The 57,426-nt window shown below is 60.4% G+C and carries 53 protein-coding genes (1 of these 53 cut by a window edge); 35 read left to right on the plus strand and 18 right to left on the minus strand.

Going from position 1 to position 57,426, the window contains the following annotated elements:
• Window positions 1-394, plus strand: a 394-nt coding sequence (locus QN222_RS04450) for an ABC transporter permease (protein WP_283961995.1), incomplete at its 5' end; no start/stop codon positions are given.
• A gap of 279 nt (window positions 395-673) precedes the next feature.
• The gene (locus tag QN222_RS04455) at window positions 674-1,255 is read left to right on the plus strand and encodes an AraC family transcriptional regulator (protein ID WP_283961994.1); all 582 of its coding nucleotides are present in this window, start codon (window positions 674-676) and stop codon (window positions 1,253-1,255) included.
• 303 nt (window positions 1,256-1,558) lie between these two features.
• Here the strand turns inward: QN222_RS04455 and QN222_RS04460 are convergent, their stop codons facing one another.
• The gene (locus tag QN222_RS04460; protein ID WP_283962013.1) at window positions 1,559-2,002 is read right to left on the minus strand and encodes a hypothetical protein; all 444 of its coding nucleotides are present in this window, start codon (window positions 2,000-2,002) and stop codon (window positions 1,559-1,561) included.
• Here QN222_RS04460 and QN222_RS04465 point away from each other — a divergent pair.
• The gene (locus QN222_RS04465) at window positions 1,964-3,112 is read left to right on the plus strand and encodes a multidrug effflux MFS transporter (protein WP_283962012.1); all 1,149 of its coding nucleotides are present in this window, start codon (window positions 1,964-1,966) and stop codon (window positions 3,110-3,112) included. The two genes, QN222_RS04460 and QN222_RS04465, sit on opposite strands and share 39 nt — an antisense overlap.
• A gap of 360 nt (window positions 3,113-3,472) precedes the next feature.
• Window positions 3,473-4,282: a cysteine hydrolase gene (locus QN222_RS04470; RefSeq protein WP_336621007.1), complete on the plus strand. Its 810-nt coding sequence runs from the start codon at window positions 3,473-3,475 to the stop codon at window positions 4,280-4,282.
• A gap of 61 nt (window positions 4,283-4,343) precedes the next feature.
• Here QN222_RS04470 and QN222_RS04475 read toward each other — a convergent pair whose 3' ends face one another.
• Window positions 4,344-5,336, minus strand: a complete 993-nt coding sequence (locus QN222_RS04475; RefSeq protein WP_283961993.1) for a carbon-nitrogen hydrolase family protein — start codon at window positions 5,334-5,336, stop codon at window positions 4,344-4,346.
• Between the two features lie 120 nt (window positions 5,337-5,456).
• Window positions 5,457-6,833, minus strand: a complete 1,377-nt coding sequence (locus tag QN222_RS04480) for a PLP-dependent aminotransferase family protein (protein ID WP_283961992.1) — start codon at window positions 6,831-6,833, stop codon at window positions 5,457-5,459.
• A gap of 610 nt (window positions 6,834-7,443) precedes the next feature.
• Here QN222_RS04480 and QN222_RS04485 point away from each other — a divergent pair.
• Both QN222_RS04485 and hemA read left to right on the plus strand, forming a co-directional pair.
• Complete coding sequence (locus tag QN222_RS04485) at window positions 7,444-7,953, plus strand: methylenetetrahydrofolate reductase (RefSeq protein WP_284005271.1); 510 nt, start codon at window positions 7,444-7,446, stop codon at window positions 7,951-7,953.
• A 163-nt stretch (window positions 7,954-8,116) separates the two neighbouring features.
• Window positions 8,117-9,340 (plus strand): 5-aminolevulinate synthase, encoded by a 1,224-nt coding sequence (gene hemA / locus QN222_RS04490; protein ID WP_283961990.1) that lies wholly within the window; start codon window positions 8,117-8,119, stop codon window positions 9,338-9,340.
• Window positions 9,341-9,455: 115 nt separating this feature from the next.
• On the opposite strand, the gene QN222_RS04495 is transcribed toward hemA, so the two are convergent.
• Entirely contained in the window at window positions 9,456-9,923 is a 468-nt protein-coding gene (locus QN222_RS04495; protein ID WP_283961989.1) for an SRPBCC family protein, read from the minus strand.
• Between the two features lie 246 nt (window positions 9,924-10,169).
• Here QN222_RS04495 and ric point away from each other — a divergent pair, with 246 nt between their 5' ends.
• The 3 genes from ric to QN222_RS04510 are packed head-to-tail and all read left to right on the plus strand — an operon-like array spanning window position 10,170 to window position 12,385.
• Window positions 10,170-10,829 (plus strand): iron-sulfur cluster repair di-iron protein, encoded by a 660-nt coding sequence (gene ric, locus QN222_RS04500; protein WP_283961988.1) that lies wholly within the window; start codon window positions 10,170-10,172, stop codon window positions 10,827-10,829.
• 33 nt (window positions 10,830-10,862) lie between these two features.
• Entirely contained in the window at window positions 10,863-12,089 is a 1,227-nt protein-coding gene (locus tag QN222_RS04505) for an NnrS family protein (RefSeq protein WP_283961987.1), read from the plus strand.
• A gap of 17 nt (window positions 12,090-12,106) precedes the next feature.
• On the plus strand, window positions 12,107-12,385 hold the full coding sequence (locus tag QN222_RS04510) for a DUF6522 family protein (protein ID WP_283961986.1): 279 nt from the start codon (window positions 12,107-12,109) through the stop codon (window positions 12,383-12,385).
• A gap of 45 nt (window positions 12,386-12,430) precedes the next feature.
• Here the strand turns inward: QN222_RS04510 and QN222_RS04515 are convergent, their stop codons facing one another.
• The 7 genes from QN222_RS04515 to QN222_RS04545 form a co-directional block, all read right to left on the minus strand.
• A complete protein-coding gene (locus QN222_RS04515; RefSeq protein WP_283961985.1) occupies window positions 12,431-13,201 on the minus strand; it encodes an FAD:protein FMN transferase in 771 nt (256 codons plus the stop codon).
• A gap of 216 nt (window positions 13,202-13,417) precedes the next feature.
• Window positions 13,418-13,975, minus strand: a complete 558-nt coding sequence (locus tag QN222_RS04520; protein ID WP_283961984.1) for a nitrous oxide reductase accessory protein NosL — start codon at window positions 13,973-13,975, stop codon at window positions 13,418-13,420.
• Entirely contained in the window at window positions 13,972-14,799 is an 828-nt protein-coding gene (locus QN222_RS04525; protein WP_283961983.1) for an ABC transporter permease, read from the minus strand. Before QN222_RS04525 ends, QN222_RS04520 begins: the two co-directional genes overlap by 4 nt.
• A complete protein-coding gene (locus QN222_RS04530) occupies window positions 14,796-15,710 on the minus strand; it encodes an ABC transporter ATP-binding protein (protein ID WP_283961982.1) in 915 nt (304 codons plus the stop codon). The genes QN222_RS04525 and QN222_RS04530 overlap by 4 nt, the downstream gene beginning before the upstream one ends.
• On the minus strand, window positions 15,707-17,083 hold the full coding sequence (locus QN222_RS04535) for a nitrous oxide reductase family maturation protein NosD (protein ID WP_283961981.1): 1,377 nt from the start codon (window positions 17,081-17,083) through the stop codon (window positions 15,707-15,709). The genes QN222_RS04530 and QN222_RS04535 overlap by 4 nt, the downstream gene beginning before the upstream one ends.
• Window positions 17,083-19,002 (minus strand): TAT-dependent nitrous-oxide reductase, encoded by a 1,920-nt coding sequence (gene nosZ / locus QN222_RS04540; protein ID WP_283961980.1) that lies wholly within the window; start codon window positions 19,000-19,002, stop codon window positions 17,083-17,085. The genes QN222_RS04535 and nosZ overlap by 1 nt, the downstream gene beginning before the upstream one ends.
• Window positions 19,002-21,296, minus strand: a complete 2,295-nt coding sequence (locus tag QN222_RS04545) for a regulatory protein NosR (protein ID WP_283961979.1) — start codon at window positions 21,294-21,296, stop codon at window positions 19,002-19,004. The genes nosZ and QN222_RS04545 overlap by 1 nt, the downstream gene beginning before the upstream one ends.
• A 152-nt stretch (window positions 21,297-21,448) precedes the next feature.
• Between QN222_RS04545 and QN222_RS04550 the strand changes: the two genes are divergently transcribed.
• Entirely contained in the window at window positions 21,449-22,288 is an 840-nt protein-coding gene (locus QN222_RS04550; RefSeq protein WP_283961978.1) for a ferritin family protein, read from the plus strand.
• Between the two features lie 261 nt (window positions 22,289-22,549).
• Window positions 22,550-22,987, plus strand: coding sequence for a pseudoazurin (locus tag QN222_RS04555; protein ID WP_283961977.1), 438 nt, complete (start codon window positions 22,550-22,552; stop codon window positions 22,985-22,987).
• Between the two features lie 69 nt (window positions 22,988-23,056).
• On the opposite strand, the gene QN222_RS04560 is transcribed toward QN222_RS04555, so the two are convergent.
• The 3 genes from QN222_RS04560 to QN222_RS04570 form a co-directional block, all read right to left on the minus strand.
• Window positions 23,057-25,225: a methyl-accepting chemotaxis protein gene (locus tag QN222_RS04560; protein ID WP_283961976.1), complete on the minus strand. Its 2,169-nt coding sequence runs from the start codon at window positions 25,223-25,225 to the stop codon at window positions 23,057-23,059.
• Window positions 25,226-25,428: 203 nt separating this feature from the next.
• A complete protein-coding gene (locus QN222_RS04565; protein WP_283961975.1) occupies window positions 25,429-25,620 on the minus strand; it encodes a hypothetical protein in 192 nt (63 codons plus the stop codon).
• Window positions 25,621-26,084: 464 nt separating this feature from the next.
• Window positions 26,085-26,573: a DUF2214 family protein gene (locus QN222_RS04570; protein ID WP_283961974.1), complete on the minus strand. Its 489-nt coding sequence runs from the start codon at window positions 26,571-26,573 to the stop codon at window positions 26,085-26,087.
• 93 nt (window positions 26,574-26,666) lie between these two features.
• Here QN222_RS04570 and QN222_RS04575 point away from each other — a divergent pair, with 93 nt between their 5' ends.
• The 4 genes from QN222_RS04575 (at window position 26,667) to QN222_RS04590 (ending at window position 32,058) form a co-directional block, all read left to right on the plus strand.
• Window positions 26,667-27,254 (plus strand): TetR/AcrR family transcriptional regulator, encoded by a 588-nt coding sequence (locus tag QN222_RS04575; RefSeq protein ID WP_283961973.1) that lies wholly within the window; start codon window positions 26,667-26,669, stop codon window positions 27,252-27,254.
• A 170-nt stretch (window positions 27,255-27,424) separates the two neighbouring features.
• The gene (locus QN222_RS04580) at window positions 27,425-27,751 is read left to right on the plus strand and encodes a hypothetical protein (RefSeq protein ID WP_283961972.1); all 327 of its coding nucleotides are present in this window, start codon (window positions 27,425-27,427) and stop codon (window positions 27,749-27,751) included.
• A complete protein-coding gene (locus QN222_RS04585; protein ID WP_283961971.1) occupies window positions 27,748-30,891 on the plus strand; it encodes a multidrug efflux RND transporter permease subunit in 3,144 nt (1,047 codons plus the stop codon). The genes QN222_RS04580 and QN222_RS04585 overlap by 4 nt, the downstream gene beginning before the upstream one ends.
• A 15-nt stretch (window positions 30,892-30,906) precedes the next feature.
• Window positions 30,907-32,058, plus strand: a complete 1,152-nt coding sequence (locus tag QN222_RS04590) for an efflux RND transporter periplasmic adaptor subunit (protein WP_283961970.1) — start codon at window positions 30,907-30,909, stop codon at window positions 32,056-32,058.
• An 85-nt stretch (window positions 32,059-32,143) separates the two neighbouring features.
• Here the strand turns inward: QN222_RS04590 and QN222_RS04595 are convergent, their stop codons facing one another.
• Window positions 32,144-33,061: a LysR family transcriptional regulator gene (locus QN222_RS04595; RefSeq protein WP_283961969.1), complete on the minus strand. Its 918-nt coding sequence runs from the start codon at window positions 33,059-33,061 to the stop codon at window positions 32,144-32,146.
• 144 nt (window positions 33,062-33,205) lie between these two features.
• Here QN222_RS04595 and QN222_RS04600 point away from each other — a divergent pair, with 144 nt between their 5' ends.
• The 4 genes from QN222_RS04600 to QN222_RS04615 all read left to right on the plus strand — a co-directional run bounded on the left by QN222_RS04600 (window position 33,206) and on the right by QN222_RS04615 (window position 36,479).
• Complete coding sequence (locus QN222_RS04600; protein WP_283961968.1) at window positions 33,206-34,024, plus strand: ATP-binding protein; 819 nt, start codon at window positions 33,206-33,208, stop codon at window positions 34,022-34,024.
• A gap of 119 nt (window positions 34,025-34,143) precedes the next feature.
• Window positions 34,144-34,776 (plus strand): response regulator transcription factor, encoded by a 633-nt coding sequence (locus QN222_RS04605; RefSeq protein ID WP_283961967.1) that lies wholly within the window; start codon window positions 34,144-34,146, stop codon window positions 34,774-34,776.
• 403 nt (window positions 34,777-35,179) lie between these two features.
• Window positions 35,180-35,659 carry a carboxymuconolactone decarboxylase family protein gene (locus QN222_RS04610; RefSeq protein WP_283961966.1) on the plus strand — a complete coding sequence of 160 codons (480 nt, stop codon included), beginning with the start codon at window positions 35,180-35,182 and terminating at the stop codon, window positions 35,657-35,659.
• A 61-nt stretch (window positions 35,660-35,720) separates the two neighbouring features.
• On the plus strand, window positions 35,721-36,479 hold the full coding sequence (locus QN222_RS04615) for an SDR family oxidoreductase (RefSeq protein ID WP_283961965.1): 759 nt from the start codon (window positions 35,721-35,723) through the stop codon (window positions 36,477-36,479).
• 266 nt (window positions 36,480-36,745) lie between these two features.
• Here the strand turns inward: QN222_RS04615 and QN222_RS04620 are convergent, their stop codons facing one another.
• Window positions 36,746-37,489 carry an SDR family oxidoreductase gene (locus QN222_RS04620; protein WP_283961964.1) on the minus strand — a complete coding sequence of 248 codons (744 nt, stop codon included), beginning with the start codon at window positions 37,487-37,489 and terminating at the stop codon, window positions 36,746-36,748.
• A 428-nt stretch (window positions 37,490-37,917) separates the two neighbouring features.
• Between QN222_RS04620 and QN222_RS04625 the strand changes: the two genes are divergently transcribed.
• Window positions 37,918-38,892 (plus strand): alpha/beta hydrolase, encoded by a 975-nt coding sequence (locus QN222_RS04625; RefSeq protein WP_283961963.1) that lies wholly within the window; start codon window positions 37,918-37,920, stop codon window positions 38,890-38,892.
• Between the two features lie 283 nt (window positions 38,893-39,175).
• Here the strand turns inward: QN222_RS04625 and QN222_RS04630 are convergent, their stop codons facing one another.
• Window positions 39,176-39,595, minus strand: a complete 420-nt coding sequence (locus QN222_RS04630) for an Rrf2 family transcriptional regulator (RefSeq protein WP_283961962.1) — start codon at window positions 39,593-39,595, stop codon at window positions 39,176-39,178.
• Between the two features lie 105 nt (window positions 39,596-39,700).
• On the opposite strand from QN222_RS04630, the gene QN222_RS04635 reads away from it, so the two are divergent.
• From QN222_RS04635 to QN222_RS04685, 11 genes are all read left to right on the plus strand, one after another.
• Window positions 39,701-40,372 (plus strand): DUF1971 domain-containing protein, encoded by a 672-nt coding sequence (locus tag QN222_RS04635; RefSeq protein ID WP_283961961.1) that lies wholly within the window; start codon window positions 39,701-39,703, stop codon window positions 40,370-40,372.
• A gap of 29 nt (window positions 40,373-40,401) precedes the next feature.
• Window positions 40,402-41,616 (plus strand): NO-inducible flavohemoprotein, encoded by a 1,215-nt coding sequence (hmpA, locus tag QN222_RS04640; RefSeq protein WP_283961960.1) that lies wholly within the window; start codon window positions 40,402-40,404, stop codon window positions 41,614-41,616.
• Window positions 41,617-42,034: 418 nt separating this feature from the next.
• Complete coding sequence (gene wrbA / locus QN222_RS04645) at window positions 42,035-42,664, plus strand: NAD(P)H:quinone oxidoreductase (RefSeq protein WP_283961959.1); 630 nt, start codon at window positions 42,035-42,037, stop codon at window positions 42,662-42,664.
• Window positions 42,665-42,715: 51 nt separating this feature from the next.
• The gene (locus QN222_RS04650; RefSeq protein WP_283961958.1) at window positions 42,716-43,882 is read left to right on the plus strand and encodes a VOC family protein; all 1,167 of its coding nucleotides are present in this window, start codon (window positions 42,716-42,718) and stop codon (window positions 43,880-43,882) included.
• Between the two features lie 42 nt (window positions 43,883-43,924).
• Entirely contained in the window at window positions 43,925-45,043 is a 1,119-nt protein-coding gene (locus QN222_RS04655) for an iron-containing alcohol dehydrogenase (RefSeq protein ID WP_283961957.1), read from the plus strand.
• A 41-nt stretch (window positions 45,044-45,084) separates the two neighbouring features.
• The gene (locus tag QN222_RS04660; RefSeq protein WP_283961956.1) at window positions 45,085-46,353 is read left to right on the plus strand and encodes an amidase; all 1,269 of its coding nucleotides are present in this window, start codon (window positions 45,085-45,087) and stop codon (window positions 46,351-46,353) included.
• A gap of 29 nt (window positions 46,354-46,382) precedes the next feature.
• Window positions 46,383-47,261 carry a tryptophan 2,3-dioxygenase family protein gene (locus QN222_RS04665; protein WP_283961955.1) on the plus strand — a complete coding sequence of 293 codons (879 nt, stop codon included), beginning with the start codon at window positions 46,383-46,385 and terminating at the stop codon, window positions 47,259-47,261.
• A gap of 51 nt (window positions 47,262-47,312) precedes the next feature.
• Entirely contained in the window at window positions 47,313-47,768 is a 456-nt protein-coding gene (locus QN222_RS04670; RefSeq protein ID WP_283961954.1) for a CBS domain-containing protein, read from the plus strand.
• A 103-nt stretch (window positions 47,769-47,871) separates the two neighbouring features.
• Window positions 47,872-48,504, plus strand: a complete 633-nt coding sequence (locus QN222_RS04675) for a glutathione S-transferase family protein (RefSeq protein ID WP_283961953.1) — start codon at window positions 47,872-47,874, stop codon at window positions 48,502-48,504.
• A gap of 31 nt (window positions 48,505-48,535) precedes the next feature.
• Window positions 48,536-49,342 (plus strand): nitroreductase, encoded by an 807-nt coding sequence (locus QN222_RS04680; protein WP_283961952.1) that lies wholly within the window; start codon window positions 48,536-48,538, stop codon window positions 49,340-49,342.
• 162 nt (window positions 49,343-49,504) lie between these two features.
• Window positions 49,505-50,422, plus strand: coding sequence for a LysR substrate-binding domain-containing protein (locus QN222_RS04685; RefSeq protein WP_283961951.1), 918 nt, complete (start codon window positions 49,505-49,507; stop codon window positions 50,420-50,422).
• A 582-nt stretch (window positions 50,423-51,004) separates the two neighbouring features.
• Here the strand turns inward: QN222_RS04685 and QN222_RS04690 are convergent.
• Window positions 51,005-51,397, minus strand: a complete 393-nt coding sequence (locus tag QN222_RS04690) for a response regulator transcription factor (RefSeq protein WP_283961950.1) — start codon at window positions 51,395-51,397, stop codon at window positions 51,005-51,007.
• A 740-nt stretch (window positions 51,398-52,137) separates the two neighbouring features.
• Between QN222_RS04690 and QN222_RS04695 the strand changes: the two genes are divergently transcribed.
• From QN222_RS04695 to QN222_RS04710, 4 genes are all read left to right on the plus strand, one after another.
• Complete coding sequence (locus QN222_RS04695) at window positions 52,138-54,513, plus strand: PAS domain-containing protein (RefSeq protein WP_283961949.1); 2,376 nt, start codon at window positions 52,138-52,140, stop codon at window positions 54,511-54,513.
• Window positions 54,510-55,139, plus strand: a complete 630-nt coding sequence (locus QN222_RS04700) for a response regulator transcription factor (protein ID WP_283961948.1) — start codon at window positions 54,510-54,512, stop codon at window positions 55,137-55,139. The genes QN222_RS04695 and QN222_RS04700 overlap by 4 nt, the downstream gene beginning before the upstream one ends.
• A gap of 14 nt (window positions 55,140-55,153) precedes the next feature.
• Complete coding sequence (locus QN222_RS04705; RefSeq protein WP_283961947.1) at window positions 55,154-55,531, plus strand: response regulator transcription factor; 378 nt, start codon at window positions 55,154-55,156, stop codon at window positions 55,529-55,531.
• Between the two features lie 446 nt (window positions 55,532-55,977).
• Window positions 55,978-57,426 carry the 5' portion of an MASE1 domain-containing protein gene (locus tag QN222_RS04710; protein ID WP_283961946.1) on the plus strand. It continues 609 nt past the right edge of the window, so only the first 1,449 of its 2,058 coding nucleotides appear in the window; the start codon lies at window positions 55,978-55,980; the stop codon falls past the right edge of the window.

A 57,426-nucleotide genomic window follows, 5' to 3' on the forward strand; every position in this document is an offset into this window, starting at 1 on the left:
GCCTGCAACAGCCTTGGCCCTGCCGTTTGCTGTGGCGATCGTGCGCAGCCTTTCAGGGTCACTGCACGATGTGATGCGACAACCCTATATCCGAACAGCGCGAGGCAAGGGTCTGAGCGAGGCGGCCGTTGTGTTGCGACATGGTCTCAGGAACGCAGCGTCCGCCCCATTGGCAATGACGGGCCTGCAGATAAGGCTGCTGTTCGGTAACCTGCTGGTGGTCGAATCGGTGTTTGGTTGGCCTGGCCTTGGCCTCTACATGACCCAATCTTTCGCCACTGCCGACCTGCCGGCGATACTCGGGGTCTCGATGGTGTTCGGGACGATCTATATCCTCGTCAGTATTGGCGTCGAGATCGCTCAATCGCTCACCGATCCGCGGATCGAACTGTAAGCGCTACCGCATAAATCGGGATTGATTTAAGGAATCATGCTGCAATTCAAAGTGCTACAGCGACGTTTGCACGTCCGTTTGGGCGCGCCGCGCTGTAGACAGCCGGCTCGCCAAATCTGTCGGCTGTCGCGACCGCCCCGATCTGTGAAGCAAAGGTGACCTATACCATCGTATAGGTCGACAGATACTACCATACGGTAGAACGCCGCCAGGATGTTGAGGTCTAATCACGTTTGCTTGGAGCCATATGCTTATGGTGCCGCCGCGAATGGAGCAACCATGGACCGTCTTGCCCAGCCCGAAAACGTGAATGAAACATCGATGGGGCGGCCGGATGGGCGCGAACGTGTCACAGTCGCGCCGGGCTGTGTACGCGTATTCTCGTCAATCGGGCTCGGATCCAAAATTTTGCGTGATGGCAAGAATGGTCCGACCGGGGCCGATACCAGCGAGCCGGTCGTCGGTATCTATATCTATCCCGAGGGCGACACGGCGCTCAGTGATCGCCACCTCAAGCGTGTCGTGGCCTACGTATTGCGCAATATGGACGGTCCGCTCAGGGTTCGTGAACTGGCTGCGGAGGTCGGGCTCAGCCCCAGCCACTTCACCCGCGCGTTCTCGGTGCGACTTGGAAAATCGCCCTACGCCTTCATCATGGAACAAAGAATGCGCCACGCCCGCAATCTGATGCTGAACACCGGTCAGACGCTCACCGAGATAGCCGGCAACTGCGGTCTGGCGGATCAAGCACATTTCACACGTATGTTCAGGCGGTTCGAAGGCACGACTCCGGCGAGATGGCGACGCCTTCGTCGGTCGGATCCGAAAGGGGATCGTCAAACAATGCATACCCCCGGCTAACCCGCCAGTCGCGACACGCATTCGTGTGGGAACCTGTCGGGCGGACATGGACGCTCCGGCTTCATGGAATTCCCAATCAGACCCGTTCGCGCACTGCCGAAAGCAACGTGGCTAACCGCTGCGTGAGCCGACCTATTCGACGCGGGAGTCATAAATGTGATCGGTTCTAATAAGTTAGAGCGGGATGCGGGCAGGCGCACGCCTTTTCCTCGTCCCGTTCCTAAGAGTAGCGCCGGTAGCGCCAGCTACAGAGACACTATACTTGTGTACACTGACTGCGATAGCCGAGAGATAGTATGTTTATCAAATCATCACTTGCCGCCGCTCCCAGCAGGTGATGGTGCCTCGGTCCTCCCTCCGCTGTGGCACGACAATCAAGACTGATCCGCTCTCTTGGGCCGTCTGCTTCCGCCGCAGACGGCCCATTTTTGTGAGATACGCGATGCGTGGCGCCGGCGGTACGACGCTCTTATCGCGTCCGGCGCTGCGTCGGCACTCTGGCAACGATCCGACCGGCGTCACGATCGGCGAGATTTTTGCGCCAGCAGCCTCGCCTGAAATAGACGGATTGGACAGGGCGCGCACGATGGCTATACTGCCGCCATCGTTGCTTGAGGGCGCAACCTGAGATCGAAGAGCCTCTCCCGAAGAGAATTCGTCGCGCTTGTCGCCGCTCTCATGGCTGTCGAGGCGTTGGCGCTTGACATTATGCTGCCGGCGCTGCCCGACATTGGCGCGGCATTCCAAGTGGCCGATCCGAACGACCGCTCTCTTGTCCTGACGGTGTTTCTCATCGGGTTCGGCTTGCCGCAGGTGGTGTTCGGACCGCTGTCCGATCGCTTCGGCCGCCGCCGGCCGATCTTGATAGGTCTCGCCGTCTATATTGCCTGCGCTCTGGCTTCCGCCGCCGTCCGGGACTTTGCAGAGCTGCTTTCGCTTCGTTTTGCCCAGGGTATGGCTGCGGCGGCTATCCGCGTCGGAATGATTTCGGCGATCCGCGACCGATACGAGGGCGCTGCGATGTCGGAGGTCGTGTCGGTCGCCTTGTCGATCTTCCTGCTCATTCCTTTATTTATGCCCGGTGTCGGGCAGATCATTCTTCTGGTGGGCCCGTGGGAGTTGATCTTCGTCGCCATGGGCGGGCTTGCGGCGATGATCGGTTTGTGGACCTTCCTGCGCATGCCGGAGACCCTTGCGCCCGGGAGCCGCCGACCACTCGACTTCACGAGCGTCGCGGATGGCTTCGCCATCGTGATCCGCAACCGGGCCGCGTTCAGCTACGGCCTGTCCGGTATGTTCCTGCTCGCAATAATCCTCGCGCTGATCAATACGTCGCAGCAGGTCTATGTCGATATCTATGGGCTGGGGCCCTACTATCCGCTCGCCTTCGCCGCCATGCCGGGCGCCGCCATCATCGGTTTCCTGGTCAATTCAGGTCTGGTGGCAAGGTTCGGAATGCGCCGGCTGGCGCACGGCGCGATGCTCCTCTTCCTTGCGGGGAGCGTTGCCTGGCTTGTCATGGTCCAGCTTGCAACACCGCCGCTCTGGCTGTTTTTGCTCATGGTCGTGCTAGTCACCCCCATGGTCTCATTTGGCTTTCCCAATACCGGGGCGCTCGCAATGGAACGGCTCGGGGAAGTCGCCGGCACGGCTTCCGCGATCTTCGGCGCCATCCAGACCGTTGGCGGCGCGATCCTGGGCTGGGCGGTGGCGCAATCCTTCGACGGAACACTGACACCGGTGATAGCGAGTCTTTGCATTTTCAGCACCTGCGTGCTTGCCTGCTTCCTGGCTGCGGAGAACGGCCGGCTGTTTGGCAACGGAGGGGCGCAGACGACATCTGCGGCGGACGCCTGATCCGTCCCAGGTCAGCAATTTCCCATTTATTAACCAAATTTGCTCATCGTCCGCACGTCAAACTAAAGGAATCTCGGAGCACATGATGAGCTACGATTGGAGCGGCGAGCGGACACGCCGAACGAGGATGCGAAGGATCAGCGGATTGGTCCTGATAACCGCCGCGATCATCGCCATTGTAGCGGCCCTGTCCATCTAGCAGCCGGTCGCGGCCCAGAGCACGACCGCGGACACCTTAAACGCCAGAAGTAGGCAGCGGAGGCAGTTAAGCATACTACGATATACCTTGTCCGGACGCGGCAAAGGAAAGACGTTGGGGCTTCTTGAGGCGCTCTTATGGGGCCAGATCGGAGAACCAGCATGTGCAACAATTGCAAAACCTGCAGACGTTCTTTCCTTGGCGCATTGGCGGGAACCGCTGCCGCCGGAGCCTTTGCGATTACGTCGTCGGGGACTGCTCGCGGCGCCGATGTTAGCGCCTACGCCGACCCGCCCAATGCGGCACTGCCGGCGACCGGTATGCAGCTTGATCTCAAACGCGTCGCGCTTGTCGTGATCGATCCGCAGGTCGACTTCATGAGCCCGAAAAGTCCCGCATGGCCTGTTGTCGGCGAGAGCGTGACTGAGCAAAAGACCGTTCCGAACCTCGTTCGTCTCTTTAAGGCCGCCAAAGGAACGGACATTCCGGTGGTAATCTCGCCCCACTACTACTACCCGCACGATCATCACTGGAAGGTGGAGGGGCCGCTTGAAATTTTCCAACACAAACTGGGCATGTTCGACCGGAAAGGACCGCTCACTCTTGACGGTTTCACGGGCTCCGGCGCCGAGTGGATGCCGGAGTTCAAAGAATATATCGAGGATGGCAAGACGATCGTCTGCTCCCCTCACAAGCTATACGGCCCCCAGGCGAACGACTTGGTGCTTCAGCTCGGAAAACAGGGTGTTAACCAGGTAATCCTGGCGGGCATGGCCGCAAATCTGTGCGTCGAGTCGCACCTTCGCCACCTTCTGGAGCAGGGATTTGAGGTGGCCGTGGTGCGAGACGCGATTGCTGCCGCCAAACTTCCGGATGGAGACGGGTACTTGGCGGCTCTGATCAATTTCAGATTCATCGCAAACGGTCTTTGGACAACCGACGATACGCTTAAGAGGCTTAGCGCCGTTTAAGTTTGGCGACGGGAGCGGGCCGGCCCGCTCCCGTTCACATGCCGATCCATCTTGGGTGCGGTCAATCCGGAAGCCCCGGCACCTCCTGCGGCTCAGGCTCGATCACGGTCTCCTCGCCGGTCGGTCCCGTGAAGGCGACGGCAGATTTAGGTCTGGTGTCGACCGATAGGGTGAAGACGTCTGGGCGCGCATAGTGGCCGACAACATCAAGGTCGTACTTGCCGCGCGCGATGATGCGTCGATCGATCTCCGCAACCTTGATCGCTTCGCCGGTGAAGTCCGGTTCGACAAGAACGTTACCGAGGGGATCGACGATACAGGAACCGCCCCTGATCAAGATGGTATCCGGATCGTCGCCCTGGATCGGCGCATAGCCGGCAGGCCCGTCTCCTCGCGTGAAATACTGGCAGGCCGAAATTACGAAGCACCGGCCTTCAAGCGCGATGGTGCGCATCGTCGGCAACCAGGTGTCGCGGTCATCGACCGTCGGTGCGCAATAGAGTTCGATGCCCTGGGCATACATGGCGGTTCGCAGCAGCGGCATGTAGTTCTCCCAGCAGATGACGCTGCCGATGCGGCCAAGCGGCGTGTCGACTACGCCGATCGTCGAGCCGTCGCCGAAGCCCCAGACCAGTCGTTCCAGCGCCGTCGGCATCAGCTTGCGATGCTTGGAGATGAGCTTGCCGGAGGGCGCATAGGTCACTGCGCTGCAGTACAGCGTCCCGCCATCACGTTCGATGATGCCGACGACGAGATGGATATTGTTGTCGCGGGCGATTTCGCCAATTCGTGCGGCCTCCGGGCCGGGCAGGTCGATGGCGCTCTCGTAGTAGCGCCGAAAGTCCTCGCGTCCCTCCGGGCTTCTCATGCCAAGACGTGCACCGAAGTCGATGCCCTTCGGATACCCGCCGAGAAACGCCTCGGGAAACACCACCAGCTCTGCGCCCTTTCCGGCCGCATCACGTGCGAGATCGGCAAGTTTCGCGACCGTCTTCGGGGTATCGAACAGAACAGGCCCGGCCTGGACGACGGCGGCTTTGATGGTCTTGGACATCGGATCAATCCTTACTGCATGTTTCCTTAAATCGTAGCCGATTTAAGGATAAAAACATGCGCAATTCAAAGTGCTACAGCGTCCTTTGCGCGTCTGATAAGACGCGCGGCGCTGTAGGAACTACACAACGGCTTTCGCGCCGACGGATGGTTGAGAAATCAGGCTCGCGAGCAGCGTCAGGCCGTCCTCGAGATCGCCTCGGTCGGGCGCGATGCCCAACGAAACTCTGACGGCTTCGATTGGATGGGCGACCGTAGCGAAAGCCGAGCTCGGCACGATCGAAACGCCCGCGCGATCGGCATGTTCTGCAAAGTCTGCTGCGCGCCAGTGGTCGGGTAGCCGGAGCCAGAGGTGATGACCATAGGGATCGGCGGCGAAATGCAGGCCTCCGAGGATCGACGATGCGAGCTTCTGGCGTTCGGCGTTCTCTGCACGGATCGACCTTGCGATCTCATCCAGAGCGCCGTCCGAGATCCAACGGCTCGCCAAGGCTGACATCAGCGGCGGAGCCATCAACATCGTGGCTCGCAGCACGCCGGCAAGGCGCAATGCTCTTGTCGCGCTCGGCGCCACCACATAGGCAACCCGAAGAGCCGGCGTTGCGCATTTAGACAGGGTTGCAATGTGCCATGTCATGTCAGGCGCAAGCTCCGCCAGGGAGACGGTTCGATCGGGTCTCAGTGGCGCATATGGATCGTCTTCGACGATTGTGACCGCATGCTTTCGCGCAATGGCCGCCAAAGTCCGGCGACGGTCTTCCGGGAGCGTCGCCGTCGTCGGATTGTCCATATTCGGAACGACGTAGAGCAGCTTCAGCGCACGGTCGCGGCAGGCCCTCTCGAAGGCATCGGGAACGATGCCGTTATCGTCCATGTCCAAAGGCTCGAGCACGAGCCCTTTCTGGATGGCGACCGCCTTCAGGCCTGGATAGGTCATCGCTCCAGCGGCCACGACATCGCCGCGATTGAGCAGCAGCTCACAAACAGCGAACAGCGCACATTGCGCTCCGCCGGTCACGACGATCCGGTCGGACGTTACGGCCTCGATCCGGGGACCGAGCCAGCTGGCGGCGGCCAGCCGATCGGGCTCTGAACCGGTGCTTTCCTGATAGTGGAGGTGCAACAGTCCCTTTGGACTTCCAAGAACACCCGCAACGCCGTTCGGAAAGATCTTCCGGAAGTCGAGATCCATGGGCTGCGGCGGAATGTTCATGCTGAGATCGATCAGCGGCTGCGCCCGATCGATCCCTTCGCCACCGGGCGTTTCGCTGATGAAGGTTCCGCGACCGGCCTGCGCCGCCACGAGCCCTCGACGGCGTGCCTCGTTGAAGGCCCGCGTCACCGTAGTCAGGTCGACCCCCAGTGCTTCTGCGATCGCGCGTTGTGCAGGCAGCCGGTCTCCCAGCGAAACGCGACCTGAGCGGATATCCGCCTCCAGCGCCTCGACGATGCCGAGGTACTTCATCCGAGCGCTCTCGATCAGTCTCGGCTTCCACATATCGCCTCTCTAGCTGTATGGCGCATTGACATACATTTTGACTAGCATGTATGGCTTGATGAGGGAAGTGAAGATTGCGTCTGGCGAGACGATCTCTGCAACTCCCCCAATGCCAGTTCCCGATCGACGTTACCGCCGTCAGGCCTGCCCCAGGAAAAGAACGCATGTCCTCCGTCGCCGCTTGCGAACACCCTATTGGACTTCCTCTTAGAAAAGTCAGGTGATGGAGATGCGCAAGCTCAATTGTCCATCTGAACACGCGGCGAAGCCACAAGGCGGATTTTACGCACTGGAGGTTACAGGAAAGGACATTGCACAAATCGAGGCCTCCGGGAGTGCGATTCCGCCGGGAACGCAGATCAACATCGCATTCCTCGGAAACGAGGACCACACTCAACGCATCAAGGCAGCGCGGATAATACGAGCATGCGGATTTGAGCCTGTCCCAATCATTTCATCGCGCCGGCTGCGCTCTGAACAGGACCGGGACTATCTTATCGGAGCCCTGATCGCCGAAGCGGCCCCGCAGCGGTTCATCCTTGTAGGCGGTGATCCCGCAATCCCCGCCGGCCCATTTGAGGACTCACTGGCACTCCTCAAGAGCAACGTCTTGCATCGTCATGCAATACGCCATGCGGGCATCGTGGCCTATCCGGAAGGACATCCGAAGATCGACTCGGAGACACTCTGGCGCGCACTCAAGTGGAAGGTCGGGTTTCTTCAGGATGCAGGGTGCTCGGTCGAGATTACGACACAGTTCGGATTTGACGCCGATGCCGTTGTGCAATGGATGGAGCGATTGCGCCAAGAAGGCATCGACGCACCCGTTCGTATCGGTGTGCCGGGTCCAACCGACGTCGGAAAGCTCCTCAGATTTGCCAAGCAATTTGGCGTGGTGACGTCCGCAGCGATCGCCCGGCGATATGGACTGTCGATGGTCAACCTTCTCCAGCGCGTCGGTCCGGAGCGCTATTGGGATCGACTTGCCGCCGGGATGAGCGGACGAAATCTCGGAACTGTCCTCTATCACCTCTATCCATTCGGAGGGATCATGGAGGGCGTTCGTTGGATGAACGGTCGCATGCCGAGCCACTATTCCATGCCGCCGACTGAGGCGTGAAATAACGGGCGCATCTCAGCGGCGCCGCGTAGGCCTTCGGTGGCTGCGGCAACAAGTCAATCTTGCCATGTATGGTATCGAAGCCTACATAACGACAGGAATGTATGGTCATGAGACGACTTGAGTTGATAAGCTCAGCCTGACAATAGAGGTGTGCGCGCACATGGACTACAGTGAACGGTTCCAAACCCTACTCTCGGAAATGAAGCTCGATGGTCGCTATCGGACTTTCGCAGAGCTCGAGCGCATCGCAGGTGAGTTTCCGACGGCGCTCCGGCATCGCCCGGACGGCCGGACGCAGCGCGTCACCGTCTGGTGCAGCAACGACTATCTCGGGATGGGACAGCACCCGGACGTCCTTAACGCGATGCACGCTGCCATCGACCTTTCTGGAGCCGGGACCGGGGGTACACGCAACATCTCCGGGACCAATCGGCAGCACGTCGCGCTGGAATCGGAGCTGGCTGACCTTCATGGCAAGGAAGCCGCTTTGATCTTCACCTCAGGGTGGATATCCAACCTCGCGGCTCTCGGCACGCTCGGCCGCGTACTGCCGGACTGCGCCATCTTCTCGGACGCACTGAACCACAACTCGATGATCGAGGGCATTCGCAGGTCGGGAGCCGAGCGCTTCATCTTCCGTCACAACGATGCTGCTCATCTGGACGAACTCATGAGTGGCATCGATCCCAGCCGACCCAAGATCGTCGCCTTCGAGAGCGTCTACAGCATGGATGGTGACATCGCGCCGATAGCTGAGATCTGCGATGTCGCGGAGAAGCACGGCGCTATCACCTATCTGGATGAAGTGCATGCCGTTGGCCTCTATGGCCCAGGCGGCGGTGGGATAGCCGAGCGCGATGGACTGGCTGAGCGCCTCACCATCATAGAGGGCACGCTTGCCAAGGCCTTTGGCGTGATGGGCGGTTACGTCTCCGGGCCGGCGCTGCTAATCGACGTCATCCGCAGCATGGCCGACAGCTTCATCTTCACGACCTCCCTCTGCCCGCATCTTGCGGCCGGAGCCCTGGCCGCCATCCAGCATGTCAGGCAGCATCCGGAAGAGCGCGGCCGCCAGGCGGCGAACGCGGCGCGGCTCAAGGGGATGCTGACCGATGCGGGATTGCCGGTGCTCGATACGCCAAGTCACATCCTTCCGGTCATCATCGGAAACGCACATCTATGCCGCAGGATCAGCGAGCGTCTTCTCGACGAACACAGCATCTACGTCCAGCCGATCAACTATCCGACAGTGGCAAGGGGACAGGAGCGGCTTCGGATCACGCCGACGCCGTTCCACACCGAAGACCACATGCGTTCGCTCGTCGAGGCGTTGCTCGCTGTCGGCAGTGATCTGGGGTCGGCCCTCGTGCGGCAGGTCGCCTGATCCATGTTCACGTCAGGAAAGCCTCTGGCCCGAGGGTGTGGCACCAGCGATTGCATTGATGTGGGCCGATATCGAGCGAGTTAAAGCATCAAAGCAAACGCCAGGCCGGGATTTTTCAGATATCGCGGGCCAGGCGACGCATGAGACCTCGCCGGCCGCGCTCCATGACAACCGCATGGTTCCAGCCGAAGACAGGCTTCAGGACGAATGAAAGTCTGATCATCCAAGGCTTCGTGACCCTGACGATCCAGTCATAGCGGACATTGCATTTCGAGCCCTCGGGTTGCAACGTCCATCGACCGATACCCTCGAGCTCGCCGCGGGCTCTCCCCTCGATGATTGACAACGGCACGATCCTGATCGTTTCGATTTCGAAGGAGAGGTCATATGGCAATGCAGTCGACCATTTCATCCGGTGGACGGCCCCGATGCCGTCCTCGTCGCCTTCGCGCAGAAGCGTGACCTCTTTGACTGAGGGCCACCATTCCGGCCAGGTTTCGGGGGCGTTCAGCACTCGCCAGACATCCTCGACCGAAGCGTCGATAGTCCATTCCGTAACAAGATTAAACTCGGTCGACGGCATTCAGAATCCCTTCCGGCAGGCGAGCTTCATTCTGACTTCATTGGCTCACTTGATCCAGCTTGATGGGTTCAGTTTCTAGTCGTCCAGCCAGCTTCGACCGTTCAGTCTGTTTGCGCGGGCACAAAGACGAGACGGCACCTTCTTCGACAGAATGACGAACATATTTAGCTGTTGGATCATCGCGCCGCCTCCAGCCCCGGCATCGTCGGCTCGAAAGATCCTGCCAACGGGATCAAGGAACACATCATGACCGGAATAAGCCTCGATAAGACCGTCACAACCATCGCCGCGGAGTTGCCGGGGGCCGCGGAACTCTTCCGCCGCCATGACATCAGCTTCTGTTGCGGCGGCAACGTGCGGCTCTCGGAAGCTGCCGTTAAGGCCGGCCTCGCGCCGTCGGCGCTGCTTTCCGAGCTTGAGGCGCTGGTCGACGCGGCAAGACGGGACGCACCTGAAGAGACACCTGACCTCATCGCGCATATCCTCGCCAGATATCACGAAACGCACCGCTCGGAACTCGCCTGGCTCATTCCCCTCGCGCAGAAGGTCGAGCGGGTTCATGCCGACCATCCGTCGGCTCCGATCGGTCTTTCGCAGACACTGGAGCACCTGCGGGACGAACTTCAGAGCCATATGGTGAAAGAGGAACTGGTTCTTTTCCCGATGATGCGGTCCGGCGGCAGCGAGACAATTGTCCATCCGATCGCGCAGATGCGGCATGAACATGATGACGAGGCGGAGCACCTCCGCACGATCGAACATCTCACCCATGGGCTTTCGCTGCCGGCCGGGGCCTGTGGCTCCTGGACTGCGCTTTATACGGGACTGCGCAAGTTCACCGACGACCTTGTAGCGCATATGCATCTCGAAAACGCCGTGCTGTTTCCGCGTTTCGAACCGGCATGACGGGCCTGGATGGGTGCCGCACCCAAGACTTGGATGTCCATCTGGCAGGCGCCGTACCGTCCCTTGTTTCTTCTGGCGGGACTATGGGCGTTGGTCGCGCCTGCCGTCTGGCTGCTTCCGGAGGGACCAGGTCCGGAGCCTATCGCCTGGCACCGCCATGAACTTCTCTTCGGTATGACCAGCGCTGCGGCCGGAGGCTATCTTCTGACAGCCTTGCCTGCCTGGACGAAAGGCGGCGCCCTCGCGCCAGCCGTCACAATCCTTGTCACCTGCCTCTGGTGTGCCGCCCGGCTGACGGCTGCATTTTCAGCCCAGCTGCCGTTCGTCATCGCGGCTATAGGGGCATCCGCCTATTTCGCATGCCTGACGGTGATCCTGGCGCATGGCGTGGCGTCCTCCGGGGCCTGGCACCGGCTCTGGGCACCGATTGGCATGGCCGTGCTCGGTGCCTACGCCCTGTTCCTTCTCGCTGAAGGTGTGGACACCACGATCACACCGCTCTTGTATATTGTCTTGATCATTCTGATCGGCGGGCGCGCCGTACCTGCCTTTACCCGTCGATGGCTCGACGGGATAGGTGCGAGCCCACTTCGCGATCGGCCCGCGCTTTCGTACCTGGCGATAATCGGCGTACTCGCGCCGGTCTTGATCGAGGCTTTCCGTCAGCATCCGGTAGCAGGTTATGTGCTGATGTTTTCGGGCGCTCTGTTGCTCGCGCAAATGAAGGGGTGGCAGAGCGTGAGGACCTACCGCTATCCTGCCTTGTTCATGTTGCATCTTGCTTTTGCCTGGACGCCGGCGGGTCTCGTTCTGTACGGTCTTGCGGTTGTCTTTCCCGAGCGGATCCTGCCTGCTGCCGCCCTGCATGCGCTGACCATGGGCGCAATGGGAGCGATGATGGTCGCCATCATGATGCGCTCGGCCATGAGACGAGATGGACAGACCCTGATCGCCAATGGGACTATGGCAGGCGCATTCGGCCTCGTATCTCTTTCGGCGCTGCTGCGCGTTTTTGGCGGATTGCCGGGAGAAGCGCATTTCGACGCCGTGGTTGCGGCTGCGATCTGCTGGATGGCGGGTTGGATGCTCTTCCTGGTCGCCTATATACCGGCCCTCATCGGTCCAATTCCGAGACCGGTGTTCAGCGCTGCAATCGGCAACCGCGGCGAGGCATCGACCGCAGGCGTTGGTCGACCCGATGCGCGCACGATTTTGTCACGTCGATCAGAATCGACGACAACAATCAATGGTAACGACTGAACCGCAGTGGAACGCCAATGTACATTGAACGCAATCAAACCGGGGACTTCATATTGGAATCCAACGAGCTCGCAGGTCGGTTTGGATTGTCGAGCGAGGAGTTCCGCCAACACATGAGAAGGGGTTCGGTGATGAGCATGGTCGAGCGTGGCGAGGCCGAGGATGCCGGCACCTGCCGCCTCAGCGTACGGCTCGGAAACCGGCTGTGGCGCGCTATCCTGGACGGCCAGGGTCTTGTCGCGAGCGAAGAAATGACAATTCTTCGCGGACGCGTGCGGCCTCGATCCTCGGTGTGATGAACCATGTCGACCGCACTCTCCCCGTTCCCGAACCGGGCGAGCCTATCCGAGGCGGCTGCGTTCACCTGAGATAGGGACGAGGTCGACGCCAAGATCAGGGTGTCCCTCGCAGACGCGTTGGATGTTGGACGTGTCCATCAGGCTGAATGCGGTCGAGAAGGCATCCGCCTCGGTCGCCGTCGGGGCTATGACACTGACCCTTTTGAAAAGTCTTGGCATTTCCCCGCTATGCGGATCGACGATGTGGCCGAAGCGGCCTGAATCGCCGAAAACAAAGCCGTCCTGGCTCGATGTGGCAACGGCCTTGTTGACAATGTCCAGAATGCTGTCCGGTGCCGGTGCGTCTTCCGTCGACGCAAGACCGACGCGCCATGGGGTGCCGTCGCTCTGCGCCCCGATTGCCCGTATTTCCCCCATGCTGACGAGACTGTTTGCGACACCCGCGTCCTTGAGCAATTCGACGATGCGGTCGGTTATGTAGCCTTGTGCGACGCCGTTGAGCGTCAGCGCCAATCCTGGCTGAGTAAACACTATGCGATCGCGGCCGAGCCTGACCTTCTCGAAACCGACCCGCGCCAACGCTCGTCGCTTCTCGTCGTCGGACGGGCCTGTGGGATCGGCGCCGTCGACGGAGAAATGCCGTGCGTAAAGCGCCCACAGCGGCTGGACGGTAGGGTCGAAGGCGCCATTCGTCGCCTCCCAGCAATTGCGGCACGCTTCAAGCAGATGCACCAGATCCGAAGGCGGGGCCGCAATCGCTCCCGTGCGGTTCAGTTCCGAGAGGACCGAGTCGCTCCGATAGAGGCTGAACACGCTCTCCAGCCGTGAAACTTCCGCGACAACGCGGTCGATCAGGCGTGCCGCCTGTGCCTCGTCATCAAGGCGCAGGATCAGTGTCGCCGGCGCTCCCAGGGCCTGCCCTTTCCAGGTAACCGCGGGTGCGGCGGCTTGGCACGTGTGCTTGGCCCCAACAGTGGAAGTCCGGCAGCGGCTGCCATAATGCAGATGGCCCGGCGGCGCGTAATCGGATTACCCATGAGTTTGCCCCTTGCCGTGGCTGTCCATTTCCAAGCCCACGTCCTGATCGCCAGCATCGGTTCCCAGCACGTAGTCCTCGGGAAGGTCGGTAAATCCTGTCACCTGCCCGCCGTTCTTCGCGGCGAAATCCCGTGCGGCGCCTTCGGTGAGGAACGGCACCGCTTCCTCTGCGCCCATGCCGCTCTTCACGCTGCTGCCGATGACGTAGAAAGCCTTCTTCGCGTCGATCCAATTCTCCGCACCAGGATCTTCCCAGCTCTGGGCAGCGCCCATGTCAGAAACATAGATCGCGGCGATGTCTTTCGGTTCGTCCGGCAGCATCGTGAACGCCACGGTGTCGCGCGCGGAGGAAAACCAGATCGGTTCAGGAATGTCCCGAAGGATGACCTGCCCCTTCGGCCCGGGATGTTCGAGCACATTCATGCCGCAATAGCGCCCCATGGCGTCGGCCGTAAGCGCGTAGGGAGCAGGCGTTCTCGCCTCCTCCTTTTCGCAACCGCCGAGGAGAAACATTGCGGTCAGCACAGCTGCCGTGAGCGCCAGCCTCATAATTCCCTCCTTGAGAAGATCACTGTGGCGAAGCCGAGCGGAGCAAGCGCCCAGAAACCGAGAGCGGCAAGCAGAACTGGCGAGGAAAGGCCCGTATACTCGGCGACGCCGCCCATGGCCGAAAGCGCGCTCGCGCCGCCGGAGCCAAGATTGAGCAGGCGATAGACGTCCGTGGGATTGGCGAGCAGGAACGCGTTGAGAACGCCCGCCGGGATTGTCTGCCCCTGAGCGGCAACGAGGCCACCAAGCAGCGCCATGTCATAGATCAGCACGAAGAACAGCCAGACGCCGATGGCGATGCCACCGGCCGTGCTCCGCTCGCTCGCCAAAGCACTCGTCAGGTATCCGATTGCGGCGAACACCGCACCGAGCAGGATCGACGATGCGATCATTGATGCGAAGGCGCGCCAGCTTTCCGCTCCTATCTGGCTTCCTGTCGCCATCAACGCGATGGCGGCCACGCCGTAGCCGAAGAGCGTCGCAAAGGCGAGTATAGCCAGGTGCCCGAGGAACTTGCCGAGGACGATCTCCCGGCGTCCGATGGGATAGCTGAGAAGAAGCTGCATCGTCCCCCGCTCCATCTCACCGACGATGGCGTCATGGGAAAGGAGGAGCGCAATCAGGGGTACGAGAAAGATCGTGAGGCTTGAAAGGCTGACGATGACGACATCGAGCCTGTTGACGCCGACGGTCCCGGTCGGCGCGCTTCCGAGAAACGTCAATGTCAAGGCAAGTGCCGCCATGAGCAGCGTCGTTGCGAGGACCCAGCGGTTGCGGGTGCCTTCCTGAATCTCCTTCCCGGCGATCGTCAGAACATTTCTCATTTCGTCACCTGGGCTTTGAGAAAATGGGCGTAGAGGTCATCGAGCGTCGGTTCCGTGATCGTCAAACCGGAGATAAGCGCCGCATCAGCGGTAATATCGTGCAGCAGGCGGATTTTCCGATCGGGCAATATTTCCGCGTCAAGGCCACCGTCCGCACCACGCCGCCAGTTCATGCCGCCATTCGCCCATTTGGGTGCTGCGTCGATTTGCGAAAGTCTAACGCTGATGCGCGTCGGCAGTTGAGCGATGTGACGCAAATCGTCGAGCGTGCCGTCGGCAATCGCGACGCCGTTGTTGATGATGATGACGCGATCCGTGCGCCCTTCGAGCTCGGTCAGCGCGTGCGACGAGAGCAGCACTGTCGTGCCCTTGCCTCGCAACTCCGTGATCAGATCGTAGAAATTCCGCCGCAAGGCGGGGTCGAGCCCGCTGGTCGGTTCGTCGAGCAACAGGATCCGAGGTGCTCCGAGCAAGGCCTGAGCAAGCCCGAGGCGCTGCCGCATGCCCTTCGAGTAGGTACGGACGGGTCGGTCGACGGCTTCCGCCGCGAGCCCCACGCGCTCGAAGAGTTGCTCTGCAGCGGTGGCTTCTACGCGCTTCAGTCGCGCGTAGAAGCGCAAGGTCTCGCGTCCCGACAGAGCCATGTTGAACGAGACGCTTTCCGGCAGGTAGCCGAGGCGCTGACGCACCGCAAAGTCGCCGGTGGCAGGATCCTCGCCGAGGACACGCACCGCGCCTGTCGTGGGACGGATCAAACCGAGCATCAGCTTGATGAGCGTCGTCTTGCCGGCCCCGTTGTGCCCGGCGAGCGCCACCGTCTCTCCCGCGCGGAGCGTGAAGGATACGTCCCGGACGACGGTGGACTTTCCATAGCGCTTGGCTATGCCTGAAACCAGGACGGTCTCATTCATTGTGTAGCTTCCTTGCTTTGGGGCGGGAGCATCAGCGGATGGCTGTCGATTACGCCACCGGGCAGAAGCGCCGGAAACTGTGCCTGGGCCCAGCGGATGACCTGAACGGCGGGGCTGCTCGTCAGTAGTTTGGCCTGGGGTGACGTCCAAAGAACCCTGTCGATGAGATCGTTGGGCCTATAGGAACTGTCGCCGACCCCGTCGCCGTTGAGATCGAACGCCGGATTGTCGGTCCAGTAGTTGCCCCTGCCGTCCGAAGACCAATCGAGGTGGCGCGTTCCGACATATTTGACCTGGTTGCGATTGTTTATGAACGCGTTGCCGCTGATGCTGTTGCCTTCCGATCCTGCCGTGAAGTGAATGCCGATCGCGCACCCCTCGAATAGGTTGTCCCGGAAGCGATTTTTGTTGGCGTTGTAGATGAAGACGCATTTTTCCGGTCCGAGACGATGGTCTCCGTCGGCGGCCGCGCTCCCCTTCTCTGTCTTGGGCATGCCGTGTTCGCTGGATCGGGTTCCCGCGGTCAACCAGCGCTCGGTCGGTTGCAGGCGGCCGACGACGATGTTGCCGGTGATTTCGGAACCGTTCGCGTAGTTCAGCAGAAGACCGTGGTCGCGGTCCCCATCCGAGCGATTGCCTTTTATTTTCAGGCGATTGGAAAACATAATCGCATAGCCGACGGTGTTGCCCGTCGAGACATTGTTGCTGATCTCGCTGTCGTTTGTGTACATGTAGTGAATTCCGAAACGCAGGTCGCTAAAGCGATTGCCACTGAAGACATTCCGCTTGCTCGCATTGGTCGAAATTCCGTCACGCCCCAAGCTGATATCGTTGTCGAGAACCATCGAGCCTGGCGCATTCCATACGGTGACGCCATTCCCCGATTCGCTCAGGCGGCCTTCCTTCAGGCCGGCAATCCGATTTCCCCTGACGACGCTGTCCACCGCTCCGTGAAGATAGACACCAAAGAGATTGCCGGTGATCGTGTTGTCCTCGATCACGGCGCGCTTGGCGGTTTTTGCCGCAAAAACTCCCGAATCGAGCTTTGCAAGATCGGTGCCGGAACCGCTCACCTGGAGGCGGCGGACCGTCACGCCCTCCGCGGTGATCGTGATGACGCTGCCCTTGCCATTTCCGATGACAGATACCTGCCCCTGCCCCACCAGCGACAAGGCCTTGTCGATCGTGACCGGCCCCTTGTAGTCGCCCGCCTGCAACGTGATGACGTCGCCGGGTGTCGCCGCGTCGATCACTGCTTGAAGGGGCCGTCCTTCGTCCGAAGCAACGACGCGGTTTTCCGCATGCGCAAGCGCGGGTAAGGCGGCCAATATGGCCGCCGTCCCGATTTGCGCTGTCAGGGCTCGCACGTTCATCATGCTGCCGTAGGTTCGACGAACATGCGTCCCTTCATTTCCATATGCATGGCGTGGCAGAACCACGAGCAGTAATACCAGTAGACGCCTGGCTTGCTGGCCTTGAAGGTTACGGAAGCGGTCGCCTGTGGAGCCACTTCCATGTTGACGCCGTAGTTGACGATGGCGAAGCCGTGGGTCAGGTCCTCGACCTCGTCGATATTGGTCACATAGACGGTGACCTCATCACCCTGCTTCACGCTGAAGGTTTCCAGGCCGAAGGCGGGAGCGGAGGATGTCATGTAGACGCGCACCTTGTTGCCGTCCCGAATGACTTCCGAATCGACCAGCAGATCGATGTTGTCCGCCTTGGCCTGAGCGACAGCGTCTGCGAAGAACGGGTCCTCGCGGTTCCAGACGTGCACAGGGTTGATTTTAGAGGCATGCACGATTGTCGCGTCATGCGGTTCGGCGAAGGTTGGGTTGTCGTGGACGATAACCATTTCGTCCCCGGAAATGTCGATCAACTGATCGTTCTCCGGCTTCAGCGGGCCGACGTTCAGATAGCGGTCCTTGGAGAACTTATTCAGCGAGATCAGCCATTTGCCGTCGGCGTCCTTGGTCTGTCCCATGGACGTATGGTTGTGGCCGGGCTGATAATGGACGTCGAGTTTTTGGCGAATGGGATCGACCTTTTCACCCTTGAAGGCACGCTTGGCGTCCTCGATGTTCCATTTGCAGATCTGGCTGTCGATGAACAGGGTCGTGTAGGCGTTGCCCTTGCCATCGTAGGCGGTGTGCAATGGGCCGAGGCCGAGTTCAAGTTCGGCGACGACCGTGTCGCGTGGCTTGATCTTGTCCTCGAAGAGATCGTCGAACTTGCGAACGTCGAAGACGGTCACGGTCGGCGACAGCTTGCCGTTCGCAACGACGTGGATGCCGTCGGGTGCCGTGTTGATGCCATGCGGACTGTTCGAAACCGGGATATAGCGCGTGTAGGGCGAGCCCTTGCGGCCATCGAGCACCGGCACGCCGCCGATTTCCTTGTAGTCGCCCGTGGCAACCGCTTCCTCGATGCGCTTGAGATTGAACACGACGACCCAGTCCTGCTCGCTGGCCATCATCTCCGCAAGGTTCACGCCCTCCTCGGAGTTATAGCAGGTCGCAAAGCAATACTTGCCCTGGTAGTCGGCATCGACGTTGTCGAGGTTGCCGTCGACCATGACCTGCCACGCCACTTTCATGGTTTCGCCATCGACGGCGGTGAAGATCGCGCTGTACTGCTTGTGGTCGTCCAGAATCTTGCCGTCGTTCGGGATCGGCACGCGATCCTCGCCGTTGCAGAAGACGTACCCGGTTTTCGGATACTTCTGAACCCGCATGCCGTGAACCGTGTGCTGGTTGGGAAGCTGGATGATCTTGTCGCACTTCATCACGTCGAGCCGGATGCGGCATATGCGCGTATTCGCCTTGTCGTTGGCGAAGAGATAGCGCCCGTCATAGGTCCCGTCGGTGAACGAAGGATGCGGGTGGTGAAGATCGCCGTTGAGATAGAGGCCGTCCCGCTCCTCCAGGAATTCTACCGACTCGGGAAGCAGCCCTTCCGTCAGGATCTTCCGGCTTTCATTCGTCTGGCCCCAGCCGGTGGCGCTGCACCGGTTGAATACGGGGATCCGCATCATTTCGCGCATGGAAGGTGCGCCGACGACGCGGACTTCGCCCGTCTGACCCGATGAGAAGAAGACGTAGTATTCGTCGAGTTCGCCGGGCTTGACCTCGTAGCTGGAACCGGATGCTTCCTGCGCCTTTGCCGGCGTTGCCGTTCCACCCGAGAGTGTCAGCGCACCACCGGCGCCCATTGCGCCGGCCGCCGCCACGAACGCGGACGTGCCCAGCATTTGTCGTCTGTTCAGACGCATTTTGGTTTCTTCGTTTGACATTATGCCTCTCCTTGGATGTTGGCGTCAGACGGGATTTCCGGTGTCTTCTCGGGTCTCCTGATCGGGACACCCTTGTGGGTCACGGCGGTTTTCGCCGGCGCCTGCCCCCGTGAAGCCGGGGTGGAAAGCGCCATGAACTTCTCGCGTTTCAGCCGCACCTGGATCATGTGCGGACAGCGCTGATCGTCGTGGTAAAGCTCCTGGCAGTGCATGCAGTAGATGCACTCGTTGACATTGATGCCGCCCTCCGGGTGAATGGACTGGACGGGGCATTCCTTCGCGCATCGCTGGCAGGGCGAACCGCATTCCGGCCACCGCTTCAGCCACTCGAACATGCGGATTCGACCCGGTATCGCGAGGGCGGCGCCCAGCGGGCAAAGGTAGCGGCAATAGAACCGTTCGATGAACAGCCCGGCGGTGAGCACGGTCAGCGCAAAGATGACGAAGGGCCATTCGCGCGCGAATTTCAGAATGATGGCCGTCTTGAACGGTTCCACTTCCGAGAACATTTCGGCAAGGGCGAGCGAATAGAGCGACAGGCCGAACAGTCCGAGGAAGATGATGTACTTGATCGGCCAGAGGCGTTCATGCAGTCCCCAGGGCACGCGGACCTGCGGCACTTTCAGCCACTGTGCAATGTTGTTGGTCAGTTCCTGCAAGGCGCCGAACGGGCATAGCCATCCGCAGAACGGACCGCGCCCCCAGAACAGCAACGCGGCGGCAACGCTTGCCCACAGGAGGAAGACCAAGGGGGCGGAGAGAAAGAACTCCCAGTGGAAACCCGTCACAAGAGAATTGAAGAATGTCAGGACGTTGACGACGGAGAGCTGGGCATTGGCGTACCACCCGAGCCAGACAAGCGTGAAGGTGAGATAGCCACGCCTCACCCACCCGAACAGCACCGGTCGTTTCACGAGCCAGTCCTGGAAGAAGAAGATGAGGGTGAGGACAAGCACCGCTGCGGCGGCAATCGCCACCGATGTGCGGTTCATATCCCACATCTTCATCCAGAGAGGCTCGCTTACAGCAAGCGGTTCGCCAGGCGCGGTCCGCTCGGCGGCACTCGGCTCAACAGGCCGCGGCGATGGCGGCGCAGCTTCGATCTTCACGTAAGCATCGGGGAGCGTGTAGCCGAGATTATAGGGAAGAACCGCCTTCTCGCGCCCTACCGAACTGCGCTGGACCAGCAACTGCAGTTCCCAGGGAGCCGTCACATCGAAGCCGAACTCCGCCGGAACCACGAAAAGCGCGATCTCGCGAAGATGCGGAGCGCCTGCGGCCGCAAGGGCGGGCAGCCGCGTGTGATAGCGGTCGCGGAACCGCAACCCCTGGCCATCCTGCAGAAGCTCGATCCGGTCGAAAATGCCGCCTCGAACGTAACCTGATCCCTTGAATGAATAGGCGCCATCCCCCGCCACGACGATTGCTTCTTCACCGGGCTTGAGTTTGGCGCGCATCTGCTCATAGCGCGCTTCGCCCAGCAGCGACCGCCCAATGCTCGGGACGCTGACTGGCGCGATGTAAAGATCGATAAACCTGTCACCTGACTTGCGCGTCTCCGGGTGCTCGGCTGCGCTTGACTGCCCCGCCTGCCGGAATGCGTCCGAGACCTCTCCGACCGTCAGCCGAAGGCTTCTGACCGAACCGTCGCCGACAAGGGTCTGCCAATCGCTCACGTTGCTTTTGCCAAGATCCACCCGGCGGATCTCGGAGGAAGGCCCGGCCAGGGCAGCGGTCTCCGCCCCGAGCCTGTTGCTGCGGATGAGCTTGAGAGCGGAGCGGACGATGCTGTCGCCCATGACGAGGACGGTTACGGTCGCGCCGCTGACGATGTCGACCTGCGGCGGCCGTTCGGCACCCGCCGAGACGCGGCCCAGATCTTTGCCTATCAATGAATTGACCGAAGCAACAACCTTGGCCTCAGGGATGCCGATGAGGACGATCGGCTCCTTGTGCTCGACCAGCTTCAGCCCGCGTACGATGCCCTTGGGATCAATACCGACGACGATATGGATGGGCTTGCCGGAATAGCCGACCGAGCTCGTAACTTCGGAGTTGAGGAAGGCGTATCCCAGCAACTCCTCGCCGCGGAAAATCGGCGCAATCGGCGGGTCGCCCGTGGTCTCGCCGAAACGGGTGGCTCCCGGGAAGATTTCCCCCGGCTGCACCTTTTGAAGCTTTTCGGACAGCTGGCCTGCCATGCTTGGAAAGGCCACAAGCAGGGCGATACAGAGAACGGTGAGAGCGCGGACAAGGCTTTGCAAAGGCATTTTATTGATCGCTGTCTGGCACATCGAGTTTTCTGGCCGTACGCGGCCACTGCATCGCAGCCATCTGACACGACCGAGACGGAGCTTCTTTGAGCTAAATCAACCCGATCAAATTCAATCTGGGCCAGTCTGCGCCGTCAGAGGAATCGTTTCGCGCGCGAGCCGGGAGAGCAGAAATGCCGGAGAAGAAGACGGAACCGTGGACAATGGCGTCGAAGGACGAATTGCTGGCCTTTGCGCGGGCCATGGAACAGGAGGCGATCGACGGCTACGTTTCGCTGGCGGCGCGCATGCGGGCGGAAAACCGTCCCGACCTGGCGGAAGTGTTCGATCGCCTGATCACCGAAGAAGAGGGGCATCTCGGGAATGTCGATCGGTGGCTTGGTGATCGGATGCCGCTCCCGGTCACGCTCCCCGAACCGCTCTTCGATGACGAGGGCGCCGGGCTCGTCGCTCCGGAGCTGCTGACCTCGTACCGCGCCTTTTCCATGGCGGTTCGCAACGAGGAAAGAGCATTCGTATTCTGGACCTATGCCGCCGCGCATGCGCCAAACGACGAGATAAGGCGCGCCGCGGAGCGGCTGGCCATGGAAGAACTGGGCCATGTCGCAACGCTCCGGCGAGAACGACGCCGGGCGTTCCACGCGATGCGCCACGCCGACGCGCAGGCCGCCAAGGGGAGTTTGCCGGCTCTGGAGCAACGACTTTCCAGCCTCCTGTTGAACCTGGCCGATTCAGTCGGGTCACTGGTCGCGGGGCAGTTGCGAGCCCAAGCGGCTGAAGCAGCAGCGCGGGCTCAGCATCTTTCGCGAGAAGCATCTGCCGAGGCGCCTCTTCTGCAGCACGTGCCGGACAATGTCACCGAGCGACTGGTCCCGCTTTGTGAGTTCCTCCTCGACTGCTACCTGGACTTGGCGGAACGAGAGCGCACGGAGGCAGGACGGAAGCGGGCGCAGACGTTTGCGGGCGATATGATCCGCTGTCTGCAGGATGTGCGGGCGCTTCCGACCCCCTAATGCCCGAGTGGCCTTCCCTCGACTATAGCGTCGCGCGTCTTATCAGACGCCCCAAGGACGCTGTAGCGCTCTGAATTGCCGCATGTTTTCATCCTCATATCGGCTACGATTCAACGAAACATGCGGTAGAGGCAGCGAGGATTGCGGCGTTCTGACGCGAGCGAAATTTGCGTTATGTCAAAGAAGGAGCGGCCGACACGGCTTAGTCATCGTCCTTGCAAGGCGCCCATGCGGGGTGTCTTCCAGCAAGGAGAATTCGCAATGCGTTCCATGACCAAGTTTCTCGTCGGTGCAGCGTTCCTGAGTGTCCTGAGCGTTCCCGCTTTTGCCGCCGACCATGAGATCAAGATGCTCAACAAGGGCACGGACGGCGTGATGGTCTTCGAACCGTCGGTACTCAAGGCCAACCCCGGAGATACCGTGACTTTTGTGCCTGCGGACAAGGGCCACAATGCCGAAACGGTCAAGGACATGATCCCGCAGGGTGCCGAACCGTTCAAAGGGAAGATAAACGAAACGGTTAAAGTGACCCTGACCCAGCAAGGCGTCTATGTGGTCAAGTGCACGCCGCACTTCAGCATGGGCATGGTTGCCGTCGTTGTCGTCGGCGAGGCACCAGCCAACGTCGAGCAAGTCAAGGCGGCAAAGTTCCCGAAGAAGGCACGTGAACGAATCGACGCCGCGCTCAGCAACCTTTGAGCCCCTCATAAAGATTGCGACTCACGGCGAAGCAAAGATGTCGCCGTGATCGCAGGGTTGGGCGCGGGGTCAGGCGGCATCGGCTTGCCGGTGCCTCTCCGCCCACCCCTGCCCCGTCTGGAAGGTCGCCAATTGATTGCGCAGCTTGCCAGCCTCGACTGCAAGACTTTCCGAGGCGGCTGTCGTCTCCTCGACCATGCCGGCATTCTGCTGGGTGATCTGGTCGAGTTGGCTGACCGTGGCGGTAATCTCGCCCAGCCCCGAGGCCTGCTCCTTGGCAGACTGTGCGATGGTGAGAACCTGCCGGCTGATCAGCTGCACGTGCCGGTCGATACCGGAAAGCGCGTCACCGGTCTTGCCCACCAGGGCGACGCCAGCCGAAACGTCGTTCGTCGCCTGGTCTACCAACGTCTTGATCTCCCGCGCTGCGGCGGCTGAGCGCTGTGCCAGCTCTCTAACCTCCTGCGCTACGACAGCAAATCCCTTGCCCGCTTCGCCTGCACGCGCCGCCTCGACCCCGGCATTGAGCGCCAGAAGATTGGTCTGGAAGGCGATCTCGTCGATCACACCGATGATCTGTCCGATCCGCTGCGAGGAATTGGCAATGTCGTGCATCGCGCCGACGGTTTCGGCCACGACACGGGTCGCCTCGGCGGCATCGCTGGTTGCGATGCCGACCGAGCGCTGCGCCTCGTCGGCGCCAACCGAGGACATCTTGACGGCGGCCGCGACCTCCTCCAGAGCGGCGGCGGCTTCCTCCAGTGCTGTCGCCTGGCTGCCCGTGCGCCGCGCGAGATCGTCCGCGGCCGTCCGCAACTCTGCACAACCGCCGTCGATGACACTCGCATTCTCCCCGGCGAGCGAAACGAGCCGCTCCAGCGTTTCGATGGACCCGTTGAAAGCCGTTCGAAGCGCGTCGAAGTCCGGGGCGAGCCTCTGGGCGATCCGGAAGCACAGGTTCCCCCGGGAAAGTTCGTCCAAACCGCAGTTTACATTTTCCAGCGCCTGTTCGAGATCTCTTGCCCGCGCTGCCCGTTCTTCATCGCGCGCCCGCGCCTCCGCCTGCCGCTCCGCCGCACGACGCTGATCTTCCTCGCGCTGCGCTTCCGCCTGGTGCCTGGCTGCCTCTACGGCCCGGGCGACTGCGCGCCCCATGGCTCCAACTTCGTCCTTGGCATCCGTCTGGCCCACTGTGGTTCCGGCGTCGCCGTCAGCGAGACGCTCGATTGCCGCGGTGAGTGCCCTGATCGGCCGGACCACTCCCAGCGCGATCAGCACAGATACAAAGGCGGCGGCGGAGAGCGCGGCGGTCATGCCACCACCAATCGCTAGCAGAGCCGTCATCTGCCGGCGGGCGAGTTCAGCCGCGTCCGCCCGCGTATCCTCGAGCAGCGCCTTCTCAACCTCGCGCATGGTGTCGATCCGTGCACTCGCCAGACGATACCATTCAGCGGCATCAAGGGCGGAGAGGTCTCCCCCTTCGCCGGCTGCCAACAGCGCCTGCCGTATTCCCGCCAGCGGTGTCGAGGCGCCTGGCGTAACGGCCTCCGCCCGATCAGCGAAAGCCGGCAGCTTGGTGACGAACTCATCGAACAGCGTCGTCTGCGCGCCGTAGAGCCTGGCCAAGCGGAGCAGGCCCTCGCGATCAGCCAGACCCGTGGCGATCAACGCATTACCTGCCGCCCGTTCCTGGCCCGCATATTCCTTCGCCAACGAGAAGAGGTTGTAGGCTTCGACCTCCCCGGCAAGTGCATTGTCGATGCGCCCGCCATTGGTGAGTTCGCGCAGCACGGCGAGCAAGCGGGAAACGCATTGGCTGTACTGCGCATTGCTCTCCGCCGGCGCCAACTCACGCCGGTCGACGCGCCCGCGCAGCCCCGCAAGCTGCTGCAACGCCTCTCGCAAGGGAGCATCCTGATCGATGGCGAGCTTCGACGCGGCAGCCAAAGCCGTTTCAGCGCGCCCGTCAAAGCCGCGCCGCGCGGCGGTGAGAGATGCGTCATCACCACTGGTATCATTCGCAAGGAAGAGAGCCGTCGCAGCGCGCTCCGTCTGCAGGGAGTGCACTGCGTCCCCAAGGATCGATATGTAATCGCTGATCTCCACCAGGCGCGCCGCGTCCCGGTAGCTCGCCAAGCTCTCCTCGACCCGCCCATAGGCGAGCCAGGCGGCGACGAGCGCCGGCAGGGCAACACACCAGAGGATCCGCTTGGTCAGTGAGACGTCCGACAAACGCATGAGGCAACGCTCCAGAGGAAGTTCGACCTCATGCCGACGCGCCGCAATTCATTTTCGGCCCGATGCACCTACACCGCTGCCGGGTGCATCTCTTTGATGCGGCACAAACAACACCGTTACCCTGCGAGGAAGACGAATCTTGAAAGCGGGCGGCGGTGTGTAGCGGCTTTCCGCCTGGAATTGGCTGATCTCAAAGCGTTAGATCATTCACGAAAGATGCCCTTGTAGTAGGAGCCGTTTCTTGGCGGGGCACCGCTTGCCCTGGGGTTGAGCGTCCCGTTCCGGTTCTCCGCATTGGGCGCTATCGATGCCGTGTCGGGGTTCTCTGACACGCAGGCTACGCTACCGACGCTGATTGCCACCGCCGTCAGTGCGAGAATAACAAACTTGCTCATCTCTACTTCCTCGGTTGAAGCTTGCCCGATAATTCCAATTCAAATCGGGTTCGGACGCCAGGATCATCCGCTCGTCGCCCTACTGCATATTTCCTTAAATCGTAGCCGATTTGCGGATGAAAACATGCGGCAATTCAAAGTGCTACAGCGTTCTTTGCGCGTCTGATAAGACGCGCGGCGCTGTAGAGACTGGGCCAGTCTGCGGTCGCGCCCCGGCTGCTGCCAAGTCGCGGACCTGCCTCGGATGCTTGTCGTCCAGATCCGCCGCACGAGGGATGTCCGGCACTACGGGGCCGGACGCCTCTGCCGGATCGACTGCGGCGTCAACGGCTTTTGAAGCGACCCTGCCAAATCCTGTCCATCATGGCCTGTGCTATGGAGCTACCCTCCAAGTTTCGGCGCAAAATGTAAAGGGTGTGTGACACCCATGCCAGACTCATCGGGCCTGCACCCAGATGAACCTTTCAATAACCATAGCGAGCCATCGTGGCGGCCAGAACTGGAATAAGCGCGAATACGCCGATCTGCGCCAGAATAGAGCCGCGCACCTTGGCAACGTCGTCGGGTAGCGGGGTGAACGCGCCTTCGTCCGCATTCTTTCGCCACTTGCGGATTTGCCGTGTGGGGCGGATGGAGAGCAACCCGACCATGACAAAGGCCGCCATCTTCAGCCAGAACGCCCAATTGTAAACATAGGCTTCCCATCCCTTGAGGCCAAAGAGCACGCGGGCGATCCCGATGAGGAGCACAAGCGCGGCGGTCGCGCCGTAATACGCATCGATACGGGAGAGGAACCTCGCGCCTCCCCCAGACATGTCCGGCCGCACAATCACTGCTTCCATCGCGATGATCGCCGCCAGCAAGAAGACCAGGAGGTGGTGGGCACTAGCGAGAACAAGATCCGTGAACATCTGAAATTCCCGTTTTTCTGACAAAAGACCGCGATCCGACATGGTGGGCTGACCTTGACTTTCATGTGGGCACGTCGATCTTAACGTCGTCAACATAGCGGCGTTCTTAACAGTGTCAAGATTACGGTCAGAGGAATGAACTCGAAAACACCAGCTCGAGGATATCACCACGGTGATCTACGCTCCGCGCTGATCGAGGCAGGATTAGTGCTGCTCGAGCGCGAAGGCCCAGCAGGAGTAAGTTTGCGTGCCGTGGCGCGCCAAGCTGGTGTCAGCCAGGCCGCCCCTTACGCGCACTTCGTCGGCAAGCGCGAACTGATGTCAGCCATTGCCGCCGTGGGGTTTTCTAGGCTACGCGAGATGCTTGCGCCGCTTGCATCCGATCCCGCACGCAGTATCGGTGACCTTGGCGTTACCTACATCGAATTCGCGAAAGCCAATCCTGGCCTTTACACGCTGATGTTCGGATCCCGCGAACACATCGACAGCGGGGACGTGCATTTGTCTCAAGCCAGTCGCCAAGCCTTTGAACTTCTTGCCATGAAGGCGGGGCGGAAAGGACCGAATGCAGTTGACGATCCCGGCCCGATCGCCGCCTGGTCCTTGGTGCATGGGCTCGTGATGCTTCTGATGAACGAGAAGATCCCAGCCGGAATTAACGAGCGCCTACCAGAAATCCTTCGGCTGCTGGAGCCGGGAATCGCCGAGCACACTCGCGCGTGAGGTCACTTGTCATCAGGTTCCGCCGGCCTATTTCCGCACGGATAGACGGATAGACGTTGACCGTGGACGGTGTCACGGATCGGTCGAGGGGCATCAAGGGCAGGCGATTTTCTCGGACGCTTCCGAGCGTGACGACAACCGTACGAAAAAATTTCTGGCACAATGTCACAATGTCGGTTCGCCCGATCGTCAAACGTCTAATTAACGACGATGCAGATCGCGATTGGTGTTGCTGGAGCCTTGCGATGCGCAAGCTGGATAGGCCGACGGCGGGAAAACTTCTTACCGACCGGATAAACCGCGTGTCGGTGACCGCGGAGAAGCTCGATTTCGGCGCGTTGAGGCCGCCCCGCAAAGCGCCTGCGAATGTCGCCCCTGCCTCTTTCCGGGTCGATGACAAGGTCGGACCGCGCGATATTCAACGATGCCATCGGCCGTTAACGGCCGGCGCGGCCTACGCTGGCGCCCGCGTCGTACATGGATTGATCGAGCCATGATCGAGTTCTTTATCCGCCGACCGATTTTCGCCTCTGCTATCGCCATCGTCATGACGCTTGCGGGCGCCATTTGCTATTTCCTGCTGCCGGTGTCGCAGTTCCCGGACATTACGCCGCCGCAGATCGTGGTCTCCGCCAACTATCCGGGCGCCAGCGCCCAGGTCGTCGCCGATACCGTCACTACACCGCTCGAGCAGCAGATCAACGGCGTGCCGGGCATGCTCTACATGTCTTCGACAAGCTCCAATGACGGCTCTTCGAGGATCATCATCTCCTTCGACGTCGGCTATCCGATCGACGTCGCGGCGCTCGACGTGCAGAACCGCGTTTCGCAAGCGGCGTCCTCGCTGCCGGCCCTGGTCAACCAGAGCGGGGTGACGATCGCCAAGCAGATACCGAACTTCACCGTGCTGGTCAGCCTCGATTCGCCCGATGACACCGTCGATTTCGCCTCCGTCAGCAACTATGCCTACCTGCAGATCCTCGATCCGCTCAAGCGCCTGCCGGGCGTCGGCGATGTCCAGCTCTTCGGCGAACGGCGTTACTCGATGCGAGTCTGGCTCGACCCGGACCGGATGGCCAATCTGGGCATCACCGCCGTCGACGTGCAGAACGTCATCGAGGAGCAGAACGTCCAGGTTGCCGGCGGAAAGATCGGGCAGTCCCCGGCGCGGGCCGGCACACCCTTCGAGATGCAGATCAATGCACTCGGGCGGCTGAGCGATCCTGAGCAATTCGGCGATATTGTGCTGCGGGCTGACCAAGACACGGGGGCGACGATCAGGCTGCGCGACGTGGCACGCATCGAGCTCGGCGCCCTGCTCTATTCGTCATCGGTAACCTTCAACGGCAAGGAGAGCGTCGTCCTGGCAGTGTTCCAGGCGCCTGGATCGAACGCACTCGATCTCCAGAGCCGGGTCAAGGCCAAGATGGACGAGCTGTCGCAGCGCTTCCCCGAAGGTATCGCCTATCACATGTTCTACGACACCACGCGCTTCGTGTCCGCGGCGATGCAGGATGTGGTGATCACGCTGGTCGAGGCCCTGGCCCTCGTCATCGCCGTCGTCTTCATCTTCCTCCAGAACGTGCGCACCACGATTATCCCGACGATCGCCATTCCGGTGTCGCTGATCGCGACGCTCATCGTCATGTACCTGCTCGGCTTCTCGCTGAACATGCTGAGCCTCCTCGGAATGGTGCTCGCCATCGGCCTTGTGGTCGACGATGCGATCGTGGTGGTCGAGAACGTCGAGCGACAGCTAGAGTCCGGCCTGCCACCGCTTGCCGCGACGCACAAGGCGATGCAGGAGGTGACGGGACCGATCATTGCGACGACCGCCGTGCTTCTGGCCGTCTTCGTGCCGGTCGCCTTCATTCCGGGCGTTGCGGGAAGCCTTTACAATCAGTTCGCCCTGACGGTCGCGATCTCGGTTGCGTTCTCCGCTTTCAATTCGCTGACGCTCAGTCCCGCGCTCAGCGCCGCGTTCCTGCGCCATCGCGGCGCGGCGCGGTTCGTGCTGTTCCGTTGGTTCAACACCGGTTTTCACTGGCTCTCGCATGCGTATGCGCACAGCATTGCGAGACTCGTCCGGTGGCGTTGGGCGCTGTTCGGGCTCTTCCTGATCGCCATCGGTTCCACCTACGCATTGTGGCAGCGCATCCCCTCAACCTTCCTGCCGGTCGAAGACCAAGGATATTTCTTCGTGGTCATCCAACTCCCCGACGGCGCATCGATAGAACGAACCGAAGCCGTCGCGAGGCAGTCGGAGAAAATCCTGCGCGGCACGGCCGGCGTGGATTTCGTCGGCTCGGTAGTGGGCTTCAATTTCCTGAGTTTCGCAAGTCAGTCGAATTCCGCGGTGCAGTTTGCGGTCCTGAAACCGTGGGACGAGCGGCCCCCCGAAGAGGGCGCGTCGGCGCTACGCGAAGCGGTACAGCCGCTTCTCTTGCAGATCCCCGACGCTCTCGTGCTCGCCTTCGATCCGCCGTCGATACAAGGGCTCGGCGCAACGGGCGGTTTCGAATTCCAGGTCGAGGACCTGGGCGGCCACAGCAGCGTGGCACTGAACGACGCCACGCAAGCCCTGATCGCCGAAGCGCGTAAGCAGCCGGAAATCAATCCGCACCAGCTCTTCACTGCGTTCAGCACGTCGAGCCCGCAATTCAACTATGACCTCGACCGGGACAAGGCAAAGCAGTTGGGTCTCAACCTGCCGGATATATTCAACACCTTGCAGATCTATTTCGGCTCGCTTTATGTCAACGACTTCAACCTGTTCGGTCGCACTTTTCGTGTAACGCTGCAGGCCGATCAAAGCGCTCGCTCCAATCCCGGCGACATTTCCCGGCTTTACGTGCGCAATTCGGCGGGCGACATGGTGCCGCTCAGCACGCTCGGCTCGCTGAAGCCGACCGTCGGCCCCGAGACCGTCAGCCACTACAACAACTACCCGGCGGCGCTCATAAATGGCGCGGCCGCGCCGGGCTACAGTTCGAGCCAGGCGGTGGCCGCGATGGAACGCGCGGCCGCGGCCACTCTCCCGCGGGACTTCGGCTTCGAATGGACGGGCATCACCTATCAGGAGATCAGGGCGGGATCGATCGCCGCGCTCGTCTTCGCGCTGGCAATCGTCTTTTGTTTCCTGATCCTGGCGGCGCAGTATGAAAGCTGGTCGATGCCCTTCATGGTGCTGCTTTCCGTGCCGCTCGCCCTCCTCGGCGCCCTGCTCGCCCTGTGGCTGCGCGCCATGCAGATCGACGTCTACTCGCAGATCGGCTTCGTGATGCTGGTTGGCCTTGCCGCGAAAAACGCTATTCTGATCGTCGAGTTCGCCAAGCGCCGCCGGCAGGAAGGCCTGGACATCATCACGGCCGCCGCCGAGGCGGCCCGCCTGCGGCTACGGCCGATTTTGATGACGGCATTCGCCTTCATTCTCGGCGTCGTCCCGCTGATGTACGCGACGGGTGCCGGTGCCGCCAGCCGGCAGTCGATCGGCACGACGGTGTTTGGCGGCATGCTCATGGCAACCGTCCTGACACTTATTTTTGTCCCGGTTTTCTATGCTGTCATTGAGCAATGGCGGGAGGGGTTTTCGGCGAGCCCTGCCAAGGGGCAGCGAGAGCCCGAAGCGGCGGAATAGGGACTGGAGCTTGATATGCGCGCTTTGAAACTTGGCCTTGCAGCAGCAGTCGCGATCGCGGCTCTGGCTGCGGCCTATTCGTACACTGGCGGCAGGTTTGACCTCAAAGGCGGTGACGCGGGGGCTGCGGTTGCGACGGCACCTCCTGCCATGCCCGTTCCCGTCGCCGCGGTCGTCAAGAAGACGATCCCCATTTACCTCGAATATTCCGCACGGACCGAATCAATCCGCAACGTGACGCTCCGGGCCAAGATCTCCGGCTATATACAGTCGCAGGAAGTTCCCGACGGGTCCGACGTCAGGCAGGGCGAGCTCCTCTACCGGATCGACCCGCGCGACTACGAGGCCGAGCTCGATCAGGCGAAAGCCCAGATCCAACGTGACGAGGCATCGCTCGCCTATCTTCGCAGCAATCTCACACGCGGCAACGAACTGGCCACGACAGGCTATCTGGACAAGGACAGCTTCGACCAACGCGCAAGCGCCGTGCGCCAGGCGGAGGCTGCCCTCGCCATGTCGCGGGCGGCGGTTCGCACCGCCGAGATCAACCTCGACTACACTGAAATCCGGGCGCCCTTTGCAGGGCGGCTCGGGCGAAACCTGGCTCCCGAGGGGACGCTGGTCAGCGACACGGCCGGCACGCCACTCAACAACCTCGTGCAACTTTCGCCAATCTATGTCTCCTTCAATCCGAGCGAACCCGAGCTCGCGGACATTCAGAAGGCACGGGCGGCCGGGCGGGTTCAGGCCGAAGTGTTTCTGCCGGGTGACAGCGAGCCGCGTAACCGCGGCGATCTGACCTTCATCAACAACGCGGTCGAGCGCAGTACCGGCACGGTCGTGGCGCGCGCGACGATCGACAACACCGATTTGACCTTGCTGCCCGGCCAGTACGTCCGCGTCCGCCTGCGCGTCCGGGACGAACCGAACGTGCTCATGGTGCCCGAGACCGCACTCGGGTCGAGCCAACTGGGGAAATATGTCTATGTCGTCGGCAAGGGCGACGTTGTCGAGCAGCGGCTGGTTTCCCTCGGCCCCAGCAATGGCGGCCTCGTGGGCCTGTCATCCGGCGTTTCGGAAGGTGACAAGGTGATCGCCGGCAACCTGCAGAAAATCTTCCCCGGTGCGCCGGTCAAGCCGATCCCGGCCGGCCAGGCGCAGAAATAGCCTGAATGAGCCTGTCGGCCGTTGGACTCTGTCCGCGATGGTCCCGGACCTATGGCTAGTAGCGAAGCCGACGTCTTCTCTGGCGTTATCGGACCCTTTCCTGGCGTGGATCATGAAGGAAAGGTTTGATCTGCTCCGCCACGAAGTCCATAAACAGTCGCGCCCGCAACGGTGGCGTCCTGCCAAATGCATGAAGAAAATGAAGTGGCACGCGTTTGAGCGGGCGTGAGGGCAAGACGACTTCCAACCGGCCCGCATTGATGTCGGCTTCGACGACGCAACGCAGGAGATAAGCCACTCCAACTCCGTTTAACGCCGCGACCCGAAGTGCGAACCCGCTGTCCAGATCAAGACGGCCCTCGGGTTCGATGATTTCACCGTCCAGAAACCGGATCAGAAAGGGCCGCCCGCCAAGGACGTAGCGTAAGTGATTTGCGCGACCGAGTTCATCGATGGAGGCGGGACGCCCGATCGCGCTCAAGTACTCCGGCGACGCCACCAGAACCATCGGCAGTTCGCCGAGCGTGCGGAGATTGAGTTCGCTGTCATCGGGCGAACCGGCGCGCAATGCCAGATCGTAGCCCTCGCGGATCAAGTCCACACGACGATCCGCCCACCCCACTTCCAGCCTGATCTCCGGGTGGGCGCGCAGAAAATCGGTTGTAAGCGCATCCATCAAAATTCTTCCGAGCTCGCTTGGCATCGTCACGCGCAGCGTGCCGCGAGCGGTGGAGGCCGAACGAACCACTTCCTCCGCATTGTCGAGGCCGCGAAGCAACGGTACGATTCGCTCGTAGTAGGCCGTCCCTTCGACGGTTAGCGTGAGCGATCGCGTGGAACGCCTGAAGAGTTTAGCTCCAAGGCGCTGTTCCAATCTGGCGACACTCTTTGAGATCGCAGATGGAGTGGTTCCCAGGAGCTTGGAAGCCGCGCTAAAGGAGCCGGTCTCGACGGCCAAAACGAAGGCCGACAACCCGGCAGTCTTATCACCAATAATCGCCATTACGGACATCCCAGCACAATTGCTGTGCTGACCTAGGCACTTATGAGCCGGATTGTCGAGGGTGTAATGAGTATTGGCTTCAAGCTCCGCGGGCGCACTGCCTAACCCACTCAGCAAAGGATGGCCGTGCCTGGAACGAAACAGATGAATGATTCCACTGACGTACAGCTATCAAATGCTCGCCCTATTCAATTGATCGGAGGTACAGAGCAGCGCCGCATTGAACAGCAGTTGAGACAGATAGAGACGGATTTCGCCCATGCGGCACGGGTGTCGGCACTCGGCGAACTCGTGACGTCGATAGCTCACGAAGTGCGCCAACCGCTCTCGGTCATCGTTACCGACGCTGACACAGGATTGAGATGGTTAGGAAGAACCGACCCCAACGTGGCGAAGCTTCAGCAACTTGTTACACGGATAAAGGAAAATGCGCTCCGCGCGAACCGCGTCATACAGCGCATCAAAGACATGGCGGTCCGCAGCGATCCAGTCAGACAGGCCATCGACATCAATGAGATCGTCAACGAGGCCGTTCTGTTTGTAAAAGCAGAGATCGAAGCCCGCTCTATCTCGCTGCGCCTTCAGTTGGCCGAGGAACTGCCGAGCATAACGGGCGATCGGGTTCAACTGCAGCAGGTTGCCGTCAATCTCCTGATCAACAGCATCCAGGCAATCACTCAACGGGCTGCGGAAGAGCGAGAAATCGTCGTCGACACCTCGCAAGCCGAAGGAGAGACCGTTTCGCTGACGATACGCGACACCGGCGGCGGTATACCCGCGGCAGTTCTCGAGCGGGTGTTCGAAGGCTTTTTCTCCACCAAGCCCGATGGCATGGGCATGGGTCTGGCAATTTGCCGCTCAATCATAACCGACCATGGTGGTATGATCAGGGCTGCCAACTGCGAGCCACATGGCGCAGTATTTCGGGTGCTGTTGCCTATGGGCGCGCCGACGGGGGCCTAATCGCTCCCGCAACCAACCCCCGGGCGGACTAAACCATTGTATACTTTGAAACAGGATGCCTCCCGAGACAATTCGAGGCAGAATGCAACTTCCGTTCCGGCATTCGAGGAGAACGCAAGATGTCGACCGCACGCAAAATCGAAGACGCCCCAGTCGAAGAACAAGTTGTGGTTGTGATTGACGACGATGCCGACATACGTCTCTCTATGACAGATCTATTTGAATCCGTGGGCATTACATCATCTTCTTTCCGCGATGCTCTGGATTTCATCGAGAATGGTTGCCTCAGTACTTCCGGTTGTATTGTTCTGGATGTTCGTATGCCAGGAATGAGCGGCATCGAGTTTCAATCCCGGTTGGAGGATCTGGGATGCCAGACTCCAGTCGTTTTCGTTACAGGCCATGGCGACGTGCCAATGAGCGTGACGGCAATGAAGGCGGGCGCGGTAGACTTTCTGCTAAAGCCCTTCACCAATGAGGAACTGCTTGACGCAATAGGCAGGGCTTTCGAGACGGATCGGTGCAGACGACAGGATGCCGTCGTCAGGAATGCTATCAAGCAGAAAGCATCGACGCTGACGCCTCGAGAAAAGGAAGTAATGCAGCACGTCACCGACGGCCTTATGAACAAGCAGATAGCCTATGAGCTCGGGATCAGTGAGATCATGGTCAAGATTCATAGAGCCAGCGTGATGCGAAAGATGGAAGCCCGCTCATTGGCCGACCTCGTGAAAAAATCAGAGCTTATCTAATCCTTGCCACCATAAAGACGACGTCCGAGAACAATTGCTCGGCATCACCGTTTTCTCGAGACGGCTGATTTACGCGACCCACAACGTGGCCCGTCGGAGACGCCGGCCAATCGGGCTTGACCCAACGATCCGTTGCGGAGCGCTGCAGCGCGCCTGATACGACACGCGGCGCTGCAGTCATTGGTCGGGATACCGAACCAAAGGCAACTGCTCTCATCACGCAATAATCACCTCCAGCCGCTGCAATCTCGTGTCCACGAAGGCCTGGAAAGTGGATCCTAAACCAATGTTTAGGATCCACGGGGAGAGCGTTCCAACTACTATCCGTAACGTTCCAAAAGCTCCCATGTGCCGGCCGGTATTCAGCCGGCATCCATAGGCGAATAAGCAAGGTAAGGTTTCAATGACACAGCGACTGAACTACGCACAGCAGTCCCCCGAGCTCTTCAAGAAGTTGATGGAGCTCAGCGCCGCAGTGAACAACAGCGTCATCGACCAGAAGACCCGAGACCTGGTGCAGATCCGGGCCTCGCAGTTGAACGGGTGCGCCTTCTGCCTGGACATGCACGTCAAGGAAGCAAAGATCCACGGCGAAAGCGAACTGCGCGTCCACCATGTTGCGATATGGCGCGAGTCCAACCTCTTTGCCCCTCGCGAACGGGCAGCGCTCGCCTGGACGGAAGTGCTGACGAACCTGCCAGCCGGCGGCGTTCCGGATGACATCTACGAGCGTGTCCGCGGCCAGCTCTCCGAGAAAGAGATTTCCGACCTGACATTTGCGGTCATGACTATCAATGCCTGGAACCGAGCCAGCATCGGGTTCAAGGCCGTGCCAGGATCAGCCGACAAGGCATTTGGCCTCGACAAGGCCGGCTTGAACTAGCTCGTCTCGCTCTCACTTGCTCGACTCCAAACGCGACTTGAGCTGCAACCGGAGGTACATTATGAAAATCGTCATTATTGGTGGGACCGGCCTTATCGGTTCGAAGACTGCCGATCGCTTGCGCAAGCGCGGTCACGAAGTCATCGCTGCGGCACCAAATACGGGCGTCAACACGATTACCGGCGAAGGGCTCGCCGGCGCACTTAAGAATGCCGAAGTCGTCCTTGACCTCGCAAACTCCCCATCATTCGAGGACAAGGCCGTACTCGAGTTCTTCGAGACATCGGGCAGGAACCTGTTGGCCGCGGAGCAAGTCGCAGGCGTGAAGCACCACATCGCTCTGTCCGTGGTCGGCACCGAACGCCTGCAAGAAAGCGGCTATTTCCGCGCCAAGCTGGCGCAGGAAAACCTGATCCGGGCATCCGGCATTCCTTATACGATCGTGCACTCCACGCAGTTCATGGAGTTCGTCAACGGGATCGCCCAATCGGGTACCGTCGGCGACACAGTACACTTGTCGCCCGCTGCCATACAGCCGATCGCCTCGGACGATGTCGCGGACGCAATGACCGACGTGGCGCTGGGCCAACCGCAGAACGGGATCGTCGAAATCGCCGGTCCTGAGCGTGTGAAGCTCAGTGATTTGATCGGGCGTTATCTCAAGAACATGAACGACCCGAGAAAGGTGGTAGCAGATCCGGAGGCACGCTATTTCGGCGCGCGTATCGACGACAATTCTCTCGTTTCGAACAAGAGTCCACGCCTTGGTCGGATTACATTCGAACAGTGGTTCGCCGCCCAACCGAAGAAAGTTGCATAGCGATCATGGTTCGAGAGCCCCGTGCGCTCAATTGAACGCACAAAGGATGCCCTAGAACTTTGATTCTATAGCATATTATCCGCTTTCAAGTAACTCCATTTGAAAACGGGATGCTCTCGACACGAACAGACGAGAACTGCTTGTCCAACGACGCGCTATTGGCCGCGAGCACAATGTTCGCGGCCAATTTCCTTCCTTCAACTATTCGGACGATGCACACGCGCCAATGCATCCAGTCACGCTGGGCAGGAAGGGAGGAGCCGATCTCAGACGACCGAAAGTCCTCCATCGACCGACAGAATTTGGCCGGTCGTCCATGCCGCCTCCGGGTTCGCAAACATTGCTATCCATTGCGCGACGTCGTGCGGTGTGCCGCGACGCTTCAATGGGATCAGATTGCGCTCATACTCCTTGACGTTCTCCGCCTCTTCGGCAGTCAATCCCATCATCCCCGTCAGCGCCCCGGATTCTGTCGGCCCGGCGGCAATTGCATTGACGCGCACTCCATGGGCTGCAAGTTCAAGCGCCCAGCAGCGCGTAAGATGCTCGAGCGCCGCCTTGCTCGCCGCATAGTGCGAGAAGCCCGCAGCAGCCTTGTGCCCATAGGTGCTGGAGATGTTGATGATCGCTCCGCCCTTCCCGCTCAAGTGCGGAACGGCTGCGGCGGTCAAAAGACTTGGACCCACCACGTTGACAGCGAAAATGTCGTTTATGCGCTCCTCCGTTGCCTCCGCGAGCGGCATAATGCCGCCTGCTCCGGCGTTGTTGATCAGAACGTCCAGCCTCCCCCAAAGACCGATTGCTTCGTCGATCGTCCGCTGGACGTCGGCCGCCTTCGCTACATCGGCAATAATGCCTCTGATATTTTCCGATTGGGCGCAGACTTCATCAATTCCTGGCTGACGCCGTGCCGTTATCAGGACACGGGCGCCGAGTTTTGCTAATGTAATAGCTACTTCGCGTCCGATGCCAGAACTGCCACCTGTTACGATTGCGACTAGATCGCGCATCACTAAACCTCTCAATTTGCTGAATCATGAACGTCATTGGCAACAATTGAGCTTTGCCAAATGAGCGATTTGCTGTTCATTCCTGCTGACAGGAGCCAGACTGATCTATCATAAGCAGGGGTTTTTATTAGCCGTCCGCTTGGCACGTCGCCTTTGCCGCTTTGTCTTGAATGACTTCGACTAAGCGGCGTGGCTCGGCTCTCCTCTTGGCGCAGTCTCGACGACGACACGCTGCAGCGACCTGGCCGAGATAAGGCGGGCTCACAGGGACTGTCGCTCGTCTCCATGGGTACCCAAACCTTTGTACATCTACAGTCGGCGAGCCCGGACGTTCATTTTCGCAAGCGCCAACGACGTCGTGGGCAGCATAAGCACGAAAACCGTCCAACATACATCGACGCTTTGTTTTGCCGATGTAGGAGAAAGCAATGGATCCCAATACCACCCAGACCACTCGCCGTGGGGCAATGACCGCCGGGCTCGCCCTCGCCACTGCAGCAGCTCTTCCCGTGACGTCGGCGACACCAGCCTCAGCAACAACAGCTTCTCCCTCGGGGAGCGGCACGTTGCGCGCGAACAGAGTCGCCACCGCCGACGGCGTCGAGATCTTCTACAAGGATTGGGGCCCGAGGAGCGGGCAACCGATCATGTTTCATCACGGTTGGCCGCTCAGCTCTGACGACTGGGATTCACAACTGCTTTTCTTCATGGAGAAGGGCTATCGAGTCGTCGCTCACGATCGACGTGGGCACGGCCGATCGAGCGACGTAAACGACGGCCATGATATGGACCATTACGCCAGCGACGCCGCGGCCGTGGTCGAGCATCTGGATCTTCGCGATACGATCCACGTCGGTCACTCGACGGGAGGTGGCGAAGCAACCCGCTACGTTGCCCGCCACGGCAATGGGCGCGCGGCCAAGCTGGTTCTCATTGGTGCAGTCCCCCCGCTTATGGTCAAGACGCCGGAAAACCCCGGTGGCCTGCCCATCGAAGTCTTCGACAGTTTCAGGAAGGCGCTGCTGGAGAACCGCAGCCAGCTTTACCGGGATTTCGCAAGCGGACCGTTCTACGGATACAACCGACCCGGCGCGATCCCGTCGAATTCGGTGGTCGAGAACTGGTGGCGGCAAGCAATGATGGGCAGCACAAAGGCCCAGTACGACGGAATCAAGGCATTCTCGGAGACCGATTTCACCGAAGACCTCAAGATCATCGACGTGCCGACACTCATCATGCACGGCGACGATGACCAGGTCGTTCCCGTCACCGACTCCGCCCTCTTGTCCGCCAAGCTTCTCAAGAACAACGTACTCAAGGTGTACAAAGGGCTTCCCCACGGTATGGCGACGACCCACGCCGAGATCATCAATCGGGACATCCTCGAATTTATCAGCGCGTAACTCGGCGATAGCGTAACTACAGCCCCCAGTGATGCTGGGGGCTCCGAATTACCGATGAACGCGATTTGCGGAGCACTCGAACCAGCCGAGATGCCAGTCAATCCGCTCCGCCAGTCACGCCAGGCGCCCCTTCTCGGGCGCGTTCAGTCAACTGTCTGACTGTCAATTCATCCTGGCTGTCACGTCATCCAGGCGAACGACCACTTTGCCTCGACGTCGACGATGATCGCAGGATCGAGAGCGAACGATCAATCGCCGCTTCTCCCCCCTCCCTCACGGCCGGCTATGCCGCCTGCAGCAACACCTGGAGGTCGCGTCTTCGTCGGAGAAGATCGGCGATGGTGTATTTCTCAAACACTGAGACAAAGGCTCTCGTTGCCTCCGAAAGTATTGGCGGGAGACTGCAGGCCGGAGCTATCACGCAGCCGAAACACTCAATGAGGTCAGTCAGGCCCTCGGTGTGTCTGAGGAGGGCGCCGAGGTTTATTTCGTCTGCGGCCCTGGCAAGCTGGATGCCACCATTCCTTCCGCGCGTCGATTTGATGAATCCGGCGTTCGCAAGGTCCTGCACGACCTTCATCAGGTGGTTCTGAGAGATGTCGAACGCTTCCGCGATCTCACGTATGGAGCAGACGTCGGCCTCGCGTGCGCCCAGGTATGTCAGCGTCCGGATCGCGTAGTCCGTATATCGCGTCAGCCTCATATCCCCACCTGCGTCAAAACGCCTGCCCGAAAAAGATGTATTTGGATAGCATCTTTTTGCGCGGCGCAATAGATGTATCTCAGAAGCATGTTATGGAGACTTGCGGTGGAAAGAGAAAAACTCGACGAGCGCGAAATTCCGAAAATTCTGGCGCGGTTTTACGAGCGCGTGCGAGCCGACGCCGAACTTGGACCGGTCTTCGCCGTCGTCGCGGATTGGGACGAGCACCTTGGCCGGCTGTCGGAATTCTGGTCGTCGGTGATGCTGACGACAGGCCGGTACAAAGGAAATCCAGTCTCCATGCACATGATCCACGCCGAACGGATCCGTCCGGACATGTTCGATCGCTGGCTGGCTCTGTGGCGTCTGACGACCTCCGAGATGTTGCCGCAGTCCCTGGCGATTGAGATGCAAGCCAAAGCCACGCGCATCGCATCGCGGCTGTTGCGCGCAATTTACCCGCAGGCACCACAAGCCCGCTCGAAGCAACCGACCAACGCGGAGGAGCCCTGCAGTCCGTACCGGATCACCTCCGCGTTCGACGAGGTTTCTTTACCTCAAGCCCTGCTTCGGTCGCATACGCTCAAACCCGGGACCTGGGGTGTAATTCGCGTCCACGGCGGCGCAGTGAAGTATCGCGCCGATGGCGCGACACACGCGATCCTTCTTGATCGCGACAGACCGGGGATCGTTCCCCCGGAAGTTCCCCATCGCCTTGAGCTTACGGGGCCCGTCAAGCTGCAGATCGAGTTCTACGATCGCAACCCAAGCATTTGAAATCCGCTAAGAGAAAGAAAGGACCTCTTATGCCACGTCCGCTGTCACCGCAGACAATCGAGCTCGTGAAACAGAGCGCGCCGGCGCTCGCCGCGCATGGCGCCGAAATCACCAAGCGCATGTATACGCTGCTCTTTCAGGATGAGCATATCCGAGCACTCTTCAATCACGCCAATCAAGGTGAGAAGGGATCGCAGGTGCACGCGCTTGCCGCCGCGATCCTCGCATACGCCGAGAACATCGAAAACCTGGCTGTACTCGGTTCGGCCATCGAGCGCATCGCGCACAAGCATATCGGCTATCACATCCTGCCCGAGCACTATCCGTTCGTGGCCAAGGCGCTGCTTTCGGCGATAGCAGATGTTCTTGGAGAAGCGGCCTCTCCTGCCTTGCTCGACGCCTGGGGCGAGGCCTATTGGTTCCTCGCCGATGTGCTGAAGGAGCGCGAAGCCGAGATCCGCACCGACCTCGACAGTAGGGTGGGCGGCTGGAATGGATGGCGAACATTCGCGATAGCCGAGAAGCGGAAGGAGAGCGACGTTGTGACGTCGTTCATACTTCGGCCGACGGACGGCCGACCGGTCGTCAGGCACAGGCCGGGTCAATACCTGACATTCCGTTTCCGCCTCGCCGACGGTTCGGACGTGAAGCGCAATTACTCGATTTCCTGTGGTCCCAACGACGAGTACTACCGGATTTCCGTGAAACGTGAAGCGCAGGGTCAGGGCGGTTCGAAATTTCTGCACGACCGCGCAGAGGTCGGCGCCGTGCTCGAGGTCACCCCTCCCGCAGGGGACTTCTTCCTTCCGGAAGAGCCGAGCCGGCCGGTTGTTCTTCTGTCGGGCGGAGTTGGACTCACGCCGATGGTGAGCATGCTCGAGGCAATTGCCTCGGACTATCCGGAGCTCGAGGCCCACTACGTTCACGGTGCGCTCAACAGCTCAACGCATGCGATGGACCGCCACGTTCGATCGCTCGCCAAAACACACGGCGGTGTCACGGTCCGGACATTCTATAGCGACCCCGGCGCGGCGGATGCTGTGGGCTATTCGCACGACCATGATGGCTTCATCACGGCAAGCTGGCTGCAGGAGAATACGCCCTTCGCGTCGGCGGACTTCTACCTCTGCGGCCCCAAGCCCTTCTTGCGCTCCCTGGTCGGTGATCTGGCCCGCGCTGGAGTTCCGAGTGAACGCGTTCACTTCGAGTTCTTCGGGCCCGCAGACGAACAGATCGCTGCCTGATGCCTCCGCCGGGGCTGCACAAGCCCCGGCGCCCCCGCAGGTCTTTATCACGTTCCCGGGACCGACGGTTCGGAACACCGCCGCGTTCGATATCTACGGATGGTCGGCCTGGACCTGAGCGGTGAAATGACTTCCCCCTAATCTCTCTTGCCCTTCGATCACGTCAGTGTTTTATCGCTGGCCCGTGTCCAGGACATGCCCGCTGGGAATGCGGCCGCATGAATTCAAGATGTGATTGTCGGAATCGGGCGCTCTCGATCGTCCAAGCCGTTGAACGCTAGGTTCCGAAACCAGAGGCTTCAGCTGCGCAAGTATAATCGTACCCTGAATGAAGCACCGCACTGGAGTAACCAGCGCTATTCGACGAGCAATTCCTGAGGAAAGCGAAATCGCTCCTCGAGATCCGTGAGGCAGGGTAATGACCAAAGTACTGATCGTTTTTTATTCGCGCAATGGTTCTACAGAAGCCTTGGCTAACGCAGTGGCCGAAGGCGCACGCCGGCAAGGCGCTGAGGTCCGCCTGCGGCGCGCCCGCGAGGTTGCCCCGCCGGAAGTGATCGCTTCAGTTCCTGGCTGGGCTGAAGCGGCAGGCGCTATGAACGACAGGTTCGAAGCCCCTACCGAGGCCGACGCCGAGTGGGCTGACGCGATCGTCTTCGGAACGCCGACACGCTTCGGGTCCATAGCGTCCGAATTGAAGGCATACATCGACAGCCTTGGCGGACTTTGGTTTCAGGGCAAGTTGAACGGCAAGGCCGGTTCCGTTTTTTGCTCGACGTCATCGAAGCACGGCGGAAACGAGGCGACATTGCTTTCGATTTACGCTCCCATGGCCCACCTCGGCCTCATCATCGTGCCGCTTGGTTATGCGGACCCGGCAATGTTCAAAGCCGGAACACCCTACGGTGCGACCCATGTATCCGCGCTCGATACGCTGAAGCCGGACGAGGAGCACCTTGCAGTTGCCGAGTTCCAGGGGCGGCGGGTCGCCGAGGTCGCTCGCGCGCTGATCGAAAATCGATCTCAGCAAGCCGAAGCCGCCGAGTGACGTTCGCTTAGGAGACGAACGCACCAACAAAAATCAAATGAGGTGGAACAAATGAACCAGATGGTTATCAATGGCGTAAACAGCCAAACATTCGTCGCGGCAAATATCCGGCGAACCGAAAAGTTCTACACGGATGCCCTCGGGCTCAAAGTGGTGAAGCGGACCGTCCATCATCTCGATGAGCGGCTGCCGGTGGTCACCTTCGGTTTTCCGGGCTTTCCCGGCGAGCCGGCCCGCGGCGAAACCATCACCTATATCGAGTGGAACCCGATTTTCTACATGATGCCGGAAAAGGGCTTCGTCGACCCGGAGGCAACACACCGCGGCGTCAGCTCGCCGCGCGTCGGGGATCCCAAGGGGCGCTGGGGGGCGGGCACGAACCATCACCTTGCGCTGCACGTTCCGGATCGAAACGGTCTGTTGAAATGGAAGCGCCGGCTCACCGATCTCGGCGTCCATGTCACCGGCCCGTACAACCGGCACTATTTCCACGCGATTTATCTTCGCGATCCCGATGGCGCAATCATCGAGATCGCCACCAGCGAGCCGGGCTTTGGCCATGACGAGGCGGTCCTCGGCTCGGGGTTCAGAGCGCAGCCCAAGGAGAATTTGATCGGAGGACGCGACGAACTCAGCGTGGCTGCGGAGACCTGGCCGGAACCTGTCGAAAGCATCACTCCGCATTTTGCGCTGAGGGGCTTCCATCACATCACGTCAATCTCGGGCAATGCGGAAAGAACCGAGAAATTCTTCGTCGAGACGGTCGGGTTGCGCCTCATCAAGAAGACCGATTACCTGGACGAAAAGGGCGGAACGCATTTCTACTACGCCTGTGACGACAACCTCTCGCCCGGCTCCGTTCTGACGTTCTTCGGCTTGCCAGGCTACAAGTCCGGACGCCTGGGGACCGGCCTTTCGCACCACTTCACGCTTCAGGTCGAAAACGACGCCGCACTGAAGCACGAGCACGGGAGGCTCCAAAGACTGGGGATCGACGTCTCCGGCATTCAGAACAGTCTCTATTCGACGCTCTTCCACTTCCGCGACCCCGACGGACACATCTGCGCGCTGTCTACTCCGTCGAACTATGCGACGGACGAAGATGCCGACAGGCTCGGTGAGAAGCTGTGCCTCAGCGAAGAGTTGGAGAAAGACCGGACGGCGATTGAGCGTCACATCGCCTACCGTCCGGCCCCTGTGCCGACCCTGGAAAATTGATCCAGGGCACACTCACTGCTCTATAGCGACAGGAAACTCGTCATGAATGAGCTGCGCCTTCTGCCGCAGGATGTCGTCTGCTGGGGACACGGCATACTTCCCAGCGCGCTCGCGAGCCTGAACAATAGGGGCGTACAGTCGCCGATCCTCTTCAGCATTCCGGAACTGGCGGACATAATAGAGGCCCGCATAAGGCCCGCACTGCCGGTCTCCTCCGGCCGCTACCTGGATTTTCCGCCGCATGTGCCGGACATCGCCGTGGAGGCGGCTCTGGATGCCGTCCGCCAGTGCCAAGCGAAATCAATCATCGCTCTCGGCGGGGGATCGGTTCTCGACGCCGCCAAGGCGGTTTCGCACATGCACTTCCTGCGGTTCGGCTCGTATCTGCCGATAGCAGCACTTCCGACGACCCTTTCGGGCTCGGAGTTCTCGCATTTCTTCGGCATCACCGAGACGAACCGTGAGGACAAGTTCAAGCGCAGCTACGCGGTGCGCGAGACGACGCCCAAGATGGTAATCCTGGATCCCATGTTGATCGTCGGAACACCCCGGTCCCTGCTTCTGTCGTCGGCGATCAAGGGTCTCGATCACGCGATCGAGGGCATGCGCAAAATCGATCCTGATCATCCACATGCCATAATTGCCGCGCGCGGCGTTTCCCGGTTCCTGGCGATTCTCAGGAGATGGCCGAAGGACGCTACGACTGCTGAGGCGCTCGCTTCCGGTTCCGTTTCGATGGAGGACCTGCTTCAGCTGCAGTTGAGCGCATGGCACTGCTATTTCTATCCTGCCTCGGTCGTTTACGGCTTGAGCCACCGCATCGGGCATATCCTGGGTGGGACGTTCGGCCTTCCGCACAGCATGACGTCCTGCATAACGCTCGCTCCGGTTATCGGGGCATGCGCGGAATACTACGGCGACAAGCTCGACGGTTTCACCCAACTGTCCAACAACCATTCCACCGCGGAAAGCCTGTCCGAGGCCATCGCCAGCGTTGTACGACACCTCGGCCTACCGAGCCGGATCGGCGATTTCGGACTTGAAAGTTGTGCGCTGCCAAAGGTTGTAGCGATGCTTCAGGAACATTACCGCGAAGAGGTCGGCGACCTGGGCGACCAAGCCGAGAGCAAGCTCTTCCGGCTGCTGGAGAACATGTGGTGAGCTCGGGCGCTCTTCAGCATATCCGATCAACTGAGCAACCGGTGGCGGCCGTTAAGATCGCGATGGAGCGCGCGCGGGCCTGTCGCGCCGAAATAAACGCATTTGTCACGCTATCCGACGTTGCCGAGGTTCAGGCTACCGAAAGCGAACGACGCCGAGCCGATGGAACGGCGCGCCTGCTCGAGGGAGTGCCGGTCGCGGTGAAGGACCTCATCGATACGAAGGATATCGAAACGAGCTATGGCTCGAAGGTTTACAGGGGCAACCACCCCACCCAGGATGCCGTCGTCGTGGATACATTGCGCCGAAATGGCGCGATCGTCATTGGCAAGACGACGACACACGAGTTTGCCTGGGGCGTCACGACAGAGAGCGACGAATTCGGGGATACGCTAAACCCGTGGGACCTGACGACCATCCCCGGAGGGTCGAGCGGCGGAGCCGCCGCGTCGATCGCCTTCGGCGCGGTCAGCGCAGGTCTTGGAACGGATACCGGTGGATCGGTTCGAATTCCGGCGTCCCTTTGCGGCGTTGTCGGTTTCAAGCCCTCCTTTGGCCGGCTGCCGACCACCGGGGTCTTTCCGCTCGCTCCCTCTCTGGATCATGTCGGCGTCTTGGGCGCGACAGTCGGAGACATCTCGCGACTGTCGGCTGCCTTCGGCATCGAGACGGCGCATCGGACGTCTGCGCCACCTGAATTGCTCGCGGTCAGAGAGATGCCAACGGTTCCGCTGGACGAAAGCGTAGCCCTTGCTTTCGATGTCGCCCTCGACCGCATCTCCGCACAGTTCCCGCTGGAGCTCGCGGCCTCAGCCACAGTATTCGACAACGCGTTCGACATATTTGCGCACATCGTTCGCTTTGAGGCGGGCGCGATACATCTTGCGCGTCATGACGTGGAATTCATCCGCGCCAACTACTCCGCCGAGAGCTGCGAGAGAGTGGAAGCGGCACTGGACCTCAAAATCCACGATTATGCCTATGCCCAAGGCCAGCGCCGCTGCTTCACCAACAGGCTATCGAATTTCCTGGACGACCGCGACTTCCTGCTGTTGCCGACGACGCCTTGCACCGCACCGAAGCTGCGCACGCGCACGATGGCTATCGGCGAATGGACCGGTACCGCACGGGAAGCGCTTATGACGTATACGTGCCCCTTCAACCTGTCCGGCTGTCCGGCGATGTCGGTGCCGCTTCGGCACCCATCACTGCGGCTGCCCGTAGGTATGCAGATTGTCGGAAAGCGCGGTCAGGACGAGAGTCTGCTCGAGTTCGCACGCTGCATCGAAAGCATCATCAAAGCCGAATGAGCAGGAACGCCAACGCGAGAGGAGACGCTATGTTGGACCATCTTGAAAATCGCAATTGGCCACAGGGCACTCCCGAGGGCCACACCCCTTACAGCGCATGGCTCAAAGTCGATGAACTACATGCCCTGCAGCAACCCGTGGGCGACCATCCCGGCGAGTATGGCTTCATTGTCACGGTCCATATCTCCGAGCTCTGCTGGATGTTGATCATCCGCGAAATCGAGGCGGCGCAACGGCAACTGCGCGAAGACAAGCTGAGCGACGCCATCAAGACATTGAAACGCGTGGTCAGCCACCACGCGCCACTCAATGCGACCTGGAAGTCAATCTCCTGGATGACGCCGGCGGACCTCCTTGCCATGTTGTCCATGGTGGTGGAGAAACACGGCCAGGATACCGCCCTGCAGGGCTGTACCTACCGCAGGATGGTCTATCTGCTCGGCATCAAGCAAGCGCACCATCTGCAGCACTTCGAGCCGCAGCCACATCGCTGGCAGGAACTGAAGGCAGTGCTCGAGTCACCCGGCCTTTACGATGATGTCCTCGCCTACCTCAACCGTCGCGGAAAAACGGTGTCCGCTTCCGTATTGGACCGCGATTTTTCGCAGCCCTACCAGCCAAGCAAGGACGTGGAAAAGATCTGGCGCGATATTTATTCTTCGCCGGAAGACGAGGACCTCTGCCAACTCGGCGAGGTACTGACTGACATCGCGGAAGAGTTCACCAACTGGAAGTACCACCACCTGATGGCCACGCGGCGGACGTTCGGCCAAAGAGCGGCATATTTTGGCGAGGAAGGCATCTCGTGGCTCACCCCGACACTGGAGGAGTTCCCATTCCCCGAGCTCTGGAGCGCCAGGACCTGCATCGGCGATCCACCAGTCGGATGCCCCCATCACAAGGCTTAAGCAAAAGCGCGAAGTGCTGAGCTTACCGCAAGTGAGATCTATCAGCGTCAGTTGAGTGCCGAAACCGGGAGGTTGGCAGATGTCAGTTCTTTCGATCCTGAGGGAGAAAAGCGGGTTGTCGTTACCGGAAAACCGCCCACCCCGGTCATAGAGATCTGCCAACTTCTTCGTGACCATCGGATCGGCGCGGTGGTCATCGTGGATAACGATAATCACATCGAGGGAATATTCACGGAAAGGGATGTCGTTGCATGCATTGCCGAGAACGGTATCGAGGCTCTGACGCAGCCGGTAAATACATACATGTGGCGCAACGTACATTCCTGTCAGCTTGATACGACCATCGGTGCCGCGATGGATACGATGAACCGGAAGCGCGCGCGGCATCTGCCCGTCGAGCACGATGGTAAGCTCGCCGGAATTGTTTCGATTGGTGACGTTGTGAAGCACCAGATACGCGCGATGGAATGCGAGGCCGAGTTCATTCGATCCTATATCGCCGGCTAGTTGGGCCGGCCAGCAACATTACTCAGATCCCGGCATCCGCCGTAGCCAACCGCTCGCGGAATCAATACATTGACGGGCCGAGCAATCTATTGCGAGGCCATCGATGCTACGCCTTTATGACAGCCGCTATTCCGGAAACTCATGGAAGATCCGGATCCTGCTGAATCAGTTGGCCATCCCGTTCGAGCGGATAACGCTGGACCTTGAAAAGGGTCACACGTCCGACCCGCAGTTCGTATCCAAGAGCAGATTTTCCAGGGTGCCTGTCCTGGAGCTCGAGGACGGGCGCACGATCGTCGAATCCGCGGCCATCCTCTTATACCTCGCGGAAGGCACAAAATACCTGCCGACTGACCGGTTGGAACGGGCCGAAGTTTTCACCTGGATGTCCTTCGAGCAATGCGACCTGCAGCGTGCCTTGCCGCTGCCCCGCATGTACCACCTGCGGGGACTGGCCGACCGGATGGCGCAGCAGATCGAGCGTCTCCAGGTCGACGGATATCATAGCCTCGAGAAGCTAGAGCGATGGCTGGGACAGCACGCCTGGCTCGTCGGCGATGGTTACACGGTCGCAGACCTCGCCGTCTTCACATATGTCAGTCTGGCCCATCAAGGCGGCTATGATATGGGCAGGTTTCCCGCCATTGCGCGGTGGCTTGCCGATGTCAGAAATGTCCCCGGGTGGATCGATCTCTTCGACGTATCAGCCTACTCGAAATCCCGGGAATGGAACTAGGCCTCCGCATCGTTCGCGATCCGTGGACAATGTGTGCAAGACGCAAACCTTCTCACTCCCCCCTTTGAATTTTACTCTTTGTTTGTCTCCCACAAGCAAGAAAACAAGGGGAATAGAGATGAATGCATCGCTTCAGCAGGCAAGCCTCGACCCAGCGTCTGCGGCCCATTTTGTCGACCAGGTCATGACCGCTCGGACCGCCAAACGCGGCTTCCTTGACACACCTGTCTCGATCGAGTTGGTTCGGGACATTCTTTCCGTCGCGCGCTATGCACCGAGCTCGAGCAATACGCAGCCTTGGCAATGCTATGTCCTTGTCGGCGAAGCTCGTGAGCGGATTACTTCGAAGGCGGTCGATATTTTCCGGGCTGGCCCCGAAAAGCTCCAGCCCGAGTATCCTTTCTTTCCTCAGCCGCTGCACGAACCCTTTGCCGCTCGATTTAATTGCTTCCGAGGGCGACTCGGTGACGCCGTCGGCGTGCCCCGCAGCGACAAATACGGCCGCCTGAAGGATGTTGAACGCCAGTTCCGCTTCTTCGAGGCTCCAGTCGGGTTGATCTTTACAATGGACCGCGGTCTGGAGTTGGCGAGCTTCATTTGCTACGGCTGCTTCCTCCAGAACATCATGCTTGCGGCCAAGGCGCGCGGGCTTGACACGTGCGCGCAGCAGATCTGGTCGTTGCAGCACGCCCTGCTGCGAGAGGAACTCAAGTTCGATGACGGCCAAATGGTGGTTGCGGGCATGTCGCTCGGCTACGCCAACAACGCACTTGCCGAGAACAATATGTGTCTTGAAAAGCTGCTCGTCGACGAATTCACGATGTTCGTAGAACAATAGCCAGACGCTACGCTACTACGGAGCCGATCGGCCTCCGTGGTAGCGGTAAATAAACGTACACGCGCCTTCACAAAATCGGGGAATGGACAATAATCCATCGGCTCAACTTTTGCCCGCAATGGGGAAAACGCCAGCCTCCGCTCCGAAACAGTGATGTTCTTTATGTTAGATCTTCGTGATGTATTCTATTACGTGCAGGTTGTTGATCGCCGGGGCTTCACGGCTGCTGGCAGAAGCCTACGGTTGCCGAAATCGACGCTGAGTCACCGGCTGCGTGAACTCGAGGCCTCCCTCGGCGTTCGTCTCCTCAACAGAAACTCCCGCCAGTTCGGAATGACCGAGGTGGGGAAGGAATTCTACCAATATGCCGTCCAGCTCTTGAAAAGCGCCGAAGTCGCCGAAGAGGCGATGCGCCAGCGCTTGAGCGAACCGAGCGGGACAATTCGGTTGACGACTGCCGTGGAGATCGCCCAGTTCGCTCTCAGGGACCTGCTCCCGGTCTTCCTCAACCGCTATCCCAGGGTGAACATCGTTGAGATCGCGACTGACCAATATGTGGACATCGTAGGAGAGGGGTTCGATCTGGCGCTCAGGGGTCACACCATGCCATTGCAGGACTCGACCTTGGTGCAACGAGCCATAGCGCACGTTCCGTGGTACCTGTTCGCCAGCCCGCAATACCTCGAGACGAACGGCACGCCTGCAGAGCCAGCGGCGCTATCGGACCACGCTACGATCTCGATCGTCAGCAGGACGTCCCAGACGTGGAACCTGCAGGGATCTCGGGGAGAACAGGTTTCATTGCCGGTTGAGTCCCGCTTCCTCAGCAACAACATGATTGCCCTGAAGGAAGCCGCGTGCGCTGGCCTGGGAGTTGCTGCGCTTCCGGGCTATATCTGTCGCGAAGAGTTGCAAGCCGGGCGGCTCACTCAAATTCTGCCGGGCTGGATTACCGCGGATGCTCGAATGTCGGCGCTCATTCCCTACCGCACCGGTCTGCTTCCCGCGGTTCGGTCGCTTGTAGACTTCCTGGCGGCAGAGGTTCCGAAGATTACGGCCTTCACGCCCTTCAAATCATAGCCCGCTCGATCTGCTTGAATGGCGCAGGCCCAACGGCGACAAGACGGGTGCCGCTCCCGGGACCCCAAACCAACGTTTAGTTACGCACGGATGCATTTCTACGTACTCTAGCAACGTGGCATGCACCATTGACCACAAGGACGGTTCCCCTCCCCGTCCTAAGGCGGCAAGTCCCTCCCCCTTCTCCCCGCCGCGGTGCAGCCAAACTGGCCGCCCCTCTTATAATAAGGGGCGGCCATTTTTCGGCGCCAGTGGGGCATCCGTCCCCGCGAGAAGCACGCTCACACGCAGATCAGCAAGCCACTCCCGAAGACTGCGTTACGCATGGTTCATCTACTCATTGGCACATGCCCGTCGGGATTGTCGTCACGATCGAATGCAGGCGGGCGCTGTTCCGTCAGCAGAGGTAGATCCGGAATCCCGGCATCGGCCTCGCCGAACTTGGATGGCGATCCGCGCATAGCTGCATGATGTCGAGGAATGGATGCGAGCCCATTCCGCACCGGGGTTTTCGGTTTGGGCCGAATGTCCGGCAATCGCCCATTGCCGCGGCGGCGAGGGAAATGCGGTCGGGGTGAGCGGCTAATCCGTATCCCCACCGCCGTTGTGGTCGCCGACTGCGGACTCGAGCAGCGCAACCAGTTGGTCGGAGTCAATGGGCTTGGACAGAACACCTCGGGCGCCACCCTGCCTGGCAGCCGTCGTTAACCGCTGATCACGAAAGGCCGTCATGAATATGAGCGGCGTTCGGACACCCTTACCGTTCAATATTTCCAACAGCTGCAACCCGTCGATGCCGGGCATTTTAACGTCGGAAATAATGCAGTGAATTGCGCACTGGCTATAAGACTCGAGGAACTCCGACGCGGACGGAAAAGCGACGGCTTCGTAGCCCAAGGACTCTAACATATCCTTCATCGATTCGCGGAGGGCGTCGTCGTCATCGATAACAGCGATGGTGCATGATTGACTCAAGAACCTAACTCTAATTCGAAAACTACTTAGGCAGAAGTCTAACCTTCATGCCGTGACCTTCTCAGGCGAAAGCTGCATTCCGTCCAGGCCGGAAGATACAACAAGTCGCCCCCATTTCGAAATGAGTGCTACATTCATCTCTCCGCTCGGGACATCCCTACCAATGGATATGCCGGAATGTGCTGACATCTCACGCCCCGCATGTTGACATGCAGGTCGAAACGATAACGCTGTTTGCCCGCTATTGTTCAGGGCATGGTGCGTTTATTTCCCGACATCCAGGAGACGCGATCAACCTATGCCATACTTCAATCATGTGAATTGCCGGGCGTCCTCCTTCAGTCCCGTCGTAAAACTATCACATCGAGACCCGTATTCCGACTAAACGAAAGTTTAGGTTGTCAAATTCCTGGCCCACACTCCGGCCGCCCATTTGCCCGGCCGACACATCGCCCGGCGCGCGACATACGTTCAGTTTCGTCACGTCGCCCCTGCCCTGCACGGATCCCATGTGGTGCGGCTGGACAACGTCGGGATCAAAACAAGTCGCGTGAGTTCGCCAACCCGGATATTGAAAACAGGTGTTATAAGAAACGCTGATGGGCCCGTAGCGCCAGCGTCTTTTCGAGCGCACAACGGTCGCCGCGGCCCTTCGAACCGCTGCACGTATCTATCCTTGAATCGGTCCCGGTCCAAGGAACCGTGCAAAAGGCTTCCTTGTCCGGCAGGAGCGGCCGATCATGATAACAATGCTTCCGCAACAGCGCGTCGCCCTCATGCTCACCGCATCCCTCGTCGGGATCGCTGTGTCCTGGCTGACGACGACACCATTTGGCCTGCTCGTTCCGGTTGCCGCGCTATTCTTCTATGCGCATCGCCGTGCGGCCCCGCTGCTGTTGGCGATATTGGGGATCGCCTTCGCCGGCTCGATACTGGCCGCTTTCTTCTTTTCGGACGGCATGCGCGATGTCGCATCGTCGTGGGCGGCGTTCTTTGCCGTGGCGCTTTGCATCGGAGCAGTCGTCGCAGCCAGCATGTCGGCGTCTTTCGACGCCGACGCAACGCGGGCGGTGATGCGGACCACGCCGGGCGACGGAGCTTCGGCTCGTGTCAGCAAGTGGATCTTGGGCATAGCCGGCGCCAGCTACGGGGAAGGGACTGCGCCTGACGGGCCGCCATCCCTGAGCATCAAGCAAGCCGAAGAGGCGTTGCATGCGCGAGAACGGGAGCTCTCGCAGCTCATCGACATGGTTCCAAGCCATCTCTGGCGGCTGACGCCCGACGGCGAGCCGACCTTCTTCAACAAGCGGATGGTGGACTTTCTCGGCATGGATGTGGCGGATACGGACAAGTCGGGCACGAGCCGACTGGAGGTGGTCATAGGGAGCGTCCATCCGGACGACGCAGCGAAATTTAGGGACGCCCTTAACCGTTGCCTCGTCAGCGGCGAGGGCTTCGCCATGCGGTATCGCCTGCGCCGCGCCGACGGGGTTTATCGCTGGATGTCGAGCCGCGCCGAGCCATTGCGGGATCAGGACGGGCGCATCGTCCAATGGTACGGTCTCTGCCACGACATAGACGACCAGATGCACGCTGAGGACGCACTGCGGCGCAGCGAGCGCCAGTTGCAGCAGCTGATAGACGCCGTGCCAGCACTCATCTGGTGCACGACGCCGGAAGGAATACCTTGCTATCTCAACAAGCGAGTCACGGATGTGACCGGCATCGGTCTGGAGGATTTGATTGCAGCTGACGGGTCGCGATACCTGAAGGTCGTTCACCCGGATGACCGGGACGCGGTGGACCGCGGGCTCGCCCGTTCATTCGAGACGGGCGTGCCCTTCGTGGGGAGATATCGTCAGCGCCGATCCAACGGCCCCCATCGTTGGGTCGAGAGCCGCGCGGAGCCCCTGCGTGACGAGTCCGGCGCGATCATCCAGTGGTATGGCGTGTCCGTCGACATCGAAGACCTGATACGCGCGCAGGAGGCGTTGCGGGACCGCGAGCGCGAGCTTTCGCAGCTCGTCGACATGGTTCCAAGTCTCCTTTGGCGGCTGACTGCGGATGGCGAGCCAACCTTCTTCAACGAGCGTATGGTCGATTTCCTCGGCATGGACGTATCGGATACGGACAAACCGGGGATGAGCCGACTGGAAGCGATCATAGAGACCGTCATCCATCCAGATGAAAAAGCCGAACTTAGGAATGTCCTCGGCCGTTGCTTCGTGACCGGCAAGGGCTTTGCCATGCGGTATCGTCTGCGTCGTGCGGATGGGGTGTATCGCTGGATGTCCGGCCGCGCCGAGCCACTGCGAGATGACAGCGGAGATATTGTCCAGTGGTTCGGTCTCTGTCACGACATCGACGATCAGTTCCTCGCCGAAGAGACGCTGCGGCGCACCTCCGGCAGGCTCGCGCAGGCGACCCGGGTGGCAAGCCTAGCCGAGCTCTCCGCCTCGCTCGCTCACGAAATGAATCAGCCGCTGGCCGCGATCGTCGCCAGTTCCCACGCATGCCATCACTGGCTGTCCGCCGAACCTCCGAACGTCGCGCGTGCGAAGGTCACGGTCGAGCGCATCATCCGGAGTGCCGGCTCGGCGGCGGACGTCATTAGCCGCATTCGCGCTCTCTTCCGTCCGGCGCCGCAGAACAGGTCATCGGAAGACGTCAACCATCTGATCGGCGAAGTGTGCCGGCTGATGGCGGACGAGATCGCCGCGAAGCGCGTTCACATCACGACGAATCTCGAGCCGAACCTACCGTCGGTCGCGCTCGATCGCGTCCAGGTGCAGCAGGTCTTGGTGAACCTGATCCGGAACGCGATCGAGGCGATGGACGCCGTGGTTGACGCCTCTCGCGCACTCCAGATACGCTCATGCCGTGACGGCTTGAACGCGATTCGCGTCGAGGTTCGCGATGCCGGCACGGGTTTCAAGGACGCCGAGCGCGCCTTCGAACCGTTCTTTACGACCAAGCCGCACGGAATGGGTATGGGGCTTTCGATCTGCCGCTCGATCATAGACGTGCATGGCGGCCGCCTTTGGTCGGCCGATAACGAGACGCACGGGGCGACCGTCGCCTTCACGCTTCCGTTGGCAGTGGCCGAGGCGTCATGAGCCCGCGCGACGAAATGGTCTTCGTGGTGGACGACGACGCCAGAGTGCGCGAGGCGCTCGGCGAGTTGCTGGAGTCCCTGGGATGGCGGGCCGAAACATTCGCCGCCGCCGCGGACTATCTCGCCTATGCGAAGCCCGATCTCCCCGCGTGCCTGATCCTCGACGTCGAGCTGCCCGGCATCAACGGCCTCGAGCTTCAGAAACAGCTGTCCCGGGATGTCCATCCCCCGATCGTTTTCCTTACCGGGCATGACGACATTCCATCGTCGGTCTTCGCCACTGAGGACGGCACCATCGGCTTTCTGAGGAAACCGGTCGGGGAGCACGATCTGGTCGCAGCGGTTCGAGCGGCGATCGACCGGGACCGCGTTCAACGATCGGCACGCGAGGAGCTTGCCGAGTTCGAACGCCGCTTGGCGGCGCTTACACCGCAGGAGCGCGAGGTGGTGCCGCTTGTGGTCAGCGGGTTCCTGAACAAGCAGGCGGCAGCCGAGCTCGGCATCAGCGAGAGCACCGTTGAAATGCTCCGCAGCGAGATCATGCAGAAGATGCAGGCGACCTCACTTGCAGATCTGGCGCGAATTGCCGAAAGTTTGCACCTTCCAGTCATTCGTTCCAGGCGTTGAGGAAGTTTGTCCGTATGTCCAACTCAAAGTCCGTGGTGGCGATCGTCGATGATGACCAGCGCGTGCTCGATTCGCTCGAGGATCTTCTCGAGTCGGCGGAGTACACCGTACGGGCATTCTCTTCGGCCCATACGCTCCTGAACAGCACTGCTTTGCCGGAGATCGACTGTCTGATCACCGACATTGGCATGCCCGGCATGGACGGCTTCGAGTTGAAGCGCTTGATGAGCGAGAGGCGCCCCGGTTTGCCGGTGATCCTGATCACCGGCCGCCATGAGATCCCTGAGCCGCAGGAGACAAAGCACAACCGGTTCTTCCGCAAGCCTTTCGACGGGCAGGCGCTGCTCGCAGCGATCGGCGATGCCCTTTCTGGAAAGGCGAACCCGCCATGAGCGCGAGCAGTCAGAGGAGAATGCGCAACCGCTCCCGGCGCGCCGGCAATCGAGCCGAGAGCTTTGCTCTCAGACCTGCGATCTCTTTTGCATTGAGCCCGCTATGCGGTGTACAAAAGGACCGTCTCACAACAGCAAAAAACAATATCACTGGATGGTTCACTGCGTCGGTCGACATCGGCGTGTTTCAACGGAACTGGGCTCCGCGTGCGCGAGTGGGAGCGAGAGCGCTCACAGGTCATCGGCATGGCTCGAGCCATGACATAGGGGAGCGAGTTCACATCTTCGTGCGCTACGTGTCCCGGCGACGCGCGGATTCCATCAGGTGTGGCTCGTGCCTTTGGGGGGTAGGGCGTGGGTGCGATTTCGCCATCCCGGATATCGAGGAAAAGAGCTACACGAAGCGCTGTAGTCCCCAGGCTTATTTTGTCCGGTAGGAGCAACCAATGATAGGCGTCTGGTTGCACCGGCCTCGATTTTTGCATCTGGCGCTCTTTGTAGCCGCCTATGTCTTGGGCTGCGCATTCGCACATGTGCTTGGGATCGTACCCGGAACAAGCATTTCGATATGGACGCCGGGCGGGCTTTTCATGGCTACGCTTATGCTCGCCGCCACACCGAGCTGGCCGTGGTGGGTGCTGGCGGGCTGCGTCGGTGAGCTGATCGGTCAGTTCTTGTGGTTCCATAGCCCGCTGCCTGCTTCCCTTCTGATGTATGTGGGCAACGCTCTTGAAGCGATGGCCGGCGCATGGCTCGTGACGCGGACATGCGGGCGGCCGGTTCGGCTGGAAACCTTGAAGGAAGTTCTCGCATTCGTCGTACTGGGCGCTGGAATTGCGCCAGCCATAAGCGCGACGGTGGGAAGTGCGACACTGGCGTGGTTTGGCATATTGTCGCAGACTTTTACTGCGGCTTGGCCACTATGGTGGATAGGCGACGCCACCGGGGTATTGATCGTGGCGCCGTTGGCGCTCGACGTGTTCCAAAACTGGCATGGGAATTCCCAGCTCTCCGCCGCGCGATGGGTCGAGGCCAGCGTCCTTGGGCTGATCTTTCTCGGTGTCGCCGCCCTTTCCTTGAGCGGTTACCTCCCCTTCGCCTATATCATCATGCCGCCTCTTCTTTGGGCGGCAGTGCGCTTTGAACTCAGAGGTGCCGCCGTCACCCTGATCGTCCTCGCTCTGATCACCGCGGTATTCACAATATCCGGAGCCAGCCAATTTGCCGGCGATCCCGAGTCCCAGAGGCAGAGGCAGATCATGCTGCAGCTCTTCCTGGCGATCTCGGCACTATCAGCGCTTATCGTGGCCGCCATATCCCGGCAGCACCAGCTGGCGGTGCTCAAACTACGGCAAAGCGAGCGCTCGCTACGAGATCTCGTCGAGACGCTGCCTGCGCTCATCTGGTGTGCCGCGCCGGACGGCAGGCCTATATACTTCAGTCAGCAACTAAGTAGTTTCATCGGCTTCAACGTCGAGGACAAGGATGTGACCGACAATTCGCGCCTGGCGAACGTGCTGGACGCGATCATTCATCCTGACGATCTGGCCGCAGTAAAGAAACTGTTCTCGCACTCCTTGGCCACTGGCGAACCCTATGCGCAGAAGCATCGCCTGCGTCGCTTCGACGGCGAGTACCGATGGGTTGAAATACGCGCCGCCGCAATGCGCAATGGCGCCGGCGCGATTGTGCAATGGAACGGCGTTTGCCTCGATATTGAAGATCAGGTCCGTGCTCGGGATGATTTGCGGCTCGCCCAGGAGAACCTCGCCCGTGCGAGCCAGGCGGCCAGCCTTGCCGAACTCTCCGCATCCATCGCGCACGAAGTCAACCAGCCGCTGGCGGCCATCGTGGCAAACTCGCACGCCTGCCAACGCTGGCTCACGGCCGAACCG

Origin of the sequence: Sinorhizobium sp. 6-70 (genome assembly GCF_030124375.1) — a bacterium.
Taxonomy (GTDB): Bacteria; Pseudomonadota; Alphaproteobacteria; order Rhizobiales; family Rhizobiaceae; genus Sinorhizobium.

Bases quoted from the DNA above. Each gene is read 5' to 3' on its own strand.
- QN222_RS04455 (WP_283961994.1), top strand. From the start codon at position 674: ATGGACCGTCTTGCCCAGCCCGAAAACGTGAATGAAACATCGATGGGG.
- QN222_RS04465 (WP_283962012.1), top strand. From the start codon at position 1,964: ATGCTGCCGGCGCTGCCCGACATTGGCGCGGCATTCCAAGTGGCCGAT.
- QN222_RS04470 (WP_336621007.1), top strand. From the start codon at position 3,473: ATGTGCAACAATTGCAAAACCTGCAGACGTTCTTTCCTTGGCGCATTG.
- QN222_RS04475 (WP_283961993.1), bottom strand. From the start codon at position 5,336: ATGTCCAAGACCATCAAAGCCGCCGTCGTCCAGGCCGGGCCTGTTCTG.
- QN222_RS04480 (WP_283961992.1), bottom strand. From the start codon at position 6,833: ATGTGGAAGCCGAGACTGATCGAGAGCGCTCGGATGAAGTACCTCGGC.
- hemA (WP_283961990.1), top strand. From the start codon at position 8,117: ATGGACTACAGTGAACGGTTCCAAACCCTACTCTCGGAAATGAAGCTC.
- QN222_RS04495 (WP_283961989.1), bottom strand. From the start codon at position 9,923: ATGCCGTCGACCGAGTTTAATCTTGTTACGGAATGGACTATCGACGCT.
- ric (WP_283961988.1), top strand. From the start codon at position 10,170: ATGACCGGAATAAGCCTCGATAAGACCGTCACAACCATCGCCGCGGAG.
- QN222_RS04505 (WP_283961987.1), top strand. From the start codon at position 10,863: ATGTCCATCTGGCAGGCGCCGTACCGTCCCTTGTTTCTTCTGGCGGGA.
- QN222_RS04510 (WP_283961986.1), top strand. From the start codon at position 12,107: ATGTACATTGAACGCAATCAAACCGGGGACTTCATATTGGAATCCAAC.
- QN222_RS04520 (WP_283961984.1), bottom strand. From the start codon at position 13,975: ATGAGGCTGGCGCTCACGGCAGCTGTGCTGACCGCAATGTTTCTCCTC.
- QN222_RS04525 (WP_283961983.1), bottom strand. From the start codon at position 14,799: ATGAGAAATGTTCTGACGATCGCCGGGAAGGAGATTCAGGAAGGCACC.
- QN222_RS04530 (WP_283961982.1), bottom strand. From the start codon at position 15,710: ATGAATGAGACCGTCCTGGTTTCAGGCATAGCCAAGCGCTATGGAAAG.
- QN222_RS04535 (WP_283961981.1), bottom strand. From the start codon at position 17,083: ATGAACGTGCGAGCCCTGACAGCGCAAATCGGGACGGCGGCCATATTG.
- nosZ (WP_283961980.1), bottom strand. From the start codon at position 19,002: ATGTCAAACGAAGAAACCAAAATGCGTCTGAACAGACGACAAATGCTG.
- QN222_RS04545 (WP_283961979.1), bottom strand. From the start codon at position 21,296: ATGTGCCAGACAGCGATCAATAAAATGCCTTTGCAAAGCCTTGTCCGC.
- QN222_RS04550 (WP_283961978.1), top strand. From the start codon at position 21,449: ATGCCGGAGAAGAAGACGGAACCGTGGACAATGGCGTCGAAGGACGAA.
- QN222_RS04555 (WP_283961977.1), top strand. From the start codon at position 22,550: ATGCGTTCCATGACCAAGTTTCTCGTCGGTGCAGCGTTCCTGAGTGTC.
- QN222_RS04560 (WP_283961976.1), bottom strand. From the start codon at position 25,225: ATGCGTTTGTCGGACGTCTCACTGACCAAGCGGATCCTCTGGTGTGTT.
- QN222_RS04565 (WP_283961975.1), bottom strand. From the start codon at position 25,620: ATGAGCAAGTTTGTTATTCTCGCACTGACGGCGGTGGCAATCAGCGTC.
- QN222_RS04570 (WP_283961974.1), bottom strand. From the start codon at position 26,573: ATGTCGGATCGCGGTCTTTTGTCAGAAAAACGGGAATTTCAGATGTTC.
- QN222_RS04575 (WP_283961973.1), top strand. From the start codon at position 26,667: ATGAACTCGAAAACACCAGCTCGAGGATATCACCACGGTGATCTACGC.
- QN222_RS04580 (WP_283961972.1), top strand. From the start codon at position 27,425: ATGTCGGTTCGCCCGATCGTCAAACGTCTAATTAACGACGATGCAGAT.
- QN222_RS04585 (WP_283961971.1), top strand. From the start codon at position 27,748: ATGATCGAGTTCTTTATCCGCCGACCGATTTTCGCCTCTGCTATCGCC.
- QN222_RS04590 (WP_283961970.1), top strand. From the start codon at position 30,907: ATGCGCGCTTTGAAACTTGGCCTTGCAGCAGCAGTCGCGATCGCGGCT.
- QN222_RS04595 (WP_283961969.1), bottom strand. From the start codon at position 33,061: ATGGCGATTATTGGTGATAAGACTGCCGGGTTGTCGGCCTTCGTTTTG.
- QN222_RS04600 (WP_283961968.1), top strand. From the start codon at position 33,206: ATGAATGATTCCACTGACGTACAGCTATCAAATGCTCGCCCTATTCAA.
- QN222_RS04605 (WP_283961967.1), top strand. From the start codon at position 34,144: ATGTCGACCGCACGCAAAATCGAAGACGCCCCAGTCGAAGAACAAGTT.
- QN222_RS04610 (WP_283961966.1), top strand. From the start codon at position 35,180: ATGACACAGCGACTGAACTACGCACAGCAGTCCCCCGAGCTCTTCAAG.
- QN222_RS04615 (WP_283961965.1), top strand. From the start codon at position 35,721: ATGAAAATCGTCATTATTGGTGGGACCGGCCTTATCGGTTCGAAGACT.
- QN222_RS04620 (WP_283961964.1), bottom strand. From the start codon at position 37,489: ATGCGCGATCTAGTCGCAATCGTAACAGGTGGCAGTTCTGGCATCGGA.
- QN222_RS04625 (WP_283961963.1), top strand. From the start codon at position 37,918: ATGGATCCCAATACCACCCAGACCACTCGCCGTGGGGCAATGACCGCC.
- QN222_RS04630 (WP_283961962.1), bottom strand. From the start codon at position 39,595: ATGAGGCTGACGCGATATACGGACTACGCGATCCGGACGCTGACATAC.
- hmpA (WP_283961960.1), top strand. From the start codon at position 40,402: ATGCCACGTCCGCTGTCACCGCAGACAATCGAGCTCGTGAAACAGAGC.
- wrbA (WP_283961959.1), top strand. From the start codon at position 42,035: ATGACCAAAGTACTGATCGTTTTTTATTCGCGCAATGGTTCTACAGAA.
- QN222_RS04650 (WP_283961958.1), top strand. From the start codon at position 42,716: ATGAACCAGATGGTTATCAATGGCGTAAACAGCCAAACATTCGTCGCG.
- QN222_RS04655 (WP_283961957.1), top strand. From the start codon at position 43,925: ATGAATGAGCTGCGCCTTCTGCCGCAGGATGTCGTCTGCTGGGGACAC.
- QN222_RS04665 (WP_283961955.1), top strand. From the start codon at position 46,383: ATGTTGGACCATCTTGAAAATCGCAATTGGCCACAGGGCACTCCCGAG.
- QN222_RS04675 (WP_283961953.1), top strand. From the start codon at position 47,872: ATGCTACGCCTTTATGACAGCCGCTATTCCGGAAACTCATGGAAGATC.
- QN222_RS04685 (WP_283961951.1), top strand. From the start codon at position 49,505: ATGTTAGATCTTCGTGATGTATTCTATTACGTGCAGGTTGTTGATCGC.
- QN222_RS04695 (WP_283961949.1), top strand. From the start codon at position 52,138: ATGATAACAATGCTTCCGCAACAGCGCGTCGCCCTCATGCTCACCGCA.
- QN222_RS04700 (WP_283961948.1), top strand. From the start codon at position 54,510: ATGAGCCCGCGCGACGAAATGGTCTTCGTGGTGGACGACGACGCCAGA.
- QN222_RS04705 (WP_283961947.1), top strand. From the start codon at position 55,154: ATGTCCAACTCAAAGTCCGTGGTGGCGATCGTCGATGATGACCAGCGC.